General features: G+C 69.4%; 53 protein-coding genes (2 of these 53 cut by a window edge). 37 read left to right on the top strand and 16 right to left on the bottom strand.

All coding sequences use genetic code 11. The annotated features are described in order from the left end of the window. A protein-coding gene (locus tag B0293_RS15160) for a 2-dehydro-3-deoxy-6-phosphogalactonate aldolase (RefSeq protein ID WP_005157573.1) crosses the window boundary here: on the bottom strand, positions 1-540 show its 5' portion. 57 nt of this gene lie to the left of the window's left edge; only the first 540 of its 597 coding nucleotides appear in the window; its start codon is at positions 538-540; the stop codon falls past the left edge of the window. Next, positions 537-1,496, bottom strand: coding sequence for a 2-dehydro-3-deoxygalactonokinase (locus tag B0293_RS15155; protein ID WP_005157571.1), 960 nt, complete (start codon positions 1,494-1,496; stop codon positions 537-539). Before B0293_RS15155 ends, B0293_RS15160 begins: the two co-directional genes overlap by 4 nt. 55 nt (positions 1,497-1,551) lie before the next feature. On the opposite strand from B0293_RS15155, the gene B0293_RS15150 reads away from it, so the two are divergent. After that, the gene (locus B0293_RS15150) at positions 1,552-2,313 is read left to right on the top strand and encodes an IclR family transcriptional regulator (protein WP_005157569.1); all 762 of its coding nucleotides are present in this window, start codon (positions 1,552-1,554) and stop codon (positions 2,311-2,313) included. Positions 2,314-2,372: 59 nt separating this feature from the next. Here B0293_RS15150 and B0293_RS15145 read toward each other — a convergent pair whose 3' ends face one another. After that, positions 2,373-3,809, bottom strand: a complete 1,437-nt coding sequence (locus tag B0293_RS15145; RefSeq protein ID WP_005157567.1) for an MFS transporter — start codon at positions 3,807-3,809, stop codon at positions 2,373-2,375. A 230-nt stretch (positions 3,810-4,039) separates the two neighbouring features. On the opposite strand from B0293_RS15145, the gene B0293_RS15140 reads away from it, so the two are divergent. Both B0293_RS15140 and B0293_RS15135 read left to right on the top strand, forming a co-directional pair. Then, positions 4,040-4,363 (top strand): YciI family protein, encoded by a 324-nt coding sequence (locus B0293_RS15140; protein ID WP_005157566.1) that lies wholly within the window; start codon positions 4,040-4,042, stop codon positions 4,361-4,363. Beyond that, complete coding sequence (locus B0293_RS15135) at positions 4,360-5,595, top strand: RNA polymerase sigma factor (RefSeq protein ID WP_005157565.1); 1,236 nt, start codon at positions 4,360-4,362, stop codon at positions 5,593-5,595. The genes B0293_RS15140 and B0293_RS15135 overlap by 4 nt, the downstream gene beginning before the upstream one ends. Here B0293_RS15135 and B0293_RS15130 read toward each other — a convergent pair. Then, entirely contained in the window at positions 5,567-6,742 is a 1,176-nt protein-coding gene (locus B0293_RS15130; RefSeq protein ID WP_005157564.1) for an 8-amino-7-oxononanoate synthase, read from the bottom strand. The two genes, B0293_RS15135 and B0293_RS15130, sit on opposite strands and share 29 nt — an antisense overlap. Further along, positions 6,739-7,791 (bottom strand): biotin synthase BioB, encoded by a 1,053-nt coding sequence (gene bioB, locus B0293_RS15125; protein ID WP_209437286.1) that lies wholly within the window; start codon positions 7,789-7,791, stop codon positions 6,739-6,741. Before bioB ends, B0293_RS15130 begins: the two co-directional genes overlap by 4 nt. A gap of 69 nt (positions 7,792-7,860) precedes the next feature. Between bioB and B0293_RS15120 the strand changes: the two genes are divergently transcribed. Continuing rightward, positions 7,861-8,415 carry a TetR family transcriptional regulator gene (locus B0293_RS15120; RefSeq protein WP_005157562.1) on the top strand — a complete coding sequence of 185 codons (555 nt, stop codon included), beginning with the start codon at positions 7,861-7,863 and terminating at the stop codon, positions 8,413-8,415. Positions 8,416-8,618: 203 nt separating this feature from the next. Here the strand turns inward: B0293_RS15120 and B0293_RS15115 are convergent, their stop codons facing one another. Together B0293_RS15115 and B0293_RS15110 are read right to left on the bottom strand one after the other, a co-directional pair. Further along, positions 8,619-9,248 carry an MBL fold metallo-hydrolase gene (locus B0293_RS15115; protein ID WP_005157559.1) on the bottom strand — a complete coding sequence of 210 codons (630 nt, stop codon included), beginning with the start codon at positions 9,246-9,248 and terminating at the stop codon, positions 8,619-8,621. Then, positions 9,245-10,330 carry an S-(hydroxymethyl)mycothiol dehydrogenase gene (locus tag B0293_RS15110; protein WP_005157557.1) on the bottom strand — a complete coding sequence of 362 codons (1,086 nt, stop codon included), beginning with the start codon at positions 10,328-10,330 and terminating at the stop codon, positions 9,245-9,247. The genes B0293_RS15115 and B0293_RS15110 overlap by 4 nt, the downstream gene beginning before the upstream one ends. Before the next feature lie 150 nt (positions 10,331-10,480). Here B0293_RS15110 and B0293_RS15105 point away from each other — a divergent pair, with 150 nt between their 5' ends. The 3 genes from B0293_RS15105 to B0293_RS15095 all read left to right on the top strand — a co-directional run bounded on the left by B0293_RS15105 (position 10,481) and on the right by B0293_RS15095 (position 13,545). Then, positions 10,481-11,734 (top strand): helix-turn-helix transcriptional regulator, encoded by a 1,254-nt coding sequence (locus tag B0293_RS15105; RefSeq protein ID WP_005157554.1) that lies wholly within the window; start codon positions 10,481-10,483, stop codon positions 11,732-11,734. Between the two features lie 276 nt (positions 11,735-12,010). Next, positions 12,011-12,829: a L,D-transpeptidase family protein gene (locus B0293_RS15100; RefSeq protein ID WP_005157551.1), complete on the top strand. Its 819-nt coding sequence runs from the start codon at positions 12,011-12,013 to the stop codon at positions 12,827-12,829. Positions 12,830-12,855: 26 nt separating this feature from the next. Next, on the top strand, positions 12,856-13,545 hold the full coding sequence (locus B0293_RS15095; RefSeq protein WP_063936638.1) for a choice-of-anchor P family protein: 690 nt from the start codon (positions 12,856-12,858) through the stop codon (positions 13,543-13,545). A 552-nt stretch (positions 13,546-14,097) separates the two neighbouring features. Here B0293_RS15095 and B0293_RS15090 read toward each other — a convergent pair. The 5 genes from B0293_RS15090 to B0293_RS15070 all read right to left on the bottom strand — a co-directional run bounded on the left by B0293_RS15090 (position 14,098) and on the right by B0293_RS15070 (position 21,076). Continuing rightward, a complete protein-coding gene (locus tag B0293_RS15090) occupies positions 14,098-16,128 on the bottom strand; it encodes a hypothetical protein (RefSeq protein WP_052014450.1) in 2,031 nt (676 codons plus the stop codon). Between the two features lie 33 nt (positions 16,129-16,161). Continuing rightward, complete coding sequence (locus B0293_RS15085; protein WP_005157543.1) at positions 16,162-17,403, bottom strand: ATP-grasp domain-containing protein; 1,242 nt, start codon at positions 17,401-17,403, stop codon at positions 16,162-16,164. A 111-nt stretch (positions 17,404-17,514) separates the two neighbouring features. After that, positions 17,515-18,417 (bottom strand): EamA family transporter, encoded by a 903-nt coding sequence (locus B0293_RS15080; RefSeq protein ID WP_052014448.1) that lies wholly within the window; start codon positions 18,415-18,417, stop codon positions 17,515-17,517. Between the two features lie 40 nt (positions 18,418-18,457). Next, complete coding sequence (locus tag B0293_RS15075) at positions 18,458-19,282, bottom strand: SAM-dependent methyltransferase (RefSeq protein WP_005157539.1); 825 nt, start codon at positions 19,280-19,282, stop codon at positions 18,458-18,460. A gap of 51 nt (positions 19,283-19,333) precedes the next feature. After that, on the bottom strand, positions 19,334-21,076 hold the full coding sequence (locus tag B0293_RS15070) for a cation:proton antiporter (protein ID WP_245191945.1): 1,743 nt from the start codon (positions 21,074-21,076) through the stop codon (positions 19,334-19,336). Positions 21,077-21,155: 79 nt separating this feature from the next. Here B0293_RS15070 and B0293_RS15065 point away from each other — a divergent pair, with 79 nt between their 5' ends. From B0293_RS15065 to B0293_RS15045, 5 genes are all read left to right on the top strand, one after another. Then, positions 21,156-21,530, top strand: a complete 375-nt coding sequence (locus B0293_RS15065; RefSeq protein ID WP_039917988.1) for a hypothetical protein — start codon at positions 21,156-21,158, stop codon at positions 21,528-21,530. A gap of 122 nt (positions 21,531-21,652) precedes the next feature. After that, positions 21,653-23,269 (top strand): purine-cytosine permease family protein, encoded by a 1,617-nt coding sequence (locus B0293_RS15060; RefSeq protein WP_005157532.1) that lies wholly within the window; start codon positions 21,653-21,655, stop codon positions 23,267-23,269. Positions 23,270-23,396: 127 nt separating this feature from the next. Beyond that, positions 23,397-24,377, top strand: a complete 981-nt coding sequence (locus B0293_RS15055) for a hypothetical protein (protein ID WP_005157530.1) — start codon at positions 23,397-23,399, stop codon at positions 24,375-24,377. Between the two features lie 104 nt (positions 24,378-24,481). Next, a complete protein-coding gene (locus tag B0293_RS15050) occupies positions 24,482-24,823 on the top strand; it encodes a hypothetical protein (RefSeq protein WP_005157528.1) in 342 nt (113 codons plus the stop codon). Positions 24,824-25,005: 182 nt separating this feature from the next. Further along, entirely contained in the window at positions 25,006-26,202 is a 1,197-nt protein-coding gene (locus B0293_RS15045) for a hypothetical protein (RefSeq protein WP_005157526.1), read from the top strand. Positions 26,203-26,265: 63 nt separating this feature from the next. On the opposite strand, the gene B0293_RS15040 is transcribed toward B0293_RS15045, so the two are convergent. After that, positions 26,266-29,211, bottom strand: a complete 2,946-nt coding sequence (locus B0293_RS15040) for an AfsR/SARP family transcriptional regulator (RefSeq protein ID WP_005157523.1) — start codon at positions 29,209-29,211, stop codon at positions 26,266-26,268. Between the two features lie 87 nt (positions 29,212-29,298). Here B0293_RS15040 and B0293_RS43060 point away from each other — a divergent pair, with 87 nt between their 5' ends. Both B0293_RS43060 and B0293_RS15035 read left to right on the top strand, forming a co-directional pair. Next, positions 29,299-29,505, top strand: a complete 207-nt coding sequence (locus tag B0293_RS43060; RefSeq protein ID WP_005157521.1) for a hypothetical protein — start codon at positions 29,299-29,301, stop codon at positions 29,503-29,505. Positions 29,506-29,955: 450 nt separating this feature from the next. After that, positions 29,956-31,503 carry a flavin monoamine oxidase family protein gene (locus B0293_RS15035; protein ID WP_280620282.1) on the top strand — a complete coding sequence of 516 codons (1,548 nt, stop codon included), beginning with the start codon at positions 29,956-29,958 and terminating at the stop codon, positions 31,501-31,503. 77 nt (positions 31,504-31,580) lie between these two features. On the opposite strand, the gene B0293_RS15030 is transcribed toward B0293_RS15035, so the two are convergent. Then, a complete protein-coding gene (locus B0293_RS15030; RefSeq protein ID WP_005157516.1) occupies positions 31,581-32,918 on the bottom strand; it encodes an MFS transporter in 1,338 nt (445 codons plus the stop codon). A gap of 173 nt (positions 32,919-33,091) precedes the next feature. On the opposite strand from B0293_RS15030, the gene B0293_RS15025 reads away from it, so the two are divergent. The 15 genes from B0293_RS15025 to B0293_RS14955 all read left to right on the top strand — a co-directional run bounded on the left by B0293_RS15025 (position 33,092) and on the right by B0293_RS14955 (position 48,963). Beyond that, complete coding sequence (locus B0293_RS15025; protein WP_005157514.1) at positions 33,092-33,577, top strand: MarR family winged helix-turn-helix transcriptional regulator; 486 nt, start codon at positions 33,092-33,094, stop codon at positions 33,575-33,577. Positions 33,578-33,635: 58 nt separating this feature from the next. Continuing rightward, entirely contained in the window at positions 33,636-34,574 is a 939-nt protein-coding gene (locus tag B0293_RS15020) for a hydroxymethylglutaryl-CoA lyase (RefSeq protein WP_005157511.1), read from the top strand. Further along, positions 34,571-35,296 (top strand): enoyl-CoA hydratase/isomerase family protein, encoded by a 726-nt coding sequence (locus B0293_RS15015; RefSeq protein ID WP_005157508.1) that lies wholly within the window; start codon positions 34,571-34,573, stop codon positions 35,294-35,296. Before B0293_RS15020 ends, B0293_RS15015 begins: the two co-directional genes overlap by 4 nt. Next, positions 35,293-36,480 carry a CaiB/BaiF CoA transferase family protein gene (locus tag B0293_RS15010; protein WP_005157505.1) on the top strand — a complete coding sequence of 396 codons (1,188 nt, stop codon included), beginning with the start codon at positions 35,293-35,295 and terminating at the stop codon, positions 36,478-36,480. Before B0293_RS15015 ends, B0293_RS15010 begins: the two co-directional genes overlap by 4 nt. Continuing rightward, positions 36,481-37,245 carry an enoyl-CoA hydratase/isomerase family protein gene (locus B0293_RS15005; RefSeq protein WP_005157503.1) on the top strand — a complete coding sequence of 255 codons (765 nt, stop codon included), beginning with the start codon at positions 36,481-36,483 and terminating at the stop codon, positions 37,243-37,245. Further along, positions 37,245-38,846, top strand: coding sequence for an AMP-binding protein (locus B0293_RS15000; protein WP_005157498.1), 1,602 nt, complete (start codon positions 37,245-37,247; stop codon positions 38,844-38,846). Before B0293_RS15005 ends, B0293_RS15000 begins: the two co-directional genes overlap by 1 nt. Continuing rightward, positions 38,843-39,796: an NAD(P)H-dependent flavin oxidoreductase gene (locus B0293_RS14995; RefSeq protein ID WP_005157494.1), complete on the top strand. Its 954-nt coding sequence runs from the start codon at positions 38,843-38,845 to the stop codon at positions 39,794-39,796. Before B0293_RS15000 ends, B0293_RS14995 begins: the two co-directional genes overlap by 4 nt. A 316-nt stretch (positions 39,797-40,112) precedes the next feature. Further along, positions 40,113-40,655, top strand: a complete 543-nt coding sequence (locus B0293_RS14990; RefSeq protein WP_005157492.1) for a TetR/AcrR family transcriptional regulator — start codon at positions 40,113-40,115, stop codon at positions 40,653-40,655. A gap of 177 nt (positions 40,656-40,832) precedes the next feature. Beyond that, positions 40,833-42,278, top strand: a complete 1,446-nt coding sequence (locus B0293_RS14985) for an aldehyde dehydrogenase family protein (RefSeq protein ID WP_005157490.1) — start codon at positions 40,833-40,835, stop codon at positions 42,276-42,278. 26 nt (positions 42,279-42,304) lie between these two features. After that, positions 42,305-43,585 (top strand): aminotransferase family protein, encoded by a 1,281-nt coding sequence (locus tag B0293_RS14980; protein ID WP_005157487.1) that lies wholly within the window; start codon positions 42,305-42,307, stop codon positions 43,583-43,585. A gap of 11 nt (positions 43,586-43,596) precedes the next feature. Further along, positions 43,597-44,643, top strand: a complete 1,047-nt coding sequence (locus B0293_RS14975; RefSeq protein WP_005157483.1) for an extracellular solute-binding protein — start codon at positions 43,597-43,599, stop codon at positions 44,641-44,643. Next, positions 44,640-45,503 (top strand): ABC transporter permease, encoded by an 864-nt coding sequence (locus tag B0293_RS14970; protein ID WP_005157482.1) that lies wholly within the window; start codon positions 44,640-44,642, stop codon positions 45,501-45,503. The genes B0293_RS14975 and B0293_RS14970 overlap by 4 nt, the downstream gene beginning before the upstream one ends. Next, entirely contained in the window at positions 45,493-46,314 is an 822-nt protein-coding gene (locus B0293_RS14965; RefSeq protein WP_005157481.1) for an ABC transporter permease, read from the top strand. Before B0293_RS14970 ends, B0293_RS14965 begins: the two co-directional genes overlap by 11 nt. Continuing rightward, positions 46,307-47,332 (top strand): ABC transporter ATP-binding protein, encoded by a 1,026-nt coding sequence (locus B0293_RS14960; protein WP_005157480.1) that lies wholly within the window; start codon positions 46,307-46,309, stop codon positions 47,330-47,332. Before B0293_RS14965 ends, B0293_RS14960 begins: the two co-directional genes overlap by 8 nt. Continuing rightward, complete coding sequence (locus B0293_RS14955) at positions 47,329-48,963, top strand: amidohydrolase (protein WP_005157479.1); 1,635 nt, start codon at positions 47,329-47,331, stop codon at positions 48,961-48,963. Before B0293_RS14960 ends, B0293_RS14955 begins: the two co-directional genes overlap by 4 nt. 197 nt (positions 48,964-49,160) lie before the next feature. Here the strand turns inward: B0293_RS14955 and B0293_RS14950 are convergent, their stop codons facing one another. Then, positions 49,161-50,102 (bottom strand): alpha/beta fold hydrolase, encoded by a 942-nt coding sequence (locus B0293_RS14950; protein WP_157376426.1) that lies wholly within the window; start codon positions 50,100-50,102, stop codon positions 49,161-49,163. 178 nt (positions 50,103-50,280) lie between these two features. Between B0293_RS14950 and B0293_RS14945 the strand changes: the two genes are divergently transcribed. From B0293_RS14945 to B0293_RS14935, 3 genes are all read left to right on the top strand, one after another. Beyond that, on the top strand, positions 50,281-51,264 hold the full coding sequence (locus B0293_RS14945) for an LLM class flavin-dependent oxidoreductase (RefSeq protein WP_005157477.1): 984 nt from the start codon (positions 50,281-50,283) through the stop codon (positions 51,262-51,264). A gap of 89 nt (positions 51,265-51,353) precedes the next feature. Further along, positions 51,354-52,055: a response regulator transcription factor gene (locus tag B0293_RS14940; protein WP_005157468.1), complete on the top strand. Its 702-nt coding sequence runs from the start codon at positions 51,354-51,356 to the stop codon at positions 52,053-52,055. Further along, complete coding sequence (locus B0293_RS14935) at positions 52,052-53,635, top strand: sensor histidine kinase (RefSeq protein ID WP_005157466.1); 1,584 nt, start codon at positions 52,052-52,054, stop codon at positions 53,633-53,635. Before B0293_RS14940 ends, B0293_RS14935 begins: the two co-directional genes overlap by 4 nt. 12 nt (positions 53,636-53,647) lie before the next feature. Here B0293_RS14935 and B0293_RS14930 read toward each other — a convergent pair whose 3' ends face one another. Next, a complete protein-coding gene (locus B0293_RS14930; RefSeq protein WP_005157464.1) occupies positions 53,648-54,064 on the bottom strand; it encodes a DUF6892 domain-containing protein in 417 nt (138 codons plus the stop codon). A gap of 638 nt (positions 54,065-54,702) precedes the next feature. Between B0293_RS14930 and B0293_RS14925 the strand changes: the two genes are divergently transcribed. The 5 genes from B0293_RS14925 to B0293_RS14905 form a co-directional block, all read left to right on the top strand. Further along, on the top strand, positions 54,703-55,407 hold the full coding sequence (locus B0293_RS14925; protein WP_245191944.1) for a response regulator transcription factor: 705 nt from the start codon (positions 54,703-54,705) through the stop codon (positions 55,405-55,407). Between the two features lie 100 nt (positions 55,408-55,507). Beyond that, positions 55,508-56,008, top strand: a complete 501-nt coding sequence (locus B0293_RS14920) for a lamin tail domain-containing protein (protein ID WP_039917980.1) — start codon at positions 55,508-55,510, stop codon at positions 56,006-56,008. 55 nt (positions 56,009-56,063) lie between these two features. Beyond that, positions 56,064-56,426 carry a helix-turn-helix domain-containing protein gene (locus B0293_RS14915; RefSeq protein WP_245191943.1) on the top strand — a complete coding sequence of 121 codons (363 nt, stop codon included), beginning with the start codon at positions 56,064-56,066 and terminating at the stop codon, positions 56,424-56,426. Between the two features lie 75 nt (positions 56,427-56,501). Beyond that, complete coding sequence (locus B0293_RS14910; RefSeq protein WP_005157457.1) at positions 56,502-57,131, top strand: lamin tail domain-containing protein; 630 nt, start codon at positions 56,502-56,504, stop codon at positions 57,129-57,131. 287 nt (positions 57,132-57,418) lie between these two features. Beyond that, positions 57,419-57,671 carry the 5' portion of a S8 family serine peptidase gene (locus tag B0293_RS14905; RefSeq protein ID WP_005157455.1) on the top strand. 3,710 nt of this gene lie beyond the right edge of the window, so the window shows 253 of its 3,963 coding nt (coding positions 1-253); it begins with the start codon at positions 57,419-57,421; the stop codon falls past the right edge of the window.

Genomic DNA, 57,671 nt, shown 5'->3' with positions numbered 1-57,671 from the left:
GCTGTCACCCGGCCGGTAGAGACAGGACCCCAGTCCCGCTCCGGCCGCCCCGGCGGCGGCCCAGGCCGCCAGGTTCGTTTCGTCGACGCCGCCGACAGGCAGCAGTTCGACCTCGCGCGGCAGCACCGCGCGCCACGCCTTCATGCCCCCGATCCCGACGGCGCCGGCGGGGAACAGCTTGAGGTGCCGGGCACCCGCGGCGAGCGCCGCGAACGCCTCGGTGGGGGTGGCCACGCCCGGGTACGGCGTCATCCCTTCGGCCACGGCGGCGGAGATGACCACGGGATCGCTGTTGGGTGCCACGATCATGCGCGCCCCGGCTTCCCGGGCCCGCGTGACGTCTTCGGCGGTGAGCACGGTGCCCGCGCCGATCTCGCACCACTCACCGAACGCGTCGGCGAGCAAACGGACGCTCTCGAACGGCTCCGGCGAGTTCAGCGGAACTTCGATGGCGGGGAATCCCGCGTCGACGAGCGCCCGCCCGACGCCGACGACCTCGGCCGGGGTCACTCCGCGCAGGATCGCGATCAAACCGGTCACGGCTTCAGTGTCCTTTCGAGACGGTCTTCGAGCAGTCCGGCGGCTGTCGCGATCCGCCACAGTCCCCGGGCGGCGATGTCCTCGGACAGCACGGTGGCCGCCACTCCCCTGTCGGCCAGGGCGAGGGCGTAGCGGCGGCACAGTTCACCGTCACCGCACAACACCAGCCGGGAATCCGGGTCACACAACAGATGCGAGACCTCGTCGGCGATGAGCACGCCCGAGAGGTAGTCCGGCAGCGATGCCGGTTCGAGGACGCCGTCGAGCACGAGCGGGCGGGCCCCGAACGCCTCGGTGGCGAGCCCCCGCGAGCGCCGTCCGGCGGCCAAACCTCGTGAGAAGGCGGCGTCGTCGGGGACCGCGTCGGCGGCCGTACGGGCGAGGGTGCCCTGCGTGATCAGCAATCCGTACAGCTCGCCGGTCATCGCGGTGGCGAAATCCGTCACGATCCCGCTCTCGACGCGGACCCATTTGCTGTGCGTACCGGGGAGCACCACCGTGACTGGTCCGCCGGGGTCGCCGAGCGCTTCGAGCACGCCGATCAGCTGGGTTTCCTCACCGCGCATCACGTCGCCGGGGCCGTCCCCGGACGGGATCCGCAGTCCGGGGACGACGTGGAGTACGCCGTCGCGATGGGGCACGGGCACGAGCGAGGTGAAGTCGAGTCTCGCCGGGACGGTGCGATACCCGGCATCGACCCAGCCCTGAGCGCTCCCCACCATCCCGGACGCGATGGCCGGGAGAACGGGCCAGTCGCCGCAGATCTCGCGGAAGGCCGGCTCGTACGCGGCCGCCCTGTCACCCGGATCGACGCCTTCGGTGATCGCCAGCAGACCGCGGGAAGCCCTGCGGGCGTCGAGGATCTCCCCCTCGGCGTCGAGCAGCCAGGCGCGCTGACCGGAGGTTCCCCAGTCGAGGGCGATGAGGCCGGGTTCGGTGTCCGTCACGAGCGACATCGTGCGGGCGCGTTCCCGATAATGCGATCAGCGTCCCTATATGTAGGATTCCGGCATGTCCGAGACAGCGCCGCCCGGCACCCAGACCCTCGCCCGCGGCCTCGCGGTGATCCGCGCGGTCGCGAGCGGTGCGACCGATCTGCGCACCCTGGTCGAGCACACCGGACTGGGCCGCAGCACCGCGCACCGGCTGGTCCAGCTGCTGGTCAGCGAGGGTTACCTGCGGACCGGACGGGACGGCTACGCACTCGGTCCCACGCTGATCGAACTGGGTTTCCAGGCCCTGCACGGCAGTCCGCTGCCGGTGGTCGCCCGGCCGGTGCTGGAGGAGCTGGCCGAGCAGCTGCGCGACACGGTGCATCTGGCCGTCCGCGACGGGGGTTCGGTGCTGTACCTGGACAAGCTGCCGGGCTCACGGGGCGCGGAGATGCGCTCCCGGATCGGGCACCGGATGCCCTTGACCCGCACCGGCGTCGGGATGGCGTTGCTGCTGGACTCCGCGCCGGAATGGCGGGATCTGTACCTCGCCGAGACGCCGGTGGAGCCGGGCCGGGTGCGTCCGGAGGACCTCGACGCGTTCCTGGCGCGCATGCGCGAGTACGCGGAGGCCGGGGTGGCGATGGACCTGGAGGACAACGAACCGGGGATCCGCTGTGTCGCGGCGCCGATCCGGGACGCCACCGGCGCGATCGCCGGGGCCATCAGCGTTTCGGCGACACGGCCGTACATGCCCGCCGCGCGGATGCGCGGCCTGAACCGCGTCGTCGGCCGCGCGGCGCACCAGGTTTCGGCCGGTCTCGGCTACCGCGAACACTGAAACGCCGCGTGGAGGGCCGACCAGGAACGGTCTCGCCCTCCACGCGGTCGTACAGCCGGTCATCGCTGCACCGCCGGGTCACCTCCGACGGCTTCACTCGGCTCGGGCGCCGGAGTGCGCAGGGTGGCCATGGCCAGGAAGCCACCGGCGATCGCGATCCCCGCCGCCCCGAGGAACGCGGCCGAGTATCCGCCGGTCAACGCGACCGGGTCGCCGATCCGTCCCGCGCCGAACGAAACCCCCACCGCGGTCATCGCGGCGAGACCGAGCGCCGAACCGATCTGGTACGAGGTGTTCACGATCCCCGACGCGAGCCCGCCTTCCTCCGGTTTCGCGCTCGAGATCGCGGTGCCGAGCGACGGGATGAACGCCAGCGCCTGGCCGAGCGCGGCGACCAGCGAAGCGGGCAGGACGTCGACGACGAAGTTGCCGGTCGGGCTGACGAACGACAGCCACACCAGTCCCGCGGCGAGCGCCCACAGACCGCCGATGATCATCTTCTTCGGCCCGAACCGGCCGATCAGCCGCGGCGCGACGGCGACCATCAGCACGACGATCAGCACGGTCATCGGCAGCAGCGCCGCCCCGCTCGCGAAAGCCCCGTAACCCAGGACCTGCTGGAGGTACAGGTTGAGGAAGTACCACATCGGGATCCACGCGGCGCCGAGCAGGAACTGGGCGAGGTTCGCGCCGCCGAGGTTCGGCGTCCGGAAGATCCCCAGCCGTACCAACGGGACTTCGCGCTTCCGCTGGATCGCCACGAACACCGCGAGCAGCGCGACGCCACCCGCCAACGCGCCCCAGGTGCCCGCCGAGCCCCAGCCCGCTTCCGGTGCGCGGACGACGCCGAACACGGTCAGGCCGAGACCCGCGGTCACCGCGACGGCACCGGCGAGGTCGACCGAACCACGCCGGACGGGCGCGGGCGGCATCAGCTTGCCGGTGGCGAGCACCGCGACGAGCGAGATCGGGACGTAGAGCCAGAAGATCCACGGCCACGACAGCCATTCGGTGATCACGCCGCCGAGGAACACCCCTGCGGTGCCACCGGCGGGGGCGGCCGCGCCGTAGAGCGCGAGCGCCTTCGTCAGCTCACGAGGACGCGCGCCGAACAGCATCATCAGCAGGGTCAGCGCCGACGGCGCGATCAACGCCGCGCCCGCGCCTTGCAGGACCCTGCCGAGTAGTTCGACCCACGCGGTGCCCGCGACCGCGGCGACCACGGAGCCGCCGAGGGTGACCACCCAGCCGGCGGTGAACATCTTCCGCGCGCCGAACAGGTCCGAGAGGCGTCCGCCGAGCAGGAGCAGCCCGGCGAGCGCGACGACGTAGGCGTTGAACACCCATGACAGGTCTCCCGGGGAGAACCCGAGGTCCCGCTGCATCGCGGGCAGGGCGACGCCGATGATCGAGGTGTCCATGATGACCATGAACTGGGCCAGCGCGATCAGTCCCAGCGCCCACCACCGTCGTGGGTCCGGGGTCGTCTCCGCCATGACTTCCGTCCTTTCAAGAGGTTTGATACCCCTAGGGGGTATCTGACGGAGATGAAGTTATGCCCGCTCCCGCTCCGGCACAAGTACCCCCTAGGGGTATCTTTGTAGGCCTCTTCACAGGCGATCCGCGGAATTCTCGAAAGAAATCCCGGCGCCGGTGTCGGATCGGCGTGGCGGCGTTCGTGGTGAGGATGCGACGCTTCCCCGACACCACAGGAGAGGATCTTCGGATGCGGTATCTGGTTTCCGTGATCGACGACAAGAGCAATCCCGGCAGCACCGACCGGCAGCCCGCCATCAGCGAGTTCAACGAACGGCTGATGGCCGAGGGCCACTGGGTCTTCGCGGGCGGGCTCGCGGACACCGGCTCGGCCACGGTGATCGACAACCGGGGCGAACAGCCGGTGTTCAGCGACGGGCCGTTCGTGGAGTCGAAGGAGTACCTCGCCGGCGTCTGGGTGTGGGAGGCCCCCGACCTGGACGTGGCGCTCAAGCTCGCCACCGAGGCGTCGAAGATCTGCGACCGGAAGATCGAGGTGCGGCCATTCCTGTGACCGGCGTCGAGGAGGCGATCGCCCAAGCCCACCGCGACGAGTGGGCGCGGGTGGTCGCCACGCTGACCAGGCGTTTCGGCGATCTCGACATCGCCGAGGAAGCGGCGGCCGAGGCCTTCGCGACCGCCGTCGAGCGGTGGCCGTCCGACGGCGTCCCGCCCGGCCCCGGCGCCTGGCTGACCACCACCGCGAACCGCAAGGCCATCGACCGGATCCGGCGGGAGAACAAGCGCGACGACAAGCAGAAGGAGGCTCGGATGACGTACGTCGACGACCCGCCCGAGCCGCTCGGCGTCATCGACGACGACCGGCTCCGGCTGATCTTCACCTGCTGTCACCCGGCGCTGGCGCTGGAAACCCGCGTGGCGCTGACGCTGCGCATGGTCGGCGGGCTGACCGTGCCCGAGATCGCCCGCGCCTTCCTGGTGGCCGAAAGCGCCATGGGGCAGCGGATCACCCGCGCGAAGGCCAAGATCAAGGCGGCCCGCATCCCCTATCGCGTGCCGTCCGCCGAGGATCTCCCTGCCCGGGTGTCCGGGGTGCTCGCCGCCCTCTTCCTCGTGTTCAACGAGGGCTACCTGGCCACCGGAGCCGACACCGATCCGCTGCGGCACGACCTGACGGCCGAGGCGATCCGGCTCACCCGCCTGATCCGCGTCCTCCTGCCGGACGACGGCGAGGTGGCCGGGCTGCTGGCGCTGATGCTGCTCACCGAGGCCCGCCGCACCGCCCGGGTGTCGGCGAACGGCGAACTGGTCGCCCTCGACGAGCAGGACCGCGGCGCCTGGGACACGGATCTGATCGCCGAGGGGCATCGGCTGGTGCGCGAACGCCTCGCCGCCGCGGCCGCCGGAGTGGCTCCGGGCCGCTACCAGATCCTCGCCGCGATCAACGCCGTGCACACCTCCGCCCGCGACATCCGGGACACCGACTGGTCACAGATCCTCGCGCTCTACGACCAGCTCGTCCGCGTCGATCCCTCGCCGATCATCGTCCTCAACCGGGCCATCGCGGTCGCCGAGCTCGACGGCCCGGAGGTGGCGCTGGCGGCCGTCGACCGCCTCGACGACAAGCTGGCCGGCTATCACCCGTTCCATGTGACCCGCGCCGATCTGCTGCGACGGCTGGGCCGGAGCGCCGAGTCGCGAGCGGCGTACGACAAGGCCATCGAGCTGGCGGGGAACACCGCGGAAACCGCCTATCTCATCCGCCGACGGGACCAGCTGCGCTGACTCTCCCGGCACGCACTTCCGCGCGGCACAGGCGTGCCGCGAGCCGCGCCGCCCGCTCGGCCTGTCCGGGATCGACGCCCGCCCGGGCGACGAGCCGCAGCCGGGAGACGCCGTCGGGGACGCTGGGCGGGCGGAAGCAGCCGACCACGATGCCTTCGCCGAACAACGTGTCGGCGGCGGCCACCGCCCGGTCCGCGGAATCCGCGGGAATCGACTGGACCGCGCCGGGCGCGTGCGGAACCCCGGCGGCGCCGGCGATCAGTGCCGCGATCCGGTGCAGTTCGTCGGCTCGTTCCGGTTCCGCCGCGATGATCCGGCTGGCCTCGGCGGCCCCCGCGGCCGCGGCGGGCGCGAGTCCGGTGTCGAAGATGAACGTCCGGGCGGTGTTGACCAGATGTTCGCGCACCAGCGCCGGTCCGAGCACGGCTCCGCCCTGGGTGCCGAGCGCCTTGGACAGGGTCGCCGTCACGACGACGTGCGGCGAACCGGACAGGCCGGCGGCGTGGACCGCGCCCCTGCCCCGGCCCGCCACGCCGATCCCGTGTGCCTCGTCCACGACCAGCAGGGCGTCGTAGGCGGCACAAAGCGCCGCGACGCGCGCCAGATCGGCGGCGTCCCCGAGCACGGAGTAGATCGATTCGACGACGACCACCGCCCGGGTCTGCTCACGATCCCGGAGCAGTGCTTCGAGCGCGACGACGTCGTTGTGCGGGCAGATCCGCACGGGCGAACGGGACAGCCGGGCACCGTCGATCAGCGACGCGTGCACGTGCTCGTCGGAAACGATCAGCGTGTCCGGAGAACCCAGAGCGGTGAGCAGACCGATGTTGGCCGCGTAGCCACTGGAAAACGCCAAACAGGACGGCTGCCCGGTGAGGCGGGCCAGTTCTCGCTCCAGCTCGTCGTGACCCGCCGTCGTCCCGGTCACGACGCGGGACGCGCCCGCACCGGCGCCGTAGGTCTCGATGGCGCGGGTCGCGGCCGCGCGGACACGAGGGTCGGCGCCGAGACCGAGATAGTCGTTCGAGGCCAGATCCAGTAGCCCACCCCGGATTCCCGGGTTGCGCCGGGCGTCGGTCCGGCGCACCAGACCGGCCCGACGCCGGTCCGCGTCGACGCCGGCCATCCACTCCAGCAGGGCGTTCACGCGTTGGGCGCGACAGCCGTGCCGGCGCCGCGCGCCCGGACCGCGACGTCTGTCCGATGTGGACTCTCGTCGGCGCCGAGGACCTTGAACCCGGCGTCGGCGATCATGTCGAGGTCGGCCTTCGCGGCCTGTCCCTCGCTGGTGAGATAGTCCCCGAGGAACAGGGAATTGGCCACCTGCAACGCGAGCGGCTGCAGCGAGCGCAGATGCATTTCGCGGCCACCCGCCATCCGGATCTCCTTGTCCGGGCAGGCGAGCCGCGCCAGCGCGAGGATCCGCAGCGAGCGCAGCGGCGTCAGTTCCCAGGTGCCTTCCAGCGGTGTGCCTTCGAAGGGCATCAGGAAGTTGACGGGAATCGAGTCGCTGTCGAGGTCCCGCAGGGCGAAGATCGCGTCGATCAGTTCGTCGTCGCTCTCCCCCATGCCCACGATCAGTCCGGAGCAAGGGGAAAGCCCCGCGTGCTTGGCCTTCTCGACGGTGGCCACGCGGTCTTCGTAGTCGTGCGTCGAGCAGATCTCGGAGTACCGGGACTCGCTCGTGTTGAGGTTGTGATTGTAGGCGTCGACACCGGCGTCACGGAGCCGCTCGGCCTGGCCGTTCTTCAGAATTCCCAGGCAGGCGCAGACTTCCACGCCGGAATGCGCGGTTTTGACGGCCTCGACGACACCCGCGACCCGGTCCACGTCGCGGTCGCTCGGCCCGCGCCCGCTCGCGACCAGGCAGACCCGGGACGCGCCGCCCGCGATCCCCGCCGTCGCCTGCTTGACCGTCTCCTCGGCCGAAAGCCAGGAATACTTGAGGATCTGCGCCGACGAGCCGAGCCGCTGCGAGCAGTACGTGCAGTCCTCCGGGCACAGCCCCGACTTGAGGTTCACCAGGTAGTTGACCTTGACCCGGTCCCCGAAGTACGCGCGCCGGAGCCGCCCGGCCGCGACGACCAGGCCGAACACCTCGTCGTCCGGCGTATTCAGGACCGCGCGGGCGTCGTCGCGATCGAGTACTCCGCCTGCCAGCTGACGCGAGGCCAGGTCATCCACTGTTTTGAACACCTTTCAAATCCTAGGTGGACGTCCGGGCCCGCGCAAGGCCGGCCCCGCGGCGCCGGGCACAATGGCCTCGTGAAGGTGACGCGAACGCAGATCGTCGACGGCGCGTACGAGCTGCTCCGCGAGCGGGGGCTGAGCAGCCTGTCCATGCGGCGGCTGGCCCTGGACCTCGGCGTGCAGCCCGGCGCGCTGTACTACCACGTCGCCAACAAACAGGAACTGCTCGCCGTGGTCGCCGCGCGCGTCCTCGCCGACTTCCCGGCGTCGCCCGCCGATCCCCGCGGCGCCGCGCAAGACCTGCGCGCGGCGCTGCTCCGCGTCCGCGACGGCGCCGAGGTCGTGTCGTTCGTGCAGGCGTACCGGCCGGACGTCCTGACCCCGACCCGGGCGCTGAACCGGTTGTTCGCCGAGCGGTTTTCCGCCCGCCAAGCCGAATGGGCCGCCCGCACGATCGTCCACTATGTACTCGGCTTCGTCGCGGAAGAACAGAACCGGGCCGAACTCGTCCGCGCGCGCATCGTCGAGGACGAGCCCGCGCTGGAGCGGGAATCGGCGGAGGCTTTCCTTTTCGGTGTGGACGCGATCCTGACCGGCCTCACCGGGGTCGTGAGTGGTAAGTGTCGTTAGAACGTCACTTACCACTCACGACCCACGGGACCCAGCGTTGTCCGGCGGCGAGGGCGCGTTGCGAAAGCCACTTTCGCAACGTTGAAGGTTGCGAAAGTGGCTTTCGCGACACCGCGGTTGGCAAACCACGAGCCTGCGCCGCTTCGGTACAGGGGGTCGTGAGTGGTAAGTGTCGTTAGAACGTCACTTACCACTCACGAGAGTCAGTGGCCCCGTGCGATCCATTCGGCCAGGTGCGGCGCCTCCGTGCCGATGGTGGTCCCGTCGCCGTGGCCGGTGTGGACCCGGGTGTCCTCCGGCAGCGCGAACAGCCGCTTCTCGATCGACGAGATGATCGTCGGGAAGCTGGAGAACGAACGCCCGGTCGCCCCCGGCCCGCCCGCGAACAGCGTGTCACCGGAGAACAGGGCCTTCGCCTCGGGCAGGTGCAGGCAGACCGAACCGGGCGAGTGCCCCGGGGTGTGGATCACTTCGATTTCCGTGCCCGCGACGGCGATCCGCTCGCCGTCCGTCACGTTCCGGAACTCGCGCCCGGGGTGGGTCATCTCCCAGAGTTCCTGGTCGCCGGGGTGCAACAGGACCGGTGCGTCGAGGTGCTCGCCGAGTTGCGGAGCGACGGTGACGTGGTCGTTGTGCCCGTGCGTGCACACGACGGCGACCACCCGGCGGCCGCCGACGGCCTCGGTGATCGCGCGCTCGTCGTGCGCGGCGTCGACGATCACGACCTCGTCGTCGTTCCCGACGAGCCAGATGTTGTTGTCGACGTCCCACGATCCGCCGTCGAGTTCGAAGACGCCGTTCGTGACGACCCGGTCGATCCGCAGGCCGCTCACAGGATCACCACCGAACGCAGCACTTCGCCCGCGTGCATGGTGTGGAACGCCTTCTCGACGTCACCGAGCGCGATCCGCTCGGTGACGAACCGGTCGAGCGGCAGCCTGCCTTGCAGGTGCAGGTCGATCAGCACCGGGAAGTCCCGCTCCGGCAGGCAATCGCCGTACCAGGACGACTTCAGCGCGCCGCCGCGGGAGAAGAAGTCCAGCAGCGGCATCTCCAGCCGCATGTCCGGTGTCGGCACGCCGACCAGCACCACGGTGCCCGCCAGGTCGCGCGCGTAGAAGGCCTGCTTCCAGGTCTCGGGGCGGCCGACCGCGTCGATGACGACGTCGGCGCCGAAGCCGCCGGTCAGGTCCTGGATCGCGGCGACGGCGTCGGTCTCCGTGGCGTTGACCGTATGCGTCGCGCCGAGGTCCCGCGCCCACTCCAGCTTCCGCCCGTCGCGGTCGACGGCGATGATCGTCCCCGCACCGGCCAGGCGGGCGCCGGCGATCGCCGCGTCGCCCACTCCCCCGCAGCCGATGACCGCCACCGAATCACCGCGGCCGACGCCGCCGGTGTTGACCGCGGCACCGAGTCCGGCCATCACGCCGCAGCCCAGCAGGCCGGCGACCGCGGGATCCACCGCCGGGTCGACCTTCGTGCACTGTCCGGCGTGGACGAGCGTCTTGTCCGCGAACGCGCCGATGCCGAGTGCCGGCGTCAGCTCCGTGCCGTCGGTCAGGGTCATCTTCTGTGCCGCGTTGAAAGTGTCGAAACAGTACTGCGGGCGCCCCCGCTTGCAAGCCCGGCACTGTCCGCACACCGCGCGCCAGTTGAGCACGACGAAATCGCCGGGCCGCACGGAGTCGACGCCCTCGCCGACGCTTTCCACGGTCCCCGCAGCCTCGTGGCCGAGCAGGAAGGGGAATTCGTCGTTGATGCCACCGTCGCGATAGGTCAGATCGGTGTGGCAGACGCCGCAGGCGGCGATCGACACGACGACCTCGCCGGGCCCCGGGTCGGGGATAACGATCTCCGTCAGCTCGACCGGCGCCCCCTTCGACCGGGCGATCACCCCGCGCACCTGTTGTGGCATTCCCTGTTTCCTCCGCTCGGCGACGAAGACATGCGCGGTGACGCATGCCTGACGCGAGGCTAAACCGGGACACCGGCGGCCGCGACCTGACCGTCGGTCGAGAAAACCTGGCCTTTCGACCAGGTCGAGTGAAGAGCTACGCTGACGGCGATGCCCGAATCCGCCGATCTGACCGCGCTGCGCGAAGTGGTCGAAGGCCCGCTGGCCGAGATCGCCGTCCGGTTCTCACGCCTGCTCGCCGAGGACTGGCCGCATCAGGCACTCGTCATCTTCACCCTCGAATGTACCGGCAGGCCGCGCAAGGTCACCGGCGCGAAGGAGATCGCCGACAAGGTCGCGATCCGCGAACTCGAGGCGATCAAGGCACTCGTCGAACCCGGCGGGCACCTGACCCTGACGGCCGCCCTCGGCGGCGCCGCGCGAACGGTCTGGGCCGTGCGCGACCCGGTCGGGACGCTGCTGGTGCTCGTTCCGCGCCCCAGCCGCAAACGCTTTCCCCAGCCCGCGCGGCTGGCGGAGATCTTCGGCATCGTCGCGACGTCGATCCGCCAGCAGGTCACCCAGGCCAGCCCCGATTACCTCGCCGAGTCGCGCGCGGCGTCCAGCGAACGCGCGCGCACGATCGTGGAGATGGCCGCCGCGCACGAGACCGCGCTCGTGACGATCCTGACCGCGTTGCGCTCCACCCGGCTGGACGACCGTCGCGCCCGTCTCGTCGCGACGGACTCCGCGTCCGCCGCGCTGGTGGCGCTCCGGTCGGCGCACGAGACCGATCTCGCGCTGTCCGAGGAACCGGCGCACACCGCGTTCGGCAGGCTCCGCCGGGAAGTCCGTCAGGTGATGCGGCATCACGGCGCCGAAGTCGAGTTCGTCGCGCCGTCGAAAGACGGGCGTCCGCTGCCCGGCGAGGTCGCCCACGCCGCCCGCGCGATGACGTACACCGCGGTGCTCGCGTTCACCACCCAACCGGATCTGGCCCGCCTCCGTATCGCTTGGACGAGTGACGACAGCGCGCTGCACCTCGATGTCCGAGACCAGGAATCCGGCGGCCTCGACGTCGCGGGTCTCCGGCTGCAACTCGACGGGCGTGCGAAGACCCTCGGTGCCACCGTCGAGGTCGACGCCGTTCCCGGCTGGGGCAGTCGCGTCACCGTCGAACTTCCCTTCGAGCCGCGGTCCGACCGGACAGGCGAGGCCGTGCTCGCCAACCTCAACCGCCGAGAACTCGAAGTGCTGCGGCTCGTGGCGCGGGGGCAGCGCAACAAGGCCATCGCCTCGGCGCTCGGCATCACCGAGAGCACGGTGAAGTTCCACGTCGCGGGTGTGCTGAGGAAGCTGGACGTCGGTTCCCGGGGCGAAGCCGCCGCTTTGGCCTTGACCGCCGGGATCGGCCACTCCGCGTGATCATCACGCCCGGCGCCACGGGCAATTCCCCACCGAATGGCCGCAGGAACAAATACGCAGAGTGTGTTTCTCTCAGCGTTACGGAATTCGCCCTTTCGCCTCGATCGAGTGAAACTCTGCGCGCACCCCTGAGCTGCGGAAACTCCGGAAAACCGCAGGCAGATTAGCTCTGACGAACGATCGCGCGGATTGATCGGCGCGACGCCTTGCTGTTAGAGATAGCCGTCCCGGATTCGCATCCCGTTGCGAATGACCCTGCGCATGGACAGGCATTGAATGACCCGATCGCAGACCTCTTGCGGTGCCGCACGCCCGCACGCGGCCGCCGCACTTCTCGCACTGGCGCTGGTGGTGCTGGCCGGCTGCGGATCCACCCCGGCCGAAGGCGGCGGGGCAGCCGCCGCCGTCGCCCCGCAGTCCTCGTCGCCCGAGGCACTGGCCGCGCTGCCCGAGGCGAACACCTTCGGTGAGCTGAAATCCGCGCCCGCCGATCCCGCCCACGAACTCCCCGCGGGCGGCGAAGTACTGCACCCGAAGGCGGACGCGGCGATCTACCGCGCTCCCGGCGCCGAGCCGATCGCCCGGCTTCCGGAGACGCAGATCGGCTCGCCGACCTGGGTCCCGGTGATCGCCCGGCAGGGCGACTGGGCGCAGGTACTGCTTCCCACGCGTCCCAACGGCGCGACCGGCTGGCTGCACGCCACCCCGGAGACCGTCGAATCGGCGCAGAACGATTACGAGGTCCGCGTGGACCTCGCCGGATTCCGCCTGGAGATCCTCGAAGCGGGCAAACAGACCGGCTCGTGGACCATCGGTACCGGCAAACCCCAGCACCCCACCCCCACCGGTCGCGCGTTCATCCTCGCCTCGATCAAGGAGAGCGTGAACACCTACAGCCCGATCGTGTTGCCGCTGAGCAGTCATTCCGATTCGCACGAGACCTTCGGCGGCGGCCCCGGCACGGTCGGCCTGCATACCTGGCCCGACAACAGTTTCGTCGGCAAGGCCACCAGTGACGGCTGCATCCGGGTCACTCGCGAGGCGCTGGACCGCCTCGTCGAACTGCCGCTCGGCACCGTCGTGCACATCACCTGAGTATTCGAACCACGGAGGTAATTTCCTTGTCCCCACGTACAACCGGCGTGCTCGCCTGCACGGCCGCGGCCTGCCTGGTCCTCGCCGCCACCCCCGCGACGGCGGCCCCCGCCGAGTCCGCGTACGCCATCGCCGCGTCCGGCCTGGTCAAGATTCCCCGCACGCCTTCGGTTTCCGGGCCGGGCAAGGAATCCCTCGCCTCGGTGGCGCTGCCGTCCGAAGGGCCGTCGCTGGTCGGCGCGAAGGCGCTGAACGCCGCGGTGAAGCCGGGGCACGCCGAATCCAGTGTCGCCGGGCTCGCCCTGAACCTCGGCCTGCTGCCCACCGGGGCCGCCCTTCCCGGGCTGAGCGCCGAGGTGATCGAGGCCGAGTGCAGTGACGGCAAGGGTTCCGTGTCGATCGCGAACCTGAAGGTCGGCGGCAAGACGCTCAAACTCGACCAGGTCGCGCCGAACACCACCGTCCCGGTGGCCTCGCTGCTCGAACTGACGGTGAACAAGCAGACCAAGAACGCCGACGGAACCCTTACCGTGACAGCGGTTTCGGCCAAACTGCTCGGCAAGACGCAGACCCTGGACATCGCGTCGGCGACCTGCGCCAAGTCCGCGGGCGAGAAGCCGGAACCGCCGACCAAGCCCGGCGGCGACAAGCCCCAGCCCGGCGGCAAGGCGCCCAAGCCGACCCCGGTGCCCGCGCACCTGGACGTGACCGGCTGACGTTTTCGGTGCAGGTGGTCGTGAGTGTTCGTGAGTGGCGAACCCGCTCGCTCACTTGCCTCTGCCTCGGATGTCGCGAAAGCCACTTTCGGGACGCTGGACGTCCCGAAAGTGGCTTTCGCGACACCGCCGGCAGCTGGGAAATCGGGGCCGGAAGGGGGAAGTGCGGGTGCGTGTCGGTGCAGGTGGTCGTGAGTGGTAAGTGACGTTCTAACGACACTTACCACTCACGAGACCCGGTGCTCGGCCTGACTGGAGGCTGTTGCGTCTCGCGACCGCGGGCCGAGTCCGTGAAGGCCTCCTTGCCTACCCTGAAGGTAGTGAAGGAGGCCTTCACGGACCCTGGGTCCCTCAAGGGGGCCTTCACGGACAGCCGTGACGCCGCAGGAACCCCAAACACCACAGAAATCCCACACACCTCAGCGGGTGCGCGTGAAGGACCCCTTCACGCGGCTCAGCCGAGGAACGCGACCTTCACAACCCGCCGAAGTACATGAAGGTCCCCTTCCTTGCGCCTGGCGTAAGGAAGGGGACCTTCATGTACAGGACAGCCTAGGTCTGCGGGGTCTTCGACGCCTGGAGTGTGCCGCCCGGCAACCGGTTCGCGCCCCAGCTGCGTTCGATGTAGTCGATGATCCGGGTGACGTCCTCGGCCGGTACCTTTTCCGGCTCCCCGTGTTCGAGCGGGTCGGTGTGGAAGATGTAGAGCCGCGAAGCGAACTGGTCGAACGGCAGCGAGGCTTCGCCGAACCGTTCGCCGTTGCCCGCGGTCGACACCACGACGCCGTCACCCCAGTCCTGTCCGCTGTCGTTGTTCGGGTTGTAGAAGTACACCCGGGTGACGTCCTGCGGGTCGGCGGCGACGCGCAGGATGGTGATCGCGTGCCAGCCGACATAGCGGGCCGCGCTGTCGGTGACGGCGACCCCGGCGGGCTGCGGGTGGATCAGCGGCTGCCCGCCGTTGTAGGCCGGGTGATAGCTGACGTGGAACTGCCGCAGGAAGTTGTCGAGGTCGATCAGGTTCCCGGTCTCGACGTCGACGTTGATCCGGAACCCGCGCGCGGCCCACCAGCCGTGGAACTCGGGGTTGACCCAGCGGTGCGGATCGCCGGGCCGTCCGATGCAGCGGCGCCCCATCTCGGCGTAGATCCGGTCCAGATGCGGCACCACGAGCAGCGACACCGGATCCAGATCCGTCTGCGGGGTGCTCGCGACTCCGCCGGCGCTGTCGTTCGACGAGATCGGCTGGCCTTCGAAATGCATGACGATCTCGTCGTCCCGCGCCGCCCAGACCACGATCTGCAGCAGGTAGTCCGGGTCGTTGTAGGCCCACATCGACAGCGCGCGAGCCGACTGACACGTCGGGTTGTCGCCCTGCCCGACGCCCAGCGGCAGGCCCAGCATCGACAGCACACCCGCGATCAGCCTCGCCTCGGGACCCGGGTCGTCGCCGAACACCGTCGTCAGCCGCTCGCGCGCGGCTTCGGACAGTTCCAGCCCCAGCTGACGCCACAGCGCGGGCACCATCGGCGGCGCGTGGAGGATGCCGCGGTCGAGTAGCAGTGCCAGCCCGTAGATGCACTGGGCGGTCTGCGTGTGCACCGCGACCTCGATCAGCCGGTGGATCAGGTCGCGGTGGCGCAGCAGGCTGTTGCGGCCGGTCTCGGACAGACCGAGCGCCTCCCCGAGCAGGTAGTCGCTCTTGTGCCGCAGGAACCGCAGCAGCTCGGCGTGATACGGCGAGACGAGCCCGGTGTCGTGCATCGCCCTGGCGAACCCGGTGGCCTCGTACTGCAGGCCACCGTCGTCCATCGCCTCCAGCCGGGACCGGAAGACCTCGGTGCCCGGATCCTCCCGGCAGGCCTCCGTGGTGCCGAACAGCGCGCTGATCAGCCTGTCGATGCCCTGCCCCGGCGCATTGCCGAGATCGCCTTCCGGGTCTCCGCGGTAGACGGCGATCCGCGTGATCAGCGACTGCACCTGTTCGACCTGGATCGGCCGCTGCCGCAGGATCCGCCAGATCTCCTCGACCAGCTTGTCCAGCACGCTCTCGTAGCCGATCTCGTCGGCGACGTGCCGGAACAGGTCCCTGATCAGCTGTGCGGTCCGGCCTTGCCGCCGCTCCGCCTCGGTGGGCGGGGCGAACAGCAGTTCCAGGTTCAGCGCGAGCACCTGGGACAAGAACTTGCGGGCTTCTTCGGCGGACAGCGTCGGGTGCTCGTAGTCACCGCGGGCGACGGCGAGCGTGCGCAGCTCGCTGCACGCCTCCATCACCACGGTGTCCGCGTCTCCCGCGTGGAGACCCGGTCCGACCAGCGCCGGGATCAGGATCTCCGGGGTGGCCCAGTCCGTGCCCAGGAACAGGCCCGCCTCCTCCAAGGCCCGCGCCCTGGCCTGGACCGCCGCGGCGCCGCCCGGCTGCATCAGCACCCGCCGCAACGCCTCCAGGATCCGCCGCAGCTTCGTGTGCTTGCCGAAGTCGCGGGTTTCGGCCATCACCTTGATGGCGTCGTCGAGCGACGCCACGCGTTTGTCCAGCGTGGCGGACGCGCCATGAACATCGACGGTCGGTTTCAAAGGCATCCCTCGGGTCGGTCTCCTGCGCGGGGCTGCCCCTCAGACGTAGAAGTCTAGTTCTTCCTGTTGCTTCAGCAGGTCACGCATCCGGTAGGTGTCGTCGCCGAAGAAGTACAGCAGACCCCAGTGTGTACCGAACGCGGTCCGTTTGGTGACCGTCTCCTCCAGCGGCGCCGAAAGATCGTGTGACTCGTAGTAGTCGTGGTCCTCGGTTTCGGGCGGAATCCGCAGCTCACTGACCACGCGACGACGCGGGTAGACCCCGAAGCAGCCCGCGACCCCGCTGGCGTCTTCGACCTCCTGTGGGAAGAACGCGTCGATCTCCTCCTCGGTCGTCTTCGGATCGAAGGCCAGCGCCAGCCCCTGGTAGGCGTTGAACCCGTAGGCCCGCTCCAGCAGCTCGAACACCTTGAACCCCGGCGGCCGGTAGGCGACTTCGCCGAAGTACATCTCGCCGTCGTTGGTGACGAAGTACTCAGGGTGCACGAAGCCGAACTCGATGTCGAAGGTCTTGATCAGCTTTTCGATCTGCGCGGTGATCTGCGGCCGGTACCGCTCCAGCTCCGGAGTGGCGGGCACGAACACCGAGTAGCCCAGCGTGACGTACTCGGAGATGTTCAGGAACTTGATCTTTCCTTTGTGGATCCACGCTTCGACGGCGAATTCCCAGCCGTCGAGATGCGACTCCATCAGTACCGGGAACTCCTCCTCCGGGATCGCGTCGACGTCGTCGGGCGTGCGGACGACGCGGTGCCCGAGGCAGCCCGCCTTGTCGAAGGCCTTGAGATGGATCGGGTCGTTCGGGTCGCCGTCGAGTTTGAGCAGGGTTTGGTTGACACGCTTGAGGAAACGAATCACGTCGTCCCGGTCGTGGGCCTCTTCGAAGATCCCGACCCGGATGCCGCCGAGCTGCGCCCGGCGTTTCATCAGCGATTTGTCCCGCAGCAGCATGGCCTGACCGAACAGGCGCGGATTGTCCAGCAGGACGGCGTTGATCGCCCCCGCCCACTCCACGGTTTCCTCGAACAGCGGGATCGCGACGTCGACGCCTTTGCGTTGCAGCGTCTCGGCGATCTCCAGTGAGCGGTCGTTGAGCCGCTCGAAATTCCATGGCAGGTAAGGAATGTCGTGTTCCACGCAGTACTTCTCGGCCCAGTCCGGTGCGACGACGACATAGCGCCGATCGAACCGGTCCAGTGCCTCGACAGCGTTGAGGCTCCACCCGAGAAGAGCTACGTACCCTTTGTTCGGATCCTTCGTGGCCGCGTCGAGCCGCGTCATAGACCGTTCCTCCGTGTCGGTGTCGTCAGCTCCTCACCAGTTGAAGGGAAGCTTCTTTCAACGCTAAGCGACATCGAGGTGGCCCGCAGATCGCACAGGACGATCTCGGACTCAGCGCGCCCGCAGCTCGAGTGCGACAGCGCCGAGTACCAAGGCCCCACCAGCGAAAGCACCGACCCACAGCGGCTCGTCGAGCACGGTCGCACCGATCGCGGCGCCGACGAGCGGTGTGATGTAGGCGTAAGTGCTGACCAGTGGCGCGGGCGCGGTCTCCAGCAGACGCGTGTAGAGCATGAAGCCGAGCAGGGAATCGAAAACGAGAAGGAAGACCGCTGCTCCTGCCGACGTCCAGCTGACGTCCGCCCATTGCGCCGGATCGAGCTGGCCGAGCGACAGCGCGACCACGACCAGCACCGTTCCACCGGCGAGCAACTGGACCGCGCCGGCGACCACTCGGTCCAGCGGCCTGTCGACGTTCGCCGTCAGAAGACTTCCCGCCGCCCACAGGATCGGCGCGACACAGAACGCCACGACCGCCCAAGGCGCGCCGCCAATCGCACTGCCCGGTGCCGTCAGCACGACGATCACGATGCCGCCGAACCCCGCCACGAGACGGATCCACGACGCGACCGACGCCCGGACCCCGGTCAGGCCGCCGAGCAGCACCACCCACAGCGGAATGGCCGCGGCCAGGATCGCCCCGAGGCTGGCGGTCACCTCCGTCAGCGCCACCGTGGCGAGCCCTTGCCCGCCCACCAGCAGCAACACCCCGGCGATCATCAGGGTCCGCACCTGCCGTCGCGTGGGCCGCGGACGGCCGCGCGCGACACCGGCGAGCACGATCCCCGACAGCAGGAAGACCAACGCCGCCCCGCCGATCGGCGGAATCGTTTCGACCATCAGCTTCATCGCCGGGATCGCCGAACCCCAGCACACGTAAAGCGCGAGCAGCGGGAGGACGGTGCGATCCGCAGGCACGACGGCCTGGTTCCGGGCCCCTCCCCCGCTGATCATCGTTCCTTCATACCGTCTCGCCCGGCGGGCGAAAACTCAATTAGCGGGTGCGCGCAACTCCGGCCAGGCCGCGCGAACGAGGAGCTTCGTCGACGAAGTCCCCGGCGCCGGGGCGCCACTGGGGCAGCCACACCAGACCGGGGTCGACCAGTTCCAGGTCACCGAAGAATTCGGCGACCTGCTCGCGCGACCGCATGATCGCGGTGTGGTTGGTCCGGCGCCCGTACTCCTCGGCCACCCGCTTGCCCGCGTTCTGGGTCTCGACGTCCTCGGGCGCGACGTGGATGTGCGACACCGCCAGGAAACTGCCGGGCGGCAGCATGGCGCGATGGAAGCCGAGCGTGGCGTGCGGATTCTGCTCGTCGGGCATGAAATGCAGCAGGGCCACCAGCAGCAGCCCGATCGGCTGGGTCCGGTCGATCAGGCCGGTGTCCAGCACGCGTTCCCACAGCAGGCCCTGGTCGAAGAAGTCGGCGTCGAGCGCGGCGTGCCGGTTCGGGTCGGCGGTCTGTTCGAGCAGGATCTGCGCGTGCGCGCGGGCGATCGGCTCGTTGTCGATGTAGACGACCCGGCATTCACCCGGGGCCACCTCGTCGGCCACCTCGTGCACGTTGCCCTGCGTCGGCAGGCCGGAGCCGATGTCCACGAACTGCCGGATGCCCTGATCGACCATGAACCGCACCGCGCGCCCGAGGAACGCCCGGTTCGCCCGCGCGAAATCGCGGATCTCCGGCAGCACGGCGAGCTGTTTCTCGGCGAAAGCCTGGTCCACGGCGTAGTTGTGCGTCCCACCGAGCAGGTAGTCGTACACCCGTCCCACCGAGACCTTGTCCACCGCCGCACTCAAGCGCGCGGCCTCGTCCATGCTCATCTCGACCCCAAGATCTTCGCAGGCGGCAAATCAAGTACCCGTACATTACCGGTCCGCCAGTTGTTCGAGGCGCGCCATCTCCACGTCGAGGGAGGTCTGCGCACGGCCCAGCGCCTCCGAGCTGTAGCGGCCGCTCGACCGGGCCCGTTGGAGACTTTCGGACTGCTCGGTGAGGACACGCAACCGCAGCCGCAGGTACTGGAACACGTTTTCGGCGTGTTCGGGCGCCGGGGTCTTCTCCGACCCTTCGGCCGGGATACGGGTGTCGGCGCGTACCCGGTCCAGGACTCGCTCGGTGAACGGCCCGTTGCCCGGGTCTTCCAGGGCCGGGTCGTCCAAAAGGGATCTCGCCGCGTCGGTCAGCTCGGTCATGAGGCGGACGTACTCCGCGCGCGACTTGCCCGGGTCCTCCTCGGGCACGCGTGCCGCGCGGATGACCGCCGGCAGCGTCAAACCCTGAACCAGCAGCGTCGTGGTCGCCACCACGTAGGCGATCAGGATCAGCAGGCCGCGGTCCGGCGTGTCCTGCGGAAGCGTCTGCGCCGCCGCCAGGGTGATCGCGCCGCGCATCCCCGCCCAGCCGAGCACCACGCCGCCACGCCAGCCGAGGGTCTCGGTGAGCCGGAACTCGACGTCGGCGGCGGCACGGTCGAGCCGTTTCCGGAAATGCGCCACCCGCCGCGGTGAAGCCTTGTCCAGGCGTTCGGTGACGGCGGGGTTGGACTCGTCGCCCCGCAACACCGCCTGCGTCGTTTCCAGGCGTGGCTTGAATCGCGCGGCCTTGCGTTGTTCGCGGTACAGGCCCGCGACGAGCGGTCCGACGAAGACGATGCGCGCCAGGATGACGAGTACCGAAGCCGCCAGGCCGATGTAGAGCGCCTGCCAAGCGCTCGAACCGTCCTTGTGCACCTCGTCGACGAGGGTTTTGACGCTGAGCCCCATGAGCAGGAACATCCCGCTCTCCAGCAGGAAGGCCACGGTGCGCCAGTTGACGGTCTCGGCGAGCCGGTCGGTCGCGCGCAGGTGCCGCGGGGCGAGGTGGCCGGTCACCAGGCCGGCGACGACGACGGAGAGGACGCCGGAAGCCCCGGCCTCTTCCGCCGGCAGGTAAGCGATGAACGGGACCACGAAGGAGATGGCGGTGTTGAGCACCGCGTTGCCCAGCAACGCGCGCACCCGGACGTTGACGTAGCCGACCAGGATCCCGATCGCCACCGCCACCACGACCGCGAGGGCGAACTCCCCCACGATTCCCCAGACGGACACGGACCCGGCGACAGCGGCGACGGCGGACCGCAGCAGCACCAGCGCGGAGGCGTCGTTGACGAGCCCTTCGCCTTCGAGCACGGTCAGCAGCCGGGGAGGCAGGCCGAGCCGCCGTCCCACGGACGTCGCCGCGACGGCGTCGGTGGGACTGATGACCGCGCCGAGCGCGAACGCGGCGGGCCAGCCGATGTCCGGCACCAGCCAGTGGAACAGCCAGCCCGCGCCCAGGGTCGAGCCCACCACGAGCAGGACCGCGAGGCCGGTGATCGGCCGGATGTTCCGCCGGAAGTCGACCATCGGCATGTTCACCGCCGCCGAATACAGCAGCGGGGGCAGCACCCCGGCGAGGATCAGCTCCGGTTCGACCTCCGGATGCGGGACGCCCGGCAGGAAACTCAGGCCGATGCCGACCAGCACGAGGCTCAGCGGCGCGGCCAGGTTGAGCCGCTCGGAGAAGGCGGCCACGAGCACGATGCTGATGACACCGAGCACGACGACGAGGGTCAGGTCCACGGGTGACATGACATCACCGGACCGGCGAGTCGGCATCCGGAGCCGAATCTGGTGGACCGGGGCCGGGCGGATGTGATCGGGTGGCGGCGTGAGCTTGACGGTGCACGTGTTCGTGGTCGAAGAGGGCAAGACGCGGCTGCTGGACACTCCGGCGTGCTGCGAAGAACTCGCGGGATTCGAGAGCTGGCGCACCACGGTGTGGGGCTCGGCGGCCGCTCGCGCGCTGGGTGCCCGGTTCTTTCCGGTCCTGGACGGCGGCGACCTCACGGTCATGCCCGCTCAGGTGCCCGATTTCGTCGTGGAGACCAAGCTCCTCCGGGCCAATCTGGACAAGCTGGTCCCCGGGACGGACCCCTCCCACGACCACCAGTGGTACGTGGAAGCGATTTCGTGGCGCTTGGCGAACATCCAGATCGCGGCCGGGCGCGCGCTGGGTGCCGGCGGCGGGGTCATCGTCTGGTGACCCGTGAGCCTGGGGCTTCGTTACACCCCGAAACGGCCGTGTAACCGGCAGCGGTAGCCGCGCGAAACGCGGCGTTCGTACCTTCCTCCCCGCCCCCGTCCCCCTGCGAGGAGAAGACGATCATGGCCGTTGACGAGGTGACCGCCCGCGCGCCCGGGGCGACGAAGGAAACCCTCGAGGATTACACGCTGAGGTTCGCGCCGCGGACCTATCGACGGTGGACCCCCGCGGTGGTCGGAGCCTCCGCCCTCGGCGGGATCGCCTACATGGCGGACTTCTCCATCGGCGCGGGCATCGGTCTCACCCACGGGACCCCGAACGCGCTGCTCGCGATCGGCGTCGCGGCGGTCATCATCTTCCTGACCGGATTCCCGCTGGCCTACTACGCGGCCCGATACAACATCGACCTCGACCTGATCACCCGCGGCTCCGGGTTCGGTTACTACGGGTCGGTCGTCACCAGCGTGATCTTCGCCAGCTTCACGTTCATCTTCTTCGCCCTCGAAGGCTCGATCATGGCGCAGGGCCTGAAATACGCGTTGTCGCTGCCGTTGTGGCTGGGCTATCTCGTGTCCACGCTGGCCATCATCCCGCTGGTGATCTACGGGATGAAGACACTGGCGAAGCTGCAAAGCTGGACGAACCCGTTGTGGCTGCTGCTGATGGTCGGGCCGTTGGCCTTCCTCATCGTCAAGGACCCGGATTCGGTGCGGCGGTGGCTGGCGCACGAGGGGACGAGCGGCTCCGGCCTGAGCACCGCGGCGATCATGCTCGGCGCCGGAGTGTGCCTCTCGCTGATGGGACAGATCGGCGAGCAGGTCGACTACCTGCGGTTCATGCCGCCGCGGACCGCGGAGAACCGGCGTGCCTGGTGGACGTCGATGATCATGGCCGGACCGGGCTGGGTCGTGTTCGGCGCGGTCAAGCAGGCCATCGGCGTGTTCATGGCCGTCTACATCCTCGACGCCGTCGGCACCGCCGCGGCGGTGGAGCCCATCGAGCAGTTCACCGGCGTGTTCACCGAACTCATGCCGCCGTGGCTGGTCGTCCCGCTCGCGCTGGTCCTGGTCGTGCTCAGTCAGGTCAAGATCAACGTCACGAACGCCTATTCCGGTTCCCTCGCCTGGACCAACTCGTTCACCCGCGTCACGAAGCGTTATCCGGGGCGGCTGGTGTTCGTGCTGGTGAACCTGGCGATCGCGCTGATCCTGATGGAAGCGGACATGTTCAGCTTCCTCAACTCCATCCTGAGCTTCTATTCCAACTGCGCGATGGCGTGGGTCGTCACGGTCGCCACCGACATCGCGATCAACAAGTTCGTCCTCGGGCTTTCCCCGAAACAACCGGAATTCCGCCGCGGCATGCTCTACGCGGTCAATCCGGTGGGCGTCGTGTCCTTCCTGGCTTCGTCACTCCTGTCGATCTCCGTCTACTTCGGACTCTTCGGCGAGACCCTGCGACCGTATTCGCCCTTGGTGGCGGTCGGGATCGCGGTCGTGCTCACACCGTCCCTGGCGATCGTCACCCGGGGCCGGTTCTACCTGCGCCGCACCGACGACGGGATCGCCGAACCGCTACTGGACGAAGACGGGAATCCCAGCGGGACCCATTACGACTGCGTGGTCTGCGGGCAGCGCTACGAACGACCAGACATGACCGCGAGCGCGACCGGCGGCACGGTCTGTTCCTTGTGCCTGAGCACCGATCGCGAAGGACTTCACGTCCTTCCTGCCCGATAGGGCGTATTTAAGGGAAATCTTTCGCACGCACGAAATTGCAAGTGGAGCATTAAGTCCCTATTCGATCGCTTCCCGCCGGAGTAGAAAGGTGTCGGGGAAGGGAAGCGATCAAAGGCGAGGTGCAGCCGTGCTCGAAGTCGAACTCGACATCTTCTCAGGTATGCCCAATCCGACCTGGACCCTCTCGGGAAGAGAGGAACAGGAACTCATCGAAAGAATCACGGCCGACCCGGCACAGGTGTCGCCGGCGGTCACACCCGACGAACAGTTCAGCCTCGGTTACCGGGGTCTTCTCGTCCGGCTGGCCAAGACGGACGACGGACCGTGGAACGAACGCGCGTCCGCCTGGGGAACCCCGCTCCCGACCGAATTCCGGATCGGCAGCAAACCCGCGACGGAACCGGCCGCCGAATGGCTCCTGCGGACCTCCGCGGCCTACCCGGACGCGGGAGTCGACGACGAATTGCGCGAAGTCGCGTCGAACGGGGTCGCCTTGCTTCAATCGTCTTTCGACGCGGTCGATCCCGCCGGATTCGTCAGCCGTCACACGGACGGCACCGAAATCGCCGATCTCGAAGGCGAGGGAGCGCATTCGCCCAACGAACCGGGCGAAGTGCACACCGAGGGCGCGACGTGGTGGGACTGCAATTCCAACTACTTCTCCGCGAACGCGGACCTGTTCAACAAACCCGAGAACGTCACCAGGAACAACTGTTACTGCTTCGCCAGCAACCATCTGGCAGGGGTGCGTTTCGCGCTGCCGGGCAGGCGGGGCGGGCGGCCCGCGACCTCGATCACCTGCGGCGGCGTGACCAACGGTCTCTACGCCGACGGCTGGAAGGACGGCTGCCAGACCAACGGCCTCACGATCGTGCTGGTGATCTGGCCGAACCGGGACTACCACTTCTACCGGCTCGTCACCGACGCGCCGTACTGGTGGTGGGGCCACAAACCGGGCGGGACGCCCGCGAAGTACACGGATGACTGCGGCCACAGTATTTACCAGTACAACGGGCGGGGATACGCTCCCAACAACTGCTGTCGCGGGAACTACACCGACTTCTGCGGGTACTTCTACCAGAACAACAGCACAGCCCTCGTCGCCTAGGAGCCGCCATCACCGTGCATTCCGGTCTCCGGTGGATCCTCCTGGCGCTCGTCCTCTGTGCGTGCGGCACGGCACCGACGACGACGTCAGGAGGGACCACCACCGTGGCCGACACCGTCTCCGTCGAGCTCGACATCTTCTCAGGGATGCAGAACCCGGCTTGGACCCTGCGCGACGCCGAAGCCGCCGAGTTCCAGCGGAGACTCGAGTCCTTGCCACGGGCGCCCGGCGGCCGGATCGCGAACGATCTCGGCTATCGCGGCTTCGTCGTGCGCGCGGGTGCGACGACCGCGCTCGTCCAACGCGGGACCGTGCAGGTCACCCGGGACGGCGACGCCCACTTCCGCACCGACACCGGGCGGGAGCTGGAGCGATGGCTGCTGGAGTCCGGGAAACCCTTCGTGGATCCCGGCACCTTCGCGCTCGCGGAGCGCGAGTTCAGCTAGCGACCGGATCTCCGGACGATGAGCACCAGTCCGTGAAGGCCTCCTTGAGGGACCCAGAGTCCCTCAAGGAGGCCTTCACGGACTTTCGCGACGTCTGAGGCCGTCGCCACTGCGATTCCACAACATTCCCGCAGGAGGGCGGATCTAGCTTCCGAGAGGTCTCAACCAATCTCGGAGGAAACATGATCTCGATACGCAGCGGGCGCGGCGCGGGTTTCGCGTCCGGTCCGCCGAACCGGCGCCGGATACTGGTCAGAGCGCTGGCAGGCGTGGCCATGGCCGCGATGGTCGCGCTTTCGGCACCGGGCACGGCCCTCGCCGACGCGGAGCCACTGGGCCCGGACGTCACGTTCAACAGCACACCGGTGATCGACCCGTCGGGGCTGTTCATGCTGTCCCGCGGGCTGGACGGCTCCATCCTGTACAGCCCGGGAACGCCCAGCACCAACGGCTACGGTGACTTCCGGTCCTTCGGCCAGCAGATCATCGGCGACCCGAGCGGCGTGACCGCGCCCGAGGGCGCCCAGATCTTCGCCCGCGACACCGGCAACCAGGCGATCACCAGCCTGGTCGTCTCGTACAACTTCCCGACCCCCTTCCAGGTCATTCCCGGGCTGCTGATCTCCAGCGAGATCACCGCGGTCAAGATCCCGCCTCGCGGCGCCCAGCTGCCGACGATCCGGATCTTCGCCCGCGACAAGGACACCGGCCGGGTCTTCACCAACCTTCTCGTCCAGGGCGCGCCACAGGGCTGGGCCGATCTCGGCCAGTTCGCCACCAGTGAGATTTCGGCGGCGGTCGTCCCTTCCCCGGGCCTCGACATCGGCATCCGGATCGTGGTGCGAGGGGTGGTCAACCGCCTGTTCTCCACGGTCATCAACAACAGCACCGGGGCGATCAGCGGCTGGTCGCAGCTCGGTGACCTGTTCACGACCGGCAACCCGACGCTGGCCAACGAGGGCGCCATGTTCACCTTCCGGGGCAACGAGGTGTTCGCCCGGCAGAACGGCAGCAACGCCGTCTTCACCTGGAACTTCGACAATCCCGGCTGGGTCAACCTGGGCGGCGTCGCCACCAGCGACATCGCCGTCTCGATCGCCAAGGACAACGGGCTCCAGTTCTACGTCCGGGGCACCAACCTCCGGATCTACCTGAACCGGCGTCCACCCGGGTCGACCCGCTTCGGCGGCTACGTCGACCTGGGCGGCACGGCCTTCGGCAACCCCGCCGCCAGTGGCGGAACGGCGACACCCATCCGGACGGTGGCCGACCAGTTCATCGTGCGTGGCACCGACAACCGGATCTACAGCCGGATCCAGACCAACTTCGTCGGCGGCTTCACGAGCTACTTCGCGTTCGGAGGACCACTGCACGGCTGACCCGTACGAGGTCGTGCATCGCCGGATGGCCCGGGCACCGCGGTGCCCGGGCCATCCTTACGCTCAGCCCAGATCCGCCAGTTCCTCACGGATCAGGTCGGTGGACAGCGTGAGGTCCCGGTAGATGGCGGTGGCGCTGTCGTAGTGCCGGTGCGCGGTGGGAAGGTCGCCCGTGTCCACGGCCACCCTGGCGAGGCCGTGGTGGGCGCGGGCCGCCTGTTCCAGCGCGCCGATCCGGACGGCGAGTTCCAGTGCCGTGGTGTGGTTCCGGTGGGCGGACGCGGGGTCGCCGCCGGCGCGGCATGCTTCGCCGAGTCCGTTGAGCGCCCAGGTTTCGCCGTCGCGGTCGCCGCGCGCGACGAACAGGTCGAGGGCGCGGCGGTGGTGTTCGGCCGCCAGGGCGGGATGGCCGCGGAGGGTGTGGGTCCGGCCGAGGCCGTCCATGCTCCAGGCTTCGCTTTCGAGGTGACCGATGGAGCGGAACAGTTCCACGGCTTCGTTGTGCAGGGTGAGGGCGTCGCTCAGGTGGTCGCGGGCGAGGGCGACCTCGGCGAGTCCGAGCTTGGCCCACGCCTGGCCGAAAGGATGGCCTGCCTGCTTGTGCAGCGCCATCGCGTGATCCAGGTTGGCCACCGCGGCTGCGTGACCGATGCGGGCCTGGACGGTGCCGATCCTCGTCAGGACGTGTGCTTGGGCCACCAGGTCGGTGTCGTGGCGGAACAGCGCCAGCGCCCGGGTGTAGTGGTCGATGGCCGGCCGGTAGCGTCCGGCGCGTTCTTCGACCATGCCCACGGCGCCCACGGCCCGGCCCTGCGACGACAGATCGCCGATCCTCTTGAACAGCGTGGCCGCCGCGCTCAGCTGCGCCACGGCCGCGTCGGCGCGGCCTGCCTGGGTATGGACGCAGCCGAGCGCGTGCAGGGCGGTGGCCTCGCCGGCGCGGTCGCCGATGGCGTGGGCGGCGACGCGCGCGTGGTCGTGGATGTAGATGGCGACGGTCTCGTTGCGCCCGTCGAGATAGCGGAACAGCAACCGGGACAACGCCACCGAGCTCTCGGGGCGGCCTTGAGTCGCCGCGTGTGCCGCGAGGGCGGGCATCGTGGCGAGTTCGGCGTCCAGCCAGTCCCGCGCTTCGCCGGCGCCCGGGAACGCGGGCACCGGGCTCGCGGCGGCGGAGACGGTCGGCCTGCGGTGGGCTTCGCCGGGGTAGAGCCGGTCCATCGCCGCGGCGACGGTGGCGAGGTAGTAGGCGTAGACCCGGTCGAGCGCGGAACGCTCGTCGACGTCGCCTGTTTCCGTCGCGTAGGCCTTGAGCAGATCGTGCATGAGGTACCGGTCGACACCGGCCGATTGCACGAGATGCGCGCGGGCGAGGGTGCTCAGCAGGGTTCGGGCCGTCTCGAGCGGTTGCCCGGCGAGCGCGGCCAGCGCGTGGACGTCGAAGGTCGGCGCGGGGTGGTGACCGAGCGAGGCGAAGGCCTCGACGGCCTGGTCACTCAGCTGCCGCAACGACCAGGAGAACACCGCGCGGATGGCGGCGTGCTGGTCGTCCCCGCCGCTCAGCACGTCGAGGGTCCGCTGGGCCGCGCGCAGTTCGTCGGCCAGCCGGGTAAGCGGGACCGCGGGGCGGGACACGGCGAGTTCGGCCGCGAGGCGCAGGGTCAGCGGCAGTCGTACGCACCGTTCGGCGAGCGTGGCGGCAGGCTCGGGTTCGGCGTCCACGCGCGGCCCGACCAGCCGCCTGAGCAACGTGACCGCGTCGGACAGCGGAAGCTGGTCGACGGTGACGCGGTGCGCGCCGTACAGCGCCACGAGACCGGTGAGCGCGTCACGGCTGGTCACCACGACGGCGCAACCACCGGTGCCGGGCAACAGCGGGCGGACCTGGTCGACGGAGGCCGCGTTGTCCAGCACCACCAGTATCCGTCTGCCGTCCAGCTCGGTGCGGAACCGGGCCGCGCGTTCGGTCACCCCGAGCGGGATCTCCGCGCCGCCGGACAGCAACGCCGTCAGGAACGCGCCGAGCGCGTCGTCGGGCGACACCGGCTTCTCCGGCGCGTACCCGCGCAGATCCAGGTACAGCTGCCCGTCCGGGAACCGGTCGCGCACCCGATGCCCCCAGTGCACGACAGTCGCGGTCTTGCCCGCCCCGGCCGTCCCGGTCAGGCAGACGATCAGCGGCCCGTCGCCCACCCGGCCCGCCAGCCGGTCCAGCTCGGCGATCTCGTCCGCCCTGCCGGTGAATTCGGTGACGGCGGCGGGCAGCTGCGCCGGTACCGTCCGCTCCCCCGGCGGAAGATCGTGGCGCAGCACGGCTTCGTACACCGCGGCCAGCTCCGGACCGGGATCGACACCGAGCTCGTCACGCAGCGCCCGGCGGATCCGGTCGTGCACGGCCAGGGCGTCGGCCGTCCGGCCCACCGCGTACAGGGCGCGCATCAGCACCGCCGCGGCGCCCTCGTGCAAGGGATGCTCGTCGAGCAGCTCGGTCAGCCGGATGACCGTGGCGGCCGCCTGACCGGCGCGGATCTCCGCCGCCGCCCAGGCCACCACGGCGGCCTCGTGTTCCTGGCTCAAGGTGCGGCGGGTGCGCTCGGCCCACTCTCCGGCCAGCCCCGCCAACGGCTCGCCGCGCCACAGGCCGAGCGCCTCGGCCAACGCGGCACGGTCCGTGGACTCGTCCCGCACCGCGTTCCGGAACCGGAACACGTCGACCTGATCGGGGCTGATGTCCAGCCGGTACCCGCCGACGTCCCGCACGAGCCACGCGCTCCCCGGATCGGCCTGCTCGAGCATCCGCCGGATCCGCGTTATGTGCGCCTGCAAGGACCGGCGGACCTGTTTGGGCGGCGACTCGCCCCAGACCCGGGTCACCAGTGAGTCGAGCCCGACCGTCCGCCCGGCATCGAGGAGCAGCACCGCCAGAATCTGCTGCTGGCGCGGCTCACCGACCGCGAACGCCTGTCCGCGCGTCCGCACCGTGACCGACCCCAGAACCTGGAAATCCATTACTGCCCCTAGCGCTCCCAAGGGCATCGTAAAGCCGGGAATCGCGCTGCCACAAACACTTTCAGGATGCGGTGAACAAGTGACCTCGTGAGCGGGAGGACGGCGGGAACCGGCTCGGCACCGAACGTCACGCCGCCCGCGCAGGGGCCGCCGCCGGCTCAGGCGGGCCGGTCGTCCCTGGCGACGACCGGTGTCCCGCTACCACCGGCGATGCTCTTCCTCGGCGCGGTACTCGTCATCGTTGGCGCGGCAGTGCTTTACGCCTACCGGAGGCGACGCTCCCACCGGTCGTGAGCGGAAGACAACCCGGTGACCGGACGGACGACTCGCGTGTCTGGATGGACGACACGCGTGTCTAACGGGACGACTCGCTGCGGCTGCCGGGCTCGACGACGAAGGGGCCCTTCCCAGCATGCGACGCGCGGAAAGCTCCCTTCGCCACATCCGACATGCCACATTTACCCGCCCATCAAGAGAACTATCCAAAACACTCACGAGGCCCGACCCATTCCACCGAATTCGTAGCCGCCGGATTACCGGGTTGTTGACGCGAAACAGTCCGGAGTACCGTCGAAGTGGCACTCGGTCTCACGAATGGGACGTGCAAGGGGAATCGGATTCACCGGGGCGCGGTTCACCGCTGCGGGTTTCCGAAATTCGAAGAACACAGACTGGAGGGGCGGTTTTTCGATGACTGGTTCCGACCGAAGACCAGGTTTGCGAAGACGGGATTTTCTTTCGGCGGTGGGGGTCGCCGGCGGCGCGGGCACATTGCTCGCGACCATGGGAGCACTGGGATTGACGCCGGCCGCACAGGCGGATTCACCGTACCGGGCGCCTCGGCGTTCGGATTTCTCGCTTTCCGGACGCAGTTCGGCGAAAGTGGTGATCCTTGGCGGCGGAATAGCCGGTTTGGCCTGTGCTTACGAGCTGGGCAAGGCAGGTTACGACTGTACTGTCCTGGAGGCGAGGGATCGGGTCGGCGGGCGGAATTTCACCGCGCGCGGGGGAACGACGCAGACCGACGTTCGCGGCGACCGGCAGACGGCCCGCTTCAGCGACGACGTCTACATGAATACCGGTCCCGGCCGGATCGCGCAGTGGATGGTCACCCTCGACTACTGTCGCGAACTCGGCGTTCCGATCGAGGTGTTCACCAATACCAATGCCAACGCTTTCATCTACAACGAAGCGGCCGGAATGCGGGAACCGGTTCGCTATCGGACGGCCAAAGCGGATATGTACGGCTACGTCAGTGAACTGCTCGCCAAGGCGACCGACCGGCGCGCGCTGGACGCCGAACTCACCAAGGCGGACAAGGAACGGCTGCTGGATTTCCTGCAGGACTGGGGCGCGATCGGTGGCAAGGCGGGAAGCCGGCGTTACACCGGCACCCCGCGACGCGGTTACTCGGTCGATCCGGGCGCAGGCGATCAGGCGGGCGTACCGCTCGGCCCGGTTCCCTCGCTCTCCAAGACGTTCGCCGACGGTGTCGGCCGGTACTTCTCTTTCGAATTCGACTACGACCAGGCGATGCTGATGTTCCAGCCGGTCGGCGGCATGGACCGGATCCCGATGGCCCTCGCCCGCGAGGTCGGCGGGCACCGCATCCGGCTGCGTCACGTGGTCACCCGGATCACCGGCGGACCGGATGACGTCACCGTCGCCTACCGCGACTCGAACGGCGAGCAGCGCCAGATCACCGCCGACTTCTGCGTCGCGGCCCTGCCGCCGCACATCCTGGCCAGGATCCCGCACAATCTCGGCGCGGACGTGCAGAACGCGCTGCGCGCGTGGCAGGTCGACACGGCCGCGAAGATCGGCCTGGAATACCGCAGCCGGTGGTGGGAGACCGACCATCGGATCTATGGCGGGATCACCGAAACCGATCTGGACGTCGAACACTTCTGGTATCCGTCGCACGGTTTCCACGGCAGGCGCGGAATACTGGTGAACTATTTCTACGACGAACATGCCAGGAAATACGGGGATCTTTCCCCGAGCGAACGGGTGCGGCGGGCGGTGGCGCACGGCGTCAAGATCCACGGCGAGAAGCACCGCACCGAACTGACGAACTCGTTCTCGGTGGCCTGGCATCTCATTCCGCACATCGAAGGCGCCTGGGCCGTTCCCCCGGTCGGCACCCCGGCGTACCGGCTGCTGGGCAAGCCCGCCGGCCGGTTGTACTTCGCCGGTGACTGGCTCAGCCATCTGACCGGCTGGCAGGCGGGCTCGTTCGACTCGGCGCGACTGGTGGTCAGCCACCTGCACGAGCGCGCCCTGTCCCACTGACACCATCCGCAGCATGTCGCGAAAGCCACTTTGCGGACATCAGAGGTCGCGAAAGTGGCTTTCGCGGCACGTCACGGTCACTTTTTCTCCTTGAGATCGGCCGCGCGGACGCCGACGAGGAGGACGACCACCGCGAGCAGCACGATCCCGCCGCTGATCTGCAATCCGAGCGCGAGACTCCCGGTCGCGGACTGGATGAACCCGAGCAGCGACGGCGACGCGGCGGCGGCGAAGGAACCCATCGAGGTCACGACGGCGATACCGGTCGCGGCCGCGCGGTCCGAGAGGTAGATCGACGGGATCGAGTAGAACACCGTCAGCCCCGAGTAGTGCGCCGCCGCCAGGACGGCCAGCAGCACCACGACCGCGAAGACGCTGCCGTGGGAAAAGGAGATCGCGAACATCGCGAGTGCAGCGACGATCCACGCCGTGGCGGCGTGCCAGCGCCGTTCGAGGGTCCGGTCGGAATGCCGCCCCACGATCAGCATGGCGACGATCCCGGCCAGCGGCGGCACGGCCGAGAACAGGCCGAGGTCCAGCACGTCGCCCACCCCGGCGTCGGCGATGATCCTGGGCGCCCAGAAGGAAACCGCGTTCGCGAGGGTGTACGCGCCGCACGCGCACAGCCCGAGGATCCAGACCTTGGGGTCGCTCAGCGCCTCGCGAAGCCCGGCGTGGGTCCGAGTACCGCCCGCGCCTCCCTTCAGGCGCTGGTCGGCGTCCAGGTCGGCGCGGACGGCGGCCTTCTGCGCGGGAGTCAGCCAGCCGACCTGCTCGGGCTCGTCGGCGAGCCAGAACAGCACCACGAGGGCGAGCAGGATCGGCGGGATCCCTTCGACGAGGAACAGCCATTGCCAGTCCGCCAGTCCCCCGACACCGCCGAGGCCGTGCATGATGCCGCCGGAGATCACCGAACCCGCGATCCCGGAGACCGGCACCCCGATGAAGAAGATCGCGGTCATGCGGGTCCGGCGCGCCGACGGGAACCAGCGGGACAGATAGAACAGCGCCCCGGGGAAGAACCCCGCTTCGGCCACACCGAGCAGGAACCTCGCCACGTAGAAGGTGTACTCGTCCTGGACGAACATCGTCGCCACGGTCACGACACCCCAGGAGGCCATGATCCGCACCAGGGACTTCCGCGCGCCGATCCTGGCCATCAGCGCGTTGCTCGGGACCTCGAAGAGGATGAACCCGACGAAGAACACCGTCACGCCGAGGCCGTAGACCGCGGTACCGAAGCCGAGATCGCGTTTGAGGCCCTCCTGCGCGATGCCGATGTTCGTCCGGTCGATGAAGCTGACGACGTAGCAGATCACGAGCAAGGGCATGATCCGCAGCGCGATCGACCGGTAGGTGGCCGGGCGGTCGACCGGCACGGCGGATTGCTCGACGGCGGGGCTGGGATCGGCCACGGTGTTCGACTCCCTTGTCGGCGGCGGGGACTAGGCCGTGTCCTGTAAGCCATGTTCGCGGTCTTCGCGCCCAGGCGGCCCATCGAACAGACTTACAGGACACGACCTAGGCGAGCATGCGCCCAAGTGTTGATACTGTCAACACTTGGGTTTAGTTGAGTAGGATGCCCGGCATGACCGAACGGCCGGACGGACACGAGCTCGTCCCGATCTCCCAGCTGCTCTCCTACCGACTCTCCCGCACGTCGGCCGCCCTGTCGCGTTCGGCGGCGTTGCGCTACCGCCGGGAGTTCGACGTGAGCCTCGGCGAATGGCGGGCCATCGCCCTCATCGCCGCCGACCCGACCCTCACGCTCAACCGGCTGGCCCGCCGGGCAGGCTTGGACAAAGCGCAGATGAGCAGGGTCGTGGCGAAGCTGGTCGAGCGCGGTTTGGTGAACCGGACGGCAGCCTCGGGCCGCACCTCCCGCCTCGCGCTGACCGAGGACGGGCTCACCGTGTACCGCGGCCTCATCGTCGCGGCGAACGAACGCGACGCCGCCTTCCTGGGCCTCCTGACCTCCACCGAGACCGAGATCCTGGAACGCGCCCTGGACAAGCTCGCCGACGCCGCGCTCGTGATCGAACAGGAGGAGCGGGAGCGTGACACGAAACCCTAAGTGTTGACATTATCAACTGTTGGCTAGTAGTTCTGGAGTCACCGGAGGAGGTGACTCGATGACCGACGGGGTCACGATTTGTGAGTGCTTCGCCAGGGACGGACTGCAGCACGAGCCCGCGTTCGTCCCCACCGCGACGAAGGTCGCCCTGCTGGAAGGGTTCGTCCGCGCGGGATTCACCCGCGTCGAAGCGACGAGCTACAGCCACCCGGAGCGCGTCCCGGCGTTCGCCGACGCGAGCGACGTGCTCGCCGCCCTCGGCCGTCGGCCGGGCGTGGCGTTCAAGGCGACGTGCCCCAACCCCCGCGCCGTCACCCGCGCGCTGGCCGACCTCGATCGCGGCGCCGGGGCTCAGGAGCTGAGCCTGCTGGTCTCGGCCAGCGAGAGCCACACCGAACGGAATCTGCGCACCACCCGCGCCGCCCAATGGGAGCGGATCGCCGAGATGATCCGCTTGGCGGGTAAGCGTTTCCGCCTGATCGGCGTGGTGTCGGTCGCGTTCGGCTGCCCGTTCGAAGGCGCCGTCGACCCGGGACGGGTCGCCGAGGACGTCGCGCGGTTCGCCGACCTCGGCGCCGACGCGGTCACCCTGGGCGACACCACCGGTGTGGCGACGCCGAGGACCGTGGCGTCGGTGTTCGAGCGGCTCGGCCGGGACCATCCCGGGCTGCCGTTGATCGCGCACTTCCACAACTCGCGGGGCGCGGGCATCGCCAACGCGGTGGCCGCGCTGGACGCGGGCTGCCGCCATTTCGACAGCGCGATGGGCGGGGTCGGCGGCCACCCGGCGTCGATCGGCTACGGCGCCGGACTGACCGGGAACGTCTGCACGGAAGACCTGGTCGATCTGTTCCACGCGATGGGTGTCCGAACCGGACTGGACCTCGACGCCCTCGCCGAGTCTTCCGCCGCCTGCGAGAAAGCGCTCGGCCGCCCGCTGCACAGCCGGGTCGCGCGAGCCGGTTTCGCCCGCACACAAGGAGAAAGCCGACGATGACCGGAATCCTGCGCACCGAGGATCACGACCGGGTCCGGGTGCTCACCCTCAACCGGCCCGCCAAGCTCAACGCGCTCGACACCGCCCTCACCCGGGCCTTGCGGGACGCGCTCGACGACGCCGACGCCGATCCCGGGGTCCGCGCCGTGGTGCTGACCGGCAACGGCCGCGGCTTCTGTGCGGGCGCGGATCTTTCCGAGTTCTCCGCCCTCACCCCGGAGAACCCCGGCGCCGTGCTGGAGCGAGCGGCGCTGACCGCCGGGCTCCAGACCCGGATGCAGCGGATGAGCACCCCGGTGGTCACCGCGGTCCGCGGCGCGGCGGTCGGCGGCGGCGCCGGCCTCGCGATCGGCGCCGACATGGTCGTCGCGGGCACCGACCTGCGCTTCGGCTACCCCGAACTCCGTCACTCCCTCGTCCCCGCCCTGGTGATGACGGGTCTGGTGCGGCACCTGGGCCGCAAACTCGCCTTCGAGCTGATCAGCACCGGCAGGCTGCTCACCGCGGCCGAGGCGTTCGAACACGGTCTGGTCAACCGGGTCGTCGAGGCGGAGGACGTCCTTCCCGCCGCGCTGGAGATCGCGACCGGCTGGGCGGCGGTGGAACCCCGGGCCCTGAGCGCGGCCAAGGACCTGTTCTACCGGGTGGCCGACCTGCCGACCGACGCCGCCGTGCGGGCAGGCCAGGACGTGAACGCCCTGATGCGGGGGTTCCGCCCGTGACGCCGCCCCTCGAAGGCATCACCGTGCTCGACTTCTCCCGGGTGCTGGCCGCCCCGATGGCGACGCAGATCCTCGGTGAGCTGGGCGCGACGGTGATCAAGGTCGAACGGCCGGGTTCCGGCGACGAGACCCGGGGCTTCGAACCCCGGCTGCCCGCCGGGGAAAGCGCCTACTTCTTCGCCGTCAACCGGGGAAAACGCTCGGTGACCCTCGATCTGAAGAGTCCGCGTGGGCGCGACGCCGCCCGCCGCCTCGCCGCCCGTGCCGACGTCGTCGTGGAGAACTTCCTGCCCGGCACCATGGACCGGCTCGGCCTCGGCTATGAGGACCTGGCCGCGGGCAACGAAGGCCTGGTCTACGTGTCCGCCACCGGATTCGGGCAGACCGGCCCGGACCGCGCCCGCAAGGGTTACGACACCGTCTTCCAGGCGCTGTCCGGGATCATGGCGATGACCGGCGAACCGGACGGCCCGCCGGTCAAGACCGGGGTCCCGGTGGCGGATCTGACCTCGGGGCTCTGGGTGGTCATCGCCGCGCTGACCGGGCTGGCGGGCCGGAGCGCCGCCGGCCGCGGCCGCCACCTGGACGTGTCGATGATGGACGTCCAGCTCAGCCTGCACGCGCTGAACGCCGCCCGGCTGTTCGCCCTCGACGAGGATCCGGCGCGGACCGGCAGCCAGCACCCCGGCCGCGTCCCGTCGGCGGCTTTCGAGGCCTCGGACGGCCGCTGGGTGCACATCAGCTGCAGCGACCAGCACTGGGAGCCGCTGTGCCGGGTGCTCCGCCTCGACGAACTCGGTTCCGATCCCACGCTCCGGCAGAACTCCGGACGGGTGACCCACCGGGACCGGGTGATGAGCGCGCTGCGCGCGGCCATCGGCGCCCGCGAAAGCGGTGGGCTGGTCGCGGAACTGCGTGCGGCCGACGTCCCGGTGGGCGAGGTACGCGGCGTCCGCGACGCGCTGGCCGATCCGCACGCGCGGGCGCGCGGGGTCGTCGGCAGCTTCCCGCATCCCACCGAAGGCACCTTCTCCGCGATCCGCACGCCCCTGCGGGAAACCGGGGCGGAGCCGCAGGATCTGGCGAGCCCGCCGTTGCTGGGCGCCGACACCGAGACCGTGCTCGCCGAGGCGGGCTTCGGCCCGGCCGAGATCGACGCGCTGTGCCGTGAAGGAGTGATCTGAGTGGACGAGCGGATCCGGCTCGACATCACCGCCGGGATCGCGAGGGTGCAGCTGGCTCGCCCCGACGCGCGAAACGCCGTGGACCTGCCCCTGTGTCTTCAGCTGCGCGAGGCGTTCGACGAGATCGACGCCGATGAAGCGGTCCGTGTCGTCCTGCTTTCCGGGCAGGGGCCGGTCTTCTGCGCCGGCGCCGACCTCAAGGAGCGGACCGGCAAGGACGCGTCGTGGGTACGTCGTCGTCGCGCGGCCTCGTTCGCCGCCTACGCCGCGATCGCGGCCTGCCGTCGCCCGGTGGTCGCGCTGGTGCACGGCGCCGTCGTCGGCTCGGGCGGCGAGATCACCCTCGCCGCCGATTTCGCGATCGCGGCCGAGGGCACCACGTTCCGCTTCCCCGAGCCGCACTGGGGCACGATCGGTGCCACCCAGCGGCTGCCGAGGGCGATCGGTCCGCGCCGCGCCAAGGAACTGCTGTTCACCAATCGCCCCGTCGGCGCCGAGAAAGCCCGCGATCTCGGGCTGGTCGTCCGCGTCGTCCCCCAGGCGGAGCTGACGGACGTCGGGGAAGCGACCGCCCAGGACATCGCCAAGGCGCCACCCGGGGCCATCGCGCTGACCAAACGCGCGGTGGATCTCGGCGCCGAAACCGACCTCGACCGCGGCATCCGCATCGAAATGGCCGCGATCGAGCAGAATCTGGGCACGAGCGACTGGCGTGAAGGCGTCGACCGCTTCCGGGCCGCCGCGACTCCCGAGGAGGCAGAGTGATGGACCTGCGCACCGTCTGCCCGCTCACCGCGCACGAGGCGCTGGAGCGCGCCGCGCTGACCGCGCCCGACGTCGAGGCCGTCGTCACCGCCGAGTCCCGCGTCACCTACGGCGAACTCGCCGGGAACGTCACGCGGATCAGGGCCGCGCTCGCCGCACACGGCGTCGGGCGGGGCGACCGCGTCGGCGTCTGCCTCGGCAACGGCCCCGACTGGGTGGCGCTGTTCGTCGCGATCGGGTCGCTCGGCGCGGTCACCGTGCCCGTCAATACCCGGTGCACCGCCGCCGAAGTGCGGTACATGCTCGCCAAGGCGAAGGTTTCCACGCTCTTCATCGCGGACCGCGTGCTGCGTGTCGACTTCATCGCGATGCTGCGCGAGCTGGGTCTCGGTGCCGACGGACGCTGTGCCGCGTTGCCCGAGCTGACCTCCGTGGTGGTGCTGGGCGCCGAGGTGCCGGACGGGGTGACGTCCTGGGCCGCCTTCCTCGCCGCCGCCGGTGACGACGTCCCCGCCACCGCGGAACCGGACGACGTCCTGCTCGTGCAGTACACGTCGGGCACGACGGCCCGGCCGAAAGGCGTGCTCCTCACGCATCGGAGCATGTGCGCCGACGCGTACTTCTCCGGCGCCCGGCTCGGGTTCCGGCCCGCCGACCGGTTCCTCAGCGCCCGCCCGTTCTTTCACGTCGCCGGGAGCACCCTGTCGGTGCTGGCCAGCCTTCAGCACGCCATCACCTTGGTGGCCATGGCCAAATTCGAGGCGGCGGAAGCCTTGCGCCTCCTGGAAGAAGAGCGTTGCACCCATTTTTCGGGCAACGACACCATCGCGATGATGATGCTGAACCATCCCGACCGCGCGGCGCGGGAACTCCACCTGCGCGGCGCCTGGGTCGCGGCGTCGCCGACGGTGATCCGGCGGGTGATAGACGAACTCGGCGCCCGCGAATGCGTCGCGGGATACGGTCTTTCCGAAGCGTCGCCGAACGTCGCGCAGTCCTGTTGGTGGGAACCCGAAGAGCTCCGGGCCTCCGGCGCGATGGCCGTCGAACCCGGGGTGGAGGTCCGCATCCGCGCGCTGGACGGGGATCATGACTGCGCGCCGGGCACGCCGGGCGCGATCCTCGTCCGCGGCTGGAACGTCATGCTGGGCTACCTCGACGACCCCGCGCAGACCGCCGCCGCGATCGACGACGGCGGCTGGCTGTCCACAGGGGACATCGGCCTGCTCGACGACTCCGGCAGGCTCCATTTCATCGGGCGTACCAAGGACATCATCCGCGTCGGCGGCGAGAACGTCGCGCCCGCCGACGTCGAGGACGTCCTGCACAGCCATGCCGCGGTGCGGCAGGCCGCCGTGGTCGGGGTGCCGCACGAGCGGCTGGTGGAGGTCCCGTTCGCGTTCGTCGTGCTGCGTGAACCCGGCGCGGTCACCGAAGCCGAACTCCTGCGCTGGGCGAAGGACAACATGGCGGGTTTCAAGGTGCCGCACCATCTCCGGATCGTCGACGGCTTCGAAGGCATCGGCATGACCGCGAGTTCGAAGGTACGGAAGAACCAGCTCGCGGAGCACGCCCGCGCCCTGCTCGGGTCCGTCCGATGAGGCGGATCCCGACCCCGGTCACCACGCTGCTGGACATCGAGCTGCCGATCGTGCAGGCGGGGATGTCGTGGGCCTCGTCGTGTTCGGCCCTGCCGCTCGCGGTGAGCAACGCGGGCGGGCTCGGCGTCGTCGCCGCCGGGCCGATGCGGCTGCCGGATCTGGCGCGCACCCTCGACGAGATGGCCGACGGCACCGAGTCACCCTGGGCGGTGAACCTGCCGCTGTACCGGGCGGGCGCCGACGAGGTGATCGACCTGCTGATCGAGCGCCGGCCGCCGGTCCTGATCGCGTCGCAGGGCGGCCCGCGGCGCTATCTAGCCCGCTTCCACGACGTCGGGACGACCTGCCTGCACGTGGTCGCCGGGACCGAGCACGCGAAGAAGGCCGTCGACGCCGGTGTCGACGGGCTCGTCGTGGTCGGCGCCGAGGCAGGCGGGCATCCGCCGCCCGGTCTGGTGACGACGCTGATCCTCACCCGCGCCGTCGCCACCGCGGTGCCGGACACCCCGATCGTGGCGTCCGGAGGCCTCGCCGACGGCGCCGGTCTCGCCGCGATGCTCGCGCTCGGCGCGGGCGCCGCCCAGTTCGGCACCCGGTTCCTCGCCAGCACCGAAGCCACCGTCCACCCGGACTACAAGGCCGCCGTGGTCGCCGCCGACGTCGATTCGACGCGCACGGTCGGCCGGGATCTCGGCCTGATCCGCGCGCTGGCCAACGACTTCACCGACCGGATGACCGAACTCGAGAACTCGGCGGCCGACCTCGAACGGCGACGCGAAACGTTCACGGCATCCTCGCTCAGGGACGCCGCGCTCGACGGCGACCTGAAGAACGGGAAGGTCGAAGCGGGTCAGTCGGCCGGGCTGGTGACCGACGTCCTGCCCGCGGCCGACATCGTGCGGCGGATCGTCGAGGAGTACGAGGCCGCGGTCGCGCGGCTGCGGCCCTAGGGGTCGCGTTTTCTCTCTTGAAGTACATGAAGGCCCCCTTCCTTGCGCCTATCGCAAGGAAGGGGGCCTTCATGTACTTCAGCTACCTCGGCAGGGCGTGAAGGTCGAGTTTCCTCGGCTGAGCCGCGTGAAGGGGGCCTTCACGCGGCACCGCTGTGACTACTGATGCACCTGAGGCGAATGTGGCGATCACAAAGTCCGTGAAGGACTCCTTGAGGGACCCTGGGTCCCTCAAGGGGGCCTTCACGGACTGGCACCAAGACACTAGCGGGACATTACATCTGTAATGTAGCCTCCTCGCACAAGGAGGTTCCGGATGAGCCGGTCCGACAAACCGAGCGACCCCTCGCCGATGAAGCGGGCGCTCCAGCGCGCGGCGGTCGAAGTCGTGGCGCGGGAAGGGCTTCGCGGCCTCACCTATCGCGCGGTCGCCAGAGCGGCCGACTGCACCACGGGTGCGGTACAGCACCACTTCTCGTCGATCGACGATCTCCTTCAGTCCTCTTTGGACTGGGTGCTCGAAGAGAGCGCCGAGAACGGTTTGATCGGCGCCCGCACCGGGATGTTCGCCGACGGCGAGGAAGTCCGGAAGCGATACCAGGACAGCGCCGAGATCCAGGTCTTCCAGTACCAGCTGGTTGTGGAGTCCGCGCGACGCCCGGAGTTGCGCCCGGTGGTCCGGCGGCTCTACCGCGGATACCTCGACGCCGTCGGCAAGGAACTGGGCGCGGACGACGGGTTCGCGCAACTCGTCTTCTACGCCCTCGACGGGATGTTCCTGCATCAGGTGGCGGATCCGGACGTGGACCCCGGCCCGGCACTCGAAGCCCTGCACGCCATCTTGGCGAAACACAGCTGAAGGCGGCACCGCGGCCCGATGACACGCGTCACGCGTGCCATCGGGTCTCGGTGCTGTTTTTCGTTACCAGGCAACAGTTCCACACTGTCCTTTCGGGACTCGCGAAACCGAATTGGGTGTTGACTTAATCAACACCCAAGGGTCAGACTCGGCGCATCCCGAGCGAAAGGTCTTCCGATGCCCGACACCGCTGCCGCGACCTTGCTGATCGACGGTCACTGGCGTTCCGCCCCGGCGACGTTCGACGTCGTGGACCCGGCGAGCCTCGACGTCCTCGGCCAGGCGGCCGACGCGGAACCCGCCGACGCGCTCGCCGCGCTCGATGCCGCGGCCGCCGTCGCCCGCGCCTGGGCGGACACCGACCCGGAAACCCGCAGCGGTCATCTTCGCGCCGCGGCGGCGGAAATCCGCGCGCGCCGGGACGAACTCGCGTCGTTGCTGAGCCGGGAGAACGGCAAACCGCTCGCGGAGGCCGCGGGCGAACTGGCGGGCGGCGCCCGGATGCTGGAGTGGGCCGCGGAAGAGGGGCGGCGCGCCTACGGCCGGGTCACTCCCGCCTCCGCGGCGGGCCCCGGTCTGGTGCTGCGCTCACCGGTAGGGCCGGTCCTCGCGATCACGCCGTGGAACTTCCCGGCGAGCATGCTGCTGCGCAAGGTCGGGCTCGCCCTGGCCGCCGGCTGCCCGGTCATCGCCAAACCGGCCGAGCAGACCCCGCTCATCGCCACCGCGCTGCTCGGCATCGTGCAGGCGACCGGCCTCCCCGCGGGCGTCCTCCAATCCCTGACGACGACCCGGCCCGCGGAGCTCGTGGAAGCCCTGCTGGCCGACCGAAGGCTGCGCAAGGTCAGCTTCACCGGATCGACCGAAGTCGGCCTCGGCCTGCTGCGGCGGACCGGTGACACGCTTCGCCGCACGTCGCTCGAAATGGGCGGGCACTCCCCCGCGATCGTCTTCGCCGACGCCGATCTCGAAGCGGCCGCCGCCGGCGTCGTCACCGCGAAGTTCTTCAACGCCGGCCAAAGCTGCACGGCGGTGAACCGGCTTTACGTCCACGAGAGCGTGCGGGACGACCTGCTCGCGCTGATCGAGAAGAAGACGGCCGCGCTGCGCGTCGGACGTGGAGACGCCGAGGGCACCACAGTCGGCCCCTTGATCGACGAAGCCGGGCTCGCGAAGGTCGAGAGCCAGGTCGCCGACGCCGTGGCCAAGGGCGCCCGGGTCCTGATCGGCGGAAGCCGCTGGGAGTCCGGCGATCCGGCGCTGCGCGGTCACTTCTACCGGCCCACGGTCCTGACCGGCGTCACCGCGGACATGTTCGTCAGCCACGAGGAGACGTTCGGCCCGGTGCTGGCCGTCGCCACGTTCACCGGCGACGACGAGGCGATCGACCTCGCCAACGCCACCGACTACGGGCTCGCCGCCTACCTGTTCGGCAGTGATCTGCGCCGCGTCTGGCGGGCGCTCGACCGGCTGGACTTCGGCGTGATCGGCGTCAACGACCCGGCCCCGGTCCGCCCGGAACTGCCTTTCGGCGGCCAGAAGAACTCCGGCCAGGAACGCGAAGGCGGCGCTGAAGGAATCGAGGCCTACACCGAGACCAAGGCCGTGGCGCTGCGGTTCTGAGCACCCCGGGCGAAGAAAGGACTTCCATGACCAGCACCATCGAACTCGCCGCCCTCGACCGGCGCACCCTCATCCATCCGCACACCACGATCGGCGCCCCTGCCGAACCGCTCATCCTCGACCGCGGCGAAGGCGCGCTGCTGTGGGACGCCGAGGGACGCCGGTACATCGACGGCACCTGCGGTCTGTGGCAGTGCCCGGTCGGTCACGGCCGCGCCGAGCTCGCCGACGTCGCCGCCGAGCAGATCCGCCGTCTGGAGTTCTACTCGTCCTTCGGCGACTACTCGAACGCTCCGTCGATCCACCTCGCCGAACGGCTTCTCTCGCTCGCGCCCGCCGGTCTGGAACGCGTGTTCTTCACCAACGGCGGTTCGGAGGGCAACGAGACCGCGATCAAGCTCGCCCGCCTCGCCTTCCACCACGCCGGTTCCCCGGAACGGACGGTGGTGCTGGCCCGGACCGGCGGCTACCACGGCATGGGCGGCGCTTCGCTCGCCGCGACCGGGATCGAGGGCCTGCGCGCCGGGTTCGGCCCGCTCCTGCCGGACGTGGAATGGCTCGGCAAGCCGCACGCCATCGAGTACGGCCCGGACGCGGCGGACGTCCTGGTCGCGGAGCTGGAACAGCGCATCGCCGAGATCGGCGCGCACCGCATCGCCGCGTTCATCGGCGAACCGGTGCTGGGCGTCGGCGGGATGGTGCCGCCGCCGGACGGGTACTGGCCTCGCGTGCAGGAAGTCTTGCGCCGCAACGGGATCCTGCTGATCGTCGACGAGATCGTGACCGCCTTCGGCCGGACGGGTCACTGGTTCGGCAGTCACCACTTCGGCATCGAGCCGGACATGATCGTCACCGCGAAGGGCATCACCAGCGGCTACGTCCCGATGGGCGCGGTGCTGATCGGCCGCCGGGTGCTCGACCTCGCCGACGGGGCCACGTTCCTGCACGGTTTCACCTACAACGGCCATCCCGTCGGCGCGGCGGTCGCGCTGGCGAACATCGACATCATCGAGCGGGAGAACCTGCTGATGCGCGCCCGCGTTCTCGGCGCCCGCCTGCGCGAACGGCTCGACCCGCTCACCGCACTGGCCCACGTGCGTGAGGTTCGCGGTGTCGGCCTGATGCTCGGCATCGAGTTCACCGGCGTGCCGACGGCGTCGGTGCAGTCCGGCTGCCGTGCGGACGGCGTCGTGGTCCGCGCCTCCGGCACCAGCATCGTGCTGTCGCCGCCACTGGTCATCACCGAGGAGCAGATCGACACCCTGGCCGACGTGCTGTGCCGCCACGTCGCGGCCGCCGCGAGCTGAGCGGAGAAACCATGAGACGCCGGATACCGACGCTGTTGTCCGCCGCACTGACCGTTCCGCTCTTCGTCACCGGATGCGCCATCTCCGAAGGCGGCCCGAATTCGCTCGTATTCGTCTCCTACGGCCAGGGCGCGTACCAGGCGGGGCAGCGTTCGGCGTGGCTCGACCCGTACGAGAAGCGGACCGGGACCACGGTCACGATCGACGGCCCGTCGAGCAACGCCAAGCTGAAGGCGATGGTCGAGGCCGGCAAGGTCACCTGGGACGTCGTGGACACCGACGCCTCCGCGGCCGCCGCGGTCTGCGGCAGCCTGCTCGAACCCGTCGACATGGGACCGCTGGCGGCCGGCTTCCCGAAAGGGTCGCTGACCGACTGCGGCGTGCCGGACGCCTTCTTCGGCATGATGCTGATGTACGACACCAAGGCCTACGGGGACCGCCCACCGTCCACAATGGCCGATTTCTTCGATCTCCGGGCGTTTCCCGGGCGGCGGATCATCTACGGCGGCGACCCGAGCGTCGGGACGATCGAGGCGGCGCTGCTGGCCGACGGCGTCCCCCGGGACGAGCTGTACCCGCTCGACGTTCGCCGCGCGCTGTCGATGTACGACCGGATCCGGCCGGAACTCACCATCACCAGCACCTACGGCGACCAGCAGCAACGCATGGCGGGCGGACAGGCGGACATGGCGCTCATCGTGAGTGCCCGCGCGTTCTCGCTGCTGAAAGCGGGTGCGACGAACTGGAAGGTGGTGCCCGGCATCCCCGTCCCGGTGACGTGGGACGTGCTCGTCGTTCCCAAAGGAACACCGCGCGCTGAGGAAGCGAAACGGCTGATCCGGTTCGCCTCGGAACCGGCGCAGGCGGCGGCCTTCGCGGCCGCCGCGGGCGTCGGACCGGCGAACACCGCCGCGCCGAGCCCGAACACCCCGATCGGGCGGGAGCTCGACATCTGGGGCGACGCAAAGGAAAACCTGCGCGTGCTCAGTGACGTGCGCTGGTGGGCGGCGAACCGGACGGCGCTCGTCAAGGCGTGGTCGGATTGGAGGACCGGATGACCGCCACCGTTCGAGCCGCCCGGCGGACCGGTTCCGCGACCTGGCTGCTGCTCCCCGCCGCGGCCGTGGTGCTCGTGTTCTTCTTCTACCCGCTCGCCGCGATCCTGTGGCGCAGCTTCACCGAGCCCGATTTCGGTGTCGGCAACTACCTGGCCGTCCTCGGGGACGAGGTCCAGATCCGCGTGGTGCTGCGGACTTTGCGGACCGCGCTGATCATCACCGTCGCCACGCTGATCGTCGCCTACCCGTACGCCTACGCGATGACCCTGGTCGGACGCCGGGGCCGCACGGTGCTGACGCTGCTGGTCCTGATGCCGTTCTGGACGAGCGTGATGGCCCGCAACTTCGCCTGGTACGTCCTCGAACAACGCGGTGGCGTGATCGAGAAGGCGCTCGCCGCGATCGGCGTCGACGGGGTGGTGCTCCTGGGCTCGGTGGCCGGGGTGACCGTCGCGATGGTGCAGGTGATGCTGCCGTTCATGGTGCTGCCGCTGCACAGTTCGATGACCGGGATCGACCGGAGCCTGCTCCACGCCGCGGGCAGCCTCGGCGCGTCCCGCCCGGTCGCCTTCCTGCGGGTGTACCTGCCCTTGTCGATGCCCGGGGTCCTCGCCGGGGTGTCGGTGGTGTTCATCATGTCGCTGGGCTTCTACATCACCCCGGCGCTGCTCGGCACGCCGCAACAGGCGCTGGCCGCGCAGGTGATCGGCACCCAGGTCAACGATCTGCTGGACTTCGCCGGGGCCGGCGCGCTCGGGGCGATCCTGCTGGTCGTCACGCTCGTGGTGCTGGCCGTGCTCAGCCGGATCGCCGCGCCGCTGGGCACCAGTGCGGCGGGAGGTGCCGACCGTGGCCAGTGATCCGTCCATCACCAGGGCCGCGCTCCGGCAGCGGACGCTCGGCTGGGGACTGCGCGTGTGGGTCGTCATCGTCGGGTTCGTGCTCGTCGCGCCCACCCTCGTCGTGATCCCGATGAGCTTCGGCGCCGGTTCGACGTTCCAGTTCCCGCCGGATGACTGGTCGTGGCGCTGGTACGGCGAGTTCTTCGGCAGCAAGCAGTGGCTCGCCGCGCTGGCCAACTCGGTCCAGGTCGGCCTGCTGGCGGCGGTGCTCGCGACCGTCGTCGGGGTGGCGGCCGCGTTCGGTCTCGACCGCGCGCGGTTCCGCGGCCGGGGCGTCGTGCGGCAGTTGCTGATGGCGCCGATGATCCTGCCGGGGATCGTCGTCGCAGTCGCCGTCTACGGGGCTTTCCTGCGGTGGCAGCTCAACGGGACGATGCTCGGTTTCGTGCTGGCGCACGCCGTGCTGGGCGTGCCGTTCGTGCTGACCTCCGTGCAGACGAGCCTCGCCGGGTACGACCCGGTGGTGGAGAAGGCCGCGGCGAGTCTCGGCGCGTCGAAACTCACGACACTGCGCAAGGTCGTGCTGCCGGGCATCGCCCCCGGCGTGCTGTCGGGTTTCGTGTTCGCGTTCGCGACCTCCTTCGACGAGGTCGTGGTCGCCCTCTTCCTGCAGACGCCCGCGATCAAGACCTTGCCGGTGAAGATGTACGAGTCGATCGTCCTGGAGATCGACCCCACCATCGCCGCGGCGTCGAGCCTGATCGTCGTGTTCACCACGATCCTGCTGTTCGTGCCCCTGTTCCTGCGCCGACGGAGCCACCATGACTGACGACCACCGCGGTATCACCACCGCGCACGTGACCAAGGCGTACGCCGGCATCGGGCGTCCCGCCGTGGACGACGTCTCCCTGCACATCGCCGACGGCGAGTTCATGACCTTCCTGGGACCGTCGGGCTCGGGCAAGACGACGATGCTGTCGATGATCGCCGGGTTCACCCCGCTCACCGCGGGTTCGATCACCCTGGACGGGCAGGAGATCTCCCGGCTCAAACCGCACCGGCGCGACCTCGGGGTGGTGTTCCAGCAGTACGCCCTGTTCCCGCACATGACGGTCGCCCGCAACGTCGCTTTCGGGCTCACACAACGCAAACGGCCGAAGGCGGAGATCGAGCGCCGCGTCACCGAAGTGCTGGAGCTGGTCGGGTTGTCCGCGGTCCGGGACCGGTTGCCGCGCCAGCTTTCCGGCGGTCAGCAGCAGCGGGTCGCGCTGGCCCGCGCCGTGGTCTACCAGCCCCGGGCGCTGCTGATGGACGAGCCGCTGGGCGCGCTGGACAAGAAGCTGCGCGACCAGCTGCAGCGCGAGATCGCCCGGATGCACCGCGAGCTGGGCATGACGTTCCTGTTCGTCACCCACGACCAGCAGGAGGCGCTGACCCTGTCCGACCGGATCGCGGTGTTCAACGAGGGCCGGATCGAACAGGTCGGCACCCCGGAGGACCTGTACGAGCGCCCGGAAACGTTGTTCGTCGCGCAGTTCGTCGGCGAGTCCAACGCCTTGTCGCTCACGCCCGGCGAGGTCACGATCGTGCGGCCGGAGCGGCTGACGCTGTACACCCGTGCCGAACCGGTGCCTGCCGGGCACCAGCGCGCCGGCGCCCAGGTCACCGACATCGTCTACGTCGGCGACCACAGCCGGGTCTGGCTGCGGTACGCCGACGGCGCCCGCGGCTGCGCGGTACTGACCGCGGGCATGGCGCACGAACACCGTCCCGGCGACGACGTGACCGTGACCTGGCATCCGGACCACCAAGCGATCGTCCCCGCCGCGGAAAGGACGACGGTATGACTTCCGATCTGCTTCTGCGCGGCGGCCTCGTGCGCACCTTCGACGCCGGATTCAGGAACGCCACGGCGATCCTGCTTTCCGGCGGGCGCGTGGTCGCCGTCGGGGACGACGAGACGGTCTCCGCCGCGGCCGCCCCCGGCACGCGGTCGGTCGATCTCCAGGGCCGGACCGTCCTGCCGGGGATCAACGACGCGCATCTGCATCTCGCCTGGTATGCCTTGGCAGGACCGGAATTCTGCGTGAACCTGGCGGCCGCGGCAAGCCTCGCCGAGGTCCGGCGGGCGCTGGACGCCGCGCCGCCGGGCGAATGGATCGTCGGCCGCGGCTGGCGTGAGACCACCATCGCCGAGTTCGCCGACGGCCGTGCCGAGCCGTCGCGGGCGTGGCTCGACGAGGTGACCGGGAGCAGGCCCACGGTGCTGCATCACGCCTCGTCCCATTCGATCTGGGTCAACAGCGCCGCGCTGGAGCGGGCCGGGATCACCGCGGGGACACCGGATCCCGTAGCCGGAGAGATCGTCCGCGACGCCGCCGGGGAACCGACCGGGATCCTCGTCGAAAGCGCGCAGGAACTCGTTGCCGCGCTGGTGCCGCAACCGAGCCGGGACGAGCGCCTCGACGCGACCGTGCGCACGATGGCCCGGCTGAACCGGCTGGGCGTCACCAGCGTCACCGACCCGATCGTCCCGCCCGGGTTGTGGCAGGACTACCGGGATCTGCACGCGGCGGGCCGGATGACGACGCGGGTGACCGCGCTGCTGCACTGGAACTGGCCGTCTCCCACGACTTCGGCGGCCGACCTGAGCCGGGCGCTGGACAGCACGGACCTGGGCGCCGGGGACGACCTGCTGCGGATCGGCGGGATCAAGCTGTTCGCCGACGGCGTCCCGACGCATTGCACGGCGTGGATGCACCAGCCGTATCCCGACGGCGGGCACGGGAGTCTCGTCACGGCCGGGTCGGGCGATCCGGAGCAGGTGCGTGAGCTGCACGAACTGATCGCCGTGGCCCAGCGGCGCCGGGTCCGCGTGCAGGTCCACGTGACCGGTGATCGCGCGGCCGACGCCGTGGTCGACGCCATCGAAGCCGCCGCGGCCGCCGACCCGTGGCCGGACGCGCGGCACGTGCTCATCCACGGCACCTTCCTGTCGCCCGAAGTGCACGAACGCCTGGCCCGGACCGGGACCGGCGTGATCACCAGCTCGCTCATGCGGACGTTCAGCGGTCCGTCGATGGTCCGGATCGTGGGCGAGGACCGCTGGAGTGAGGCGTTCCCCGCCCGCGAACTGCTCGATCACGGCGTGGTGGTCGCGGACAGCTCGGACGCTCCGGTGACCGAACCGGACTGGCGGCGCGGGGTCGCCACCTTCACCGGCGAGCCGGGTCCGAACCCGTTTTCCCTGCTCTCACAAGAGAAACTACTCGACAGGGAAGAGGCGTTGCGGCTGTGGACGACCGGCCCGGCTTGGCTGGAACACGCCGAGAGCAGTAAGGGGACGCTGGTGCCCGGCAGGCTGGCCGACCTCGCCGTCTTCGATCGGGATCCGATGACGGCCGATGGCGGGGAGTTGCTCGGCGCCCGCTCGGTGCTGACCGTCCTCGGCGGGCACGTCGTGTCCGAAGTGGACTAGGCGCCCTAGTGACGCGGCACCGAACTCGCGTGATCAGACCCGGAACTCGCGTGATCAGACACCGCACACTCGAGTTCCGCCTTCAAGCACGCGAGTTCCGCCTTCAATCACGCGAGTTCGGTGTCTGATCACGCGAGCCACGTCCCGGATGCCGCGGTGGGTCGGCTCGTGTCCGTGCCCGGACGCTTCCGGCCTCGCTACCCGCACACCGAATCGAGGTGCGCCAGGAGCAAGGAGGTCGTGACCTCGGCGGCTTCCTCGGGGATGTTGTGCCCGATCCCCTCCAGGACTTCCAGCCGGTACGGCCCGGTGACCCAGTTCTTCGTCGCCTGGATACCCGAAGGCGCGACCATGAGGTCCTTGGTGCTCGCGATGAAGAGCGTCGGGACCTCGACCCGCCGCTCGTGGCCTTCGAAATCGTTGGCCCGGTACCAGTTCAGGGCGGCGGTCAGGGCACCGGGACGGGAAAGCCGCCGGAAGTACTCCGCGCACTTTTCCGGTGCGACGCCAGGCAGCTTGGGCGGGCCCGACGAGAGAATCGAGTCTTCCGGGACCGGAGCGGGCTGCCGGAAGAACTCCATGTACTTCGACGCGTCCTTCTGCGCGGGATCGGTCCGCAAAGCCTCCGCGAAGGCACCGAGATGCGGCACGGAAACAGCGGTCAACGACCGCACCCGGCGGGCGTGCTCCGCCGCGGCGATCCAGGCGACCGCGGCACCCCAGTCGTGCCCGACCAGATCGAACCTGCGCCAGCCCAGCGCGTCGGCCATCGCGCGGACGTCCTCGACGGCGTGGTCCAGCCGATAGTTCTCGATCCCGGCGGGCCGTACCCCCGGCGAGTAGCCTCGCTGGTCCGGCGCCACCGCCCGGTATCCGGCGGCGGCGAGCGCGCGCAACTGATGCTCCCATTCGATGCCGAATTCGGGGAAGCCGTGCAACAGAAGCACTTTCCGGCCATGACGCGGCCCGGCGGCGACAGCGTCGAAAGTGCCGGCGGGCGTGGGAATCCGCAGCGGCGTGATCCGCGGTGCTTCGGCGGCGGACGCCGTGCCCGCGATACCGAGAGACGCCACACCGACGGTGGCGGTCGCGGCGGCACTCAGCTTGATGAAGTCACGGCGAGAGGAAGAAGGCGACATACGGCCAGCGTGTCGATCGGCCGGGACGAAGACCATCGGGCGCGCCCCCGTCGTCCCGCTGGGGCAGGCCCTACCAACGCGTGTCGCTGTTGTCCGGGATTTGAGATTCACGTGTGATCACGTTGAGGCGGCCTGGGCACGATCAGCGTGACGACGACGTCTCGAGGAGGCCGGACGCATGAAGCTCGCTCTCTACCTGCCCAATTTCCGCGACGAGGTGACCGTCAAGGAGCTCGAAGACCTCACGGCCCTGGCCGAAGACCTCGACTTCGACTCCGTCTGGACGCTCGACCGGATCATCGTCCCGGAGACCTCCGACCGCGCCGAGATGACCTACCCGTTCGGCATGATGAGCGATCTGCCCAACGCCCTGCCGGTCGTCTCGCGCGGCAAGTGGTTCCAGGGCATGACGCTGATCCCCTGGCTCGCCGCGAAGACGACGAAGGTCCGGATCGGGATGAGCATCATCGACACGCCGTACCGCTCCCCCGGCGTGCTGGCGGCCGAACTCGCCACGCAGGACCACCTGTCGGGCGGCAGGCTCAACGTCGGCATCGGCTCCGGCTGGATGCCCGAGGAGTTCGCCGCCGCCAGCGTCCCGGACCTGTTCCCGCGCCGCCACGCCCACGTCCGCGAGACGATCGAGATCATGCAGGGCATCTGGTCCAACGACCTGTTCGAGTACCACGGCGAGTTCGCGGACTTCCCGCTGTCGGGCTTCGGCCACAAACCGGTCCAGCAGCCCCCGCCGATCTTCTTCTCCGGGCTGAAGGATCCGAAGCGGTCGGCCAAGCGCATCGCGAAGTACGGCTTGCAGGGCTGGATCGGCATCCAGGACACCCCCGAGGACATCAAGCGCTGGAAGGGCGAGATGGAGCGCGAGCTGGGCGAGCTCGGTCGCGGTTTCCCGGACGGCTTCGAGATGTGCAGCATGATCTGGTTCGTCATCACCGACGAGCCGATGGACCAGACCCCGGCGGGCAAGGGCACGAACCTGCTGGCCGGAAGCGCTCAGCAGATCGAGGACATCCTCAAGCGCTACCAGGAGGCCGGGCTGACGATGCCGCTGCTGTGGCCGCCGTTCCGGGACGTGCCGACGTCGAAGACCCTCGACGACCTCAAGCGGCTGACCGAGGAGATCATGCCGAAGGTCTTGGCCTAGCGCTCGCCGATCTGGCCGCCGCACCGCAGGTGAGGCACCATGGGTGCCGGGCCGCGACGCGGCGGCCGGGATCGGCGAAGGAGCCCGCGATGGACGCCCGTGCGACGCTCACCGGCGGTCGCGAAGCCGCCGGCCGGCTGGTCCTCGTCGTCGACGACGATCCCCGGGTGCGGACGGTCGTCACCTGGCAGCTGGAGGCCGAAGGGTTCCGGGTCACCGAAGCGGCCGACGGCAGGCGCGCCCTCGAAGCCATCGAACGGGAACGGCTGGACCTCGTCATCCTGGACCTCGCCCTGCCCGGGGTCGGCGGGCTGGACGTCCTGCGGAGCCTGCGCGGCGGCGAGCACGCCACGCTGCCGGTGATCGTGCTGTCCGGCCGTAGCGGCGAGACCGACCGGATCGTCGGGCTCGACCTCGGCGCCGACGACTACCTCGTCAAACCCTTCTCCCCCGGCGAGCTGGCGGCGCGCGTCCGGTCGGTGCTGCGCCGGGCCGCTCCCACCTCGCCGGTGACCGCGACCGGGCTGCGGATCGACCACGCCGCGCGCGAAGTGTTCCTCGACGGCCAGGAGCTCACCATGACGGCCAAGGAGTTCGACCTGCTGGCGTTCCTGGCGGCGCACCCGCGGCAGGTGTTCACGCGCGCCCAGCTGCTCGAACGGGTCTGGGCGAGTGCCGCCGAGTGGCAGGGTGAAGCGACCGTCACCGAACACGTCCACCGGTTGCGCCAGAAGATCGGGCCGGGTCCGGTGCGGACCGTCCGAGGCGTCGGATACCGGTACGAGCCGTGACCACTTCCGAAGCCGTCTCCGACACCGAAGCACTGCTGCGGGCGCAGTCCGGCGTCCTCGAACGCATCGCGGGCGGTGCGCCGCTGACCGCGGTGCTGACCGAGGTCGCGACCACCCTCGAACGGCTCATGCCGGGCTGCCACTGCTCGATCCTGCTGCTCGACGCGGGAGCCGCGACGTTGCGCCATGGCGCCGCCCCCTCGCTGCCGTCGGCCTACTCCTCCAGCATCGACGGCCTCCCCATCGGCCGGGACGAGGGGTCCTGCGGCGCGGCCGCGTACCTCGGGGTACCGATCGTCGCCGAGGACGTCACCACCGACCCGCGCTGGATCCGGTACCGCGAGCTCGCGGGCGCGCACGGCCTGCGGTCCTGCTGGTCGACGCCGATCCGCGGCCGGGACAACGTGGTCGGCACCTTCGCGGTGTACCACGAACAGCCGCACCAGCCGACACCGCGCGAACAGGACCTGGTCGACAGGCTGACCCACCTCGCGTCGGTGGCCATCGACCACGACATCCTCTTCGGCGCGCTCGCCGACAGCGAGGAGCGGTTCCGGCGGGCGTTCGACGACAACGCGATCGGGATGGCGATCACCGAACCCGACGGGGCGCTGACCAGGACCAACCAGGCGCTGCGACACCTACTCGGACGCTCGGAACACGAACTGACCGGGGTCCGGCTCACCGACCTGTTCACCCCGGCGGGCACCCCGGAGGCGCCCTACGAGGCGACGCTGCACCACTCCGACGGCAGGACGCTCGACGTGGTCGTCTCGGTCTCGCCGGTGGCCGGACCCGACGGCGTGCCGGTCCGGCTGATCGCCAACGTCCTGGACGTCACCCAGCGCCGCGCCGCCGAACGGGAACGCCGGGGCAGGCACGAGGCGGACGTCGCCCGGCAGGCCGCCGAGCAGGCCAGCCGCGCCAAGACCGACTTCGTCGCCGCTCTCGGCCACGAACTCCGCACGCCTTTGCAGGCCGTCACCGGGTTCACCGAACTGCTCGGATCGCTCGACCTGCCGCCGGAACGCCGCCGGGCGGCGCTGGAACACATCAACGGCGCGGCCGGGCACATCCTCGCCATGGTGGACGACGTCCTGGACATCGCCCGGATCGAAGCCCGCGCCCTGCCACTGCTCCCGGCGGACATCGACGTGCCGACGGTGGTCGCCGAGGTGCTGAACCTGCTGGAACCGCTGGCCGACGCCGAGGGCGTCCGCTTCCGCGACGAGAGCGAGCCGATCATGGTGCGCTGCGACGAGCGCAGGCTCAAGCAGATCCTGCTCAACCTCACGGGGAACGCCGTGCGCTACAACCGGATGGACGGGACCGTCACGATCACCACCCGGACCGAACCGGACGCGGTGGTCGTCACCATCGCCGACACCGGCCGCGGCATCACGCCGGAGAACCTCGGCCGCCTGTTCACCCCGTTCGACCGGCTCGGCGCCGACTCCGGCCAAGGCATCGGCCTCGGCCTGCCGCTGGCCAAGGGACTCGTCGAGGCGATGGACGGCAGGCTCACGGTCGCCAGCACGCTCGGCGTGGGAACGACCGTCGAGGTGACGCTGCCGCGTTGAGCGACGGCCGGATCAGAGCCAGTCCGCTTCGATACCGCGAGCGCGCAACGTCTTCAGCGCCTCCTCGTTGCCCGTGTAGAGCAGGGTCATCGACGTCAGGTTGGGAAAGTGCGCCACGTCGGCGAACTCGTCGACGTCGAACGTTCCGTCCTCGCCGTCCCAGTTCGGCGCGATCTCGAGATAGATCTCGTTGCCGCCGTCCATCTCGATCTCGGTGACCTTCTCCGCGAGCCCGGCAGGGACCTCGAGCGCCTCGAAGTAGGCCAAGGCTTCGGGCACCGCCTCCACGCTCCCGCCGTCGTAGGTGAAGCCCTGTTCGGCGGCGTACTCCCGCAGGGTGAACCGCGGCAGCAGGTCCTGGTTGTACATCAGCTCCTGGACGACGGCGAGCTTGAAGTTGGGATCGGCGAACTGGATCGGCTGGCTCATGGCCGGAACCCTATAGACGGTGGCGGCACCGTCGTCCACGGGCGGCGTGTCCGGGTGTCCTCTGTGGCCGGAGAGCGTCGCCGAAGTGCTTGTGTGAATGCACGGTCGGGAGACACGGCTTTCCGGTAACGATATCGAGGGATCACCGCAATCCGATCACGCGGGGTTTTTCAACGAAAGGAACCAATCCAGTACGGTGAACGCGCGCCTACGGATATGCCGAGTGCCGCTTCGCGACCGGCCGGGAACCGGTGGAAGACGTCCCATCGGATCATCCTTCCCCGAGTGCCCTTGACGGCACAACGGGGTCAGCCTTCCACGTGTCCGGCGCGAAACGTTCGGAATCTGTATCCCCGTTCCGCCGTCCGGCCCACATCCGGCCTCCTCGCGTGGCGGCTTTTCTCCCGTGTCACCCGATTGCGGGTCCTCACCCACGAGGAGAAGCGAGAAGATCCATGCCGGACCGCGACGAAAGAGGATTCGACGAAAAGAATGACTACCGACGTCGCCGCGGCGGTCGGATTGACGGATCGCCCGAGCGAGCGACCCTGTTCTCGGCGAATGCGGGCACCGCCCCGGCCCGGCCGAACGCACGGCCCGGGCCACACCGGGCGCCCGTCAATACCCCAAGGGGAACCATGAACCGCGTCACCATGCTCGTAGTAGACGATCAGCCCCTCATCAGATACGCGCTCACCAGTCTGTTGCGGGATTCGGCAGGGGTGGAGGCCGTGGCCGAAGCCGCGAGCGAGCCGGAAGCGTTGTGGCAGTGTGAAAAGCGCCACCCCGACATGGTCATCACCGAACTGTCGATCTGGGGTGAGCCCGCCGGGACCGCGATCTGCCAGTTCGTCAAGGAACACTTCGACCACGCGACCGTCCTGGTCTTCGCCGGCGACGCCTCGCCATCGGCCATCGCCACCGCGCTGAACGCGGGCGCGGACAGCTTCGTGCACAAGTCGGCCAGCGGCGGCCAGGTGATGTCGGCGGTGCGATCCACCCTCGCCGGGCAGCGGGTGTGCCTGCAAGCGGGCGGAACCCCGCCGGCGGTGTCCGAAGCGGTGCAGTTCACGAGCCTGATGACCAGGCGGGAGGAGGAGATCCTCGCGCTGGTCCTGTACCGATGGTCGAACGACGAGATCGCCGAAGAACTGCACCTCGCGACACAGACGGTGAAGAACTACGTCAGCCGGATCCTCCAGAAGCTGGGCTTCGGCAGCAGGCGTGACCTCTTCCGGGAACTGCGGTTCCGGCCGGGCGGCAGCCCGCTGCCACGGCTGGACACCACTTCGCCCGACGGCGAGTTGTTCACCGCGGACCGGCTCGCCGGGTACCGGGGCTAGGCCGGGCGAGTGAGCGACGTACCGGAAGTACCAAGACCGGAAAAGGTTCAGTACCCGCCGTATCCTGCGGTGCCGAGATCGTTTTTCTAGCGTGGCAGGTATGACGATGCCAGGTTCCCTGCTGTTGATCATCGCGCTCGCCGGAACCCCTGCTCCGGATACCGTCCGGGCCTCGTCGGTCAAGATCCACGAGGTACTCGGCGGCCCGGCCGGCTACATCGATCTGCACAACACCAGTGCCACCACGATCGACCTCGGCGGCTGGTCCGTCCAGTCTTGTTCCGGCGGAGCTATGCCCGCCGAACTGGCCTCCCTGCCCGCCGGGAGCGAGATCGCCGCCGGCGATCACTACCTCATCACCGGACAGAGCTTCGGCGGAACCATCCAGCAGCTGGTCGTCGACACGATCGTCGGCGACGGCGAGCTACTCCTGGACCGGCGCGGAGCCCGGGTCGACAGCATCGGGTGGGCGCCGTCGTCGCCCTGCCGCGAGAATCAGGCCGCCATCGCGTGTCCCGGTTTCGCTCAGGCAAGGGACGCCGTCAGCCGCGACACCGACAACAACAAGGCTGACTTCACCTGCGTGCTCCCACTCGACTGAGCCATTAGCCAGTCCGAGTTCAATTCCGTATGCCAGTACCAAGAAAGGTGCGGTCGTGGCCGCGAACAGCGACCGCGGGGACGCGACCCCGCTGTGCGAACTGTTGGCCGAACAACGAATCTCGAAAGGCTGGTCACAATGTGATCTGGTCGCGAAGTTGCATACCCTCTCCGGGAACGACAGCGTCACCCGAGAAGAGGTTTCCCGCTGGGAGCGAGGAAAACGCATCCCCGGACCGTACTGGCGGCAATGGCTGGGCAACGTGCTGGACACGTCCAGCCGAGAACTCGAGCGTGCCGCCGCAGTCGCGAGAAGCCGTCGAAGGAAAGCACACCCGAGCTCCGGCGGACAATTCTCGAACGACGGGAAAGTACCGAAAAACTGGCCCCTTCCCGGCAGCACGTCAATCCTCGGATAATTAAGTGGTCGACGCCGGTTGAAAGTGTTCCGGTCCGACGAAAACCCCCGACAATCAACTTGAGAGGAAACTCCCGTGCGACGAATTCTGGGCGCTTCGGCGGTATTCGCGATTCTGGCGATGGGTATGGCGGGCGGCGTCGCGAACGCGGCCGGCGAGACCGAGGGCACCGAGGTCGCGCCGCTCGTCTCGTCCACCGTGGTCGTCAACGAGGTTTCGACCCGTGGCCTCAACGGTCAGCTCGACGAGTTCATCGAGCTGCGCAACGTCTCGAGCCAGTCGCTGGACATCAGTGGCTACCTGGTCCGCATCTACTCGCCTTCGGGCATCCTGACCGACACGATCACCGTGCCCGCCGGCACGGTCCTGGCGCCGAAGGGCAACCCGGGTCAGTACGCGGTGCTGGTCGGACAGAACTTCTCCGGCACCATCGCCGACCAGACGAACGTCATCCCGTTCACGCTGGCAGGCGTCGAGGGCGTCCCGGTCACCGGTGGCGTCACGGTGCAGAACCAGGCCGGCACGAAGCTCGACGGTGTCGCCTTCAGCAACGCGGTCCTGCCGGCGCGTGAAGGCCAGGCCGCGATCCCGGAGAGCGCCGTCACCGATCAGCTCGACGCGTCGAACACTCGCAACATCCTGAGCACCGACACCGACAACAACCGGCAGGACTTCTCCCTGCAGCTGCGCAGCGCGGGTCAGTAAGAGAGACCCTCTCGACCGGGCCCGGGCCGCCGTCGGCGGTCCGGGCCCTTCCATGGCGGGATCTCGCCAACGGCGACTTACCGCCAGCGAGAATTGTGTCAATCCGGGAACTCCTGCCTCATCCTCGGGAAACTCCATCTTCGCGGCGGCCGTGCCCACGGCCGCTTCTCACTATCCGAGGAGAGTGAGGCTCGATGCTTCCCCGTTCCCCTCATATGACGAGACACCCCAGACACCCGGTGGCGATTCTGGCGGCCTCCGCACTGGTCGCTCTTTCCCCTCTACCGGTGATCGCGACCGCCGCGAACGCCGCCGTCTCCGGTCCCGCTCCCGTGGCCGGCCGGCCGGATGTCCATCGCGTCACCTTGCTCACCGGTGATGTGGTGACCTACGAACGAGACGGCGCCGGACACGACACCGCACAGGTCGAACCGGCGGTGCGGCCGGACCGGCCGAGCCCGGCGTTCCAGATCACGACCACGTCCGAAGGCCTGATGGTGTATCCATCGGACGTGCTTCCCTTTGTAGGCAAGGGATTAC

Origin of the sequence: Amycolatopsis azurea DSM 43854, assembly GCF_001995215.1 — a bacterium.
In the GTDB taxonomy this organism is placed as follows: domain Bacteria; phylum Actinomycetota; class Actinomycetes; order Mycobacteriales; family Pseudonocardiaceae; genus Amycolatopsis; species Amycolatopsis azurea.
This window is presented reverse-complemented; position numbering and strand designations above follow the sequence as displayed.

What these genes read in the sequence shown, in the direction of transcription:
- B0293_RS15155 (WP_005157571.1), bottom strand. Translation starts at nt 1,496, where the DNA reads ATGTCGCTCGTGACGGACACCGAACCCGGCCTCATCGCCCTCGACTGG.
- B0293_RS15150 (WP_005157569.1), top strand. Translation starts at nt 1,552, where the DNA reads ATGTCCGAGACAGCGCCGCCCGGCACCCAGACCCTCGCCCGCGGCCTC.
- B0293_RS15145 (WP_005157567.1), bottom strand. Translation starts at nt 3,809, where the DNA reads ATGGCGGAGACGACCCCGGACCCACGACGGTGGTGGGCGCTGGGACTG.
- B0293_RS15140 (WP_005157566.1), top strand. Translation starts at nt 4,040, where the DNA reads ATGCGGTATCTGGTTTCCGTGATCGACGACAAGAGCAATCCCGGCAGC.
- B0293_RS15110 (WP_005157557.1), bottom strand. Translation starts at nt 10,330, where the DNA reads ATGCCACAACAGGTGCGCGGGGTGATCGCCCGGTCGAAGGGGGCGCCG.
- B0293_RS15105 (WP_005157554.1), top strand. Translation starts at nt 10,481, where the DNA reads ATGCCCGAATCCGCCGATCTGACCGCGCTGCGCGAAGTGGTCGAAGGC.
- B0293_RS15100 (WP_005157551.1), top strand. Translation starts at nt 12,011, where the DNA reads ATGACCCGATCGCAGACCTCTTGCGGTGCCGCACGCCCGCACGCGGCC.
- B0293_RS15090 (WP_052014450.1), bottom strand. Translation starts at nt 16,128, where the DNA reads ATGCCTTTGAAACCGACCGTCGATGTTCATGGCGCGTCCGCCACGCTG.
- B0293_RS15085 (WP_005157543.1), bottom strand. Translation starts at nt 17,403, where the DNA reads ATGACGCGGCTCGACGCGGCCACGAAGGATCCGAACAAAGGGTACGTA.
- B0293_RS15080 (WP_052014448.1), bottom strand. Translation starts at nt 18,417, where the DNA reads ATGATCAGCGGGGGAGGGGCCCGGAACCAGGCCGTCGTGCCTGCGGAT.
- B0293_RS15075 (WP_005157539.1), bottom strand. Translation starts at nt 19,282, where the DNA reads ATGGACGAGGCCGCGCGCTTGAGTGCGGCGGTGGACAAGGTCTCGGTG.
- B0293_RS15070 (WP_245191945.1), bottom strand. Translation starts at nt 21,076, where the DNA reads ATGTCACCCGTGGACCTGACCCTCGTCGTCGTGCTCGGTGTCATCAGC.
- B0293_RS15060 (WP_005157532.1), top strand. Translation starts at nt 21,653, where the DNA reads ATGGCCGTTGACGAGGTGACCGCCCGCGCGCCCGGGGCGACGAAGGAA.
- B0293_RS15045 (WP_005157526.1), top strand. Translation starts at nt 25,006, where the DNA reads ATGATCTCGATACGCAGCGGGCGCGGCGCGGGTTTCGCGTCCGGTCCG.
- B0293_RS15040 (WP_005157523.1), bottom strand. Translation starts at nt 29,211, where the DNA reads ATGGATTTCCAGGTTCTGGGGTCGGTCACGGTGCGGACGCGCGGACAG.
- B0293_RS15025 (WP_005157514.1), top strand. Translation starts at nt 33,092, where the DNA reads ATGACCGAACGGCCGGACGGACACGAGCTCGTCCCGATCTCCCAGCTG.
- B0293_RS15020 (WP_005157511.1), top strand. Translation starts at nt 33,636, where the DNA reads ATGACCGACGGGGTCACGATTTGTGAGTGCTTCGCCAGGGACGGACTG.
- B0293_RS15015 (WP_005157508.1), top strand. Translation starts at nt 34,571, where the DNA reads ATGACCGGAATCCTGCGCACCGAGGATCACGACCGGGTCCGGGTGCTC.
- B0293_RS15000 (WP_005157498.1), top strand. Translation starts at nt 37,245, where the DNA reads ATGGACCTGCGCACCGTCTGCCCGCTCACCGCGCACGAGGCGCTGGAG.
- B0293_RS14995 (WP_005157494.1), top strand. Translation starts at nt 38,843, where the DNA reads ATGAGGCGGATCCCGACCCCGGTCACCACGCTGCTGGACATCGAGCTG.
- B0293_RS14990 (WP_005157492.1), top strand. Translation starts at nt 40,113, where the DNA reads ATGAGCCGGTCCGACAAACCGAGCGACCCCTCGCCGATGAAGCGGGCG.
- B0293_RS14985 (WP_005157490.1), top strand. Translation starts at nt 40,833, where the DNA reads ATGCCCGACACCGCTGCCGCGACCTTGCTGATCGACGGTCACTGGCGT.
- B0293_RS14980 (WP_005157487.1), top strand. Translation starts at nt 42,305, where the DNA reads ATGACCAGCACCATCGAACTCGCCGCCCTCGACCGGCGCACCCTCATC.
- B0293_RS14975 (WP_005157483.1), top strand. Translation starts at nt 43,597, where the DNA reads ATGAGACGCCGGATACCGACGCTGTTGTCCGCCGCACTGACCGTTCCG.
- B0293_RS14970 (WP_005157482.1), top strand. Translation starts at nt 44,640, where the DNA reads ATGACCGCCACCGTTCGAGCCGCCCGGCGGACCGGTTCCGCGACCTGG.
- B0293_RS14960 (WP_005157480.1), top strand. Translation starts at nt 46,307, where the DNA reads ATGACTGACGACCACCGCGGTATCACCACCGCGCACGTGACCAAGGCG.
- B0293_RS14955 (WP_005157479.1), top strand. Translation starts at nt 47,329, where the DNA reads ATGACTTCCGATCTGCTTCTGCGCGGCGGCCTCGTGCGCACCTTCGAC.
- B0293_RS14950 (WP_157376426.1), bottom strand. Translation starts at nt 50,102, where the DNA reads ATGTCGCCTTCTTCCTCTCGCCGTGACTTCATCAAGCTGAGTGCCGCC.
- B0293_RS14945 (WP_005157477.1), top strand. Translation starts at nt 50,281, where the DNA reads ATGAAGCTCGCTCTCTACCTGCCCAATTTCCGCGACGAGGTGACCGTC.
- B0293_RS14940 (WP_005157468.1), top strand. Translation starts at nt 51,354, where the DNA reads ATGGACGCCCGTGCGACGCTCACCGGCGGTCGCGAAGCCGCCGGCCGG.
- B0293_RS14930 (WP_005157464.1), bottom strand. Translation starts at nt 54,064, where the DNA reads ATGAGCCAGCCGATCCAGTTCGCCGATCCCAACTTCAAGCTCGCCGTC.
- B0293_RS14925 (WP_245191944.1), top strand. Translation starts at nt 54,703, where the DNA reads ATGAACCGCGTCACCATGCTCGTAGTAGACGATCAGCCCCTCATCAGA.
- B0293_RS14920 (WP_039917980.1), top strand. Translation starts at nt 55,508, where the DNA reads ATGACGATGCCAGGTTCCCTGCTGTTGATCATCGCGCTCGCCGGAACC.